We start from the raw sequence: 57,671 nt of genomic DNA, 5'->3' as shown, positions 1-57,671 counted from the left end.
ATCTAACCCTGCTGTTGGCTCATCTAAAATTAGTATCTTAGGATCATTTAACAAAGCTTGAGCTATTCCAACCCTTTGAATCATTCCTCCTGAAAAACCCTTCATCTTTTTATTCTCAACATTTTCTAAGGAAACAACTTTTAATACCTCTTTTACTTTTTCTACTGCATCTTCCTTTTTTATTCCCTTTAAAGCTGCTAAATATAACAAAAACTTTCTTGGTGTGTAATTTCTATAATATCCAAAGTCCTGAGGTAAATAACCTATAATATCTCTATACTCTCCATCTAATGAAACTATATCTGTCCCCTTATAAAGTATTTCTCCACTAGTTGGAAAAATTAATGTGGTTAATAGTTTAATTAAAGTTGTCTTTCCAGCCCCATTAGGAGCTAAAAGAGCATATACCCCATTATTAAACTCTAAATTTATATCCTTAAGGGCACAAAAACTCCCATATTTCTTGCTTACATTATTAACAACTAACATAAAATTTCTCTCCTTTTTTTATACCTATAATTTATTAATTCCTTCAAATTCTTAACATATAGAAATATACATACAATGGAAATTACTATGTGAACATATATTGGAACTTCCATTAAAAACTCTAAATAGTACTTCTCATTTCCAAAACTTAAAAGTAAGTTTCCTAAAATCCACCCTACTATAATAAAAGCCTTTGAAAATACATTTTTAAACCTCATTAGTGCATATATAAATACTGTTGAAAATAGAAATAAACCTGTAACTGACAATATTATTAGCCTTAAGGCATTTAAATCTTTATTTAATATACTCATAAAAACTATAACTATTGTGTTTATTAAGATGCTTCCAAGGCTAAATATAAACATTCTTAAAGCTGAAAGTTGATACAAATTATATTTGCAAGTCATTTCTAACTGAAAAACACCCTTTGTTTTTGAATTATAAAATGAGAATAAAATCACACTAAGATAAAGTATTGGTGAAGATATAAATATAAATTTATATAAACTTCCTACCTCTCTATTATTTAAACTGGTCATTGAAAAAAATAATACAAATATTCCAGATAGTAATATAATTCCTAGTTCAGTTTTATCATGAAATATATTATTAAAGCCTAAATCTTTAAAAGCATTTCTTAAGTAAGCGAAAAATGTTAATTTAGGTTTAACCCCCTTATTAAGTATTTCATCTAATTCCCCTAAATTTAATTCTGGAACCTCTATTTCTAAATCCATATTCTCAATATTAAACTCCTCTTTTTCTCTGTTCATTCTTCTTCACCTCCAATATCTTCTTTATCTTTTTAATACTTGAATAATATTTAGTTTTAACTGTAGATTCTGACATATCAATTAGATAAGCAATCTCTAAAAATGTCATTCCTCCAAATATCTTTAGTCTTAAAATTTGCTGAATGCTTGTATTTAAAGTATTAATAATCTCTAATATCTCCTTAGCGTCCTCCTTAAGCTGAAATGATTCTTCCAAATCATTTTCATATCCTACTAATCCTTCCTCAAATTCATCTACAACAGTAACATATTTATAATATGTAGATCTGTAATTATCGATTATCTTGTTACTGGCTATTTTATAAAGCCATGTCCTAAAGGAAGCTTTTTCATCATCAAATCCCCCTAAGGATTTAAGCATAGAAATAAATATTTCTTGAGTTAAATCCTTAGATAACTCCTCATTAGAGGTTTGTCTAAAAACATAAGCAAATATCTCCTTATAATAAAACTTAACAATTTCACCAGCTGCTTTTTTATCATTATTCTTTTTTACAAGGGTTATTAATTTCTTTTCATTAATCCGTCTCACCCCACCATCTTCAGTAAAATTCATCCTAAACCTTAATAACCAAAAATTATATATAATTTTCTCTTGAATATCTTTACACTTATTTATTCGTAATAGATAAGGAAATAGTTTTACTTTTTTAGAAAAATTTTATAAAAAATTTCTCTAAATCATATATTAAAATATAACAAATAAAACTTACAAACATATTCCGAGAATTACTAGATTTCGCTAAGAATTTATAATTATTACTCCAAAGATATTACTAAAACTTCGAAACTTGCTACGCTTCGAACAGTCTCAGTTTTTTAACGTAATATCTTCTGCGTAATAATTTAAATTCTAAAGCTCACCTAGATATTCTCTTCATAATGTTTATAAGTTTTATAAAAAGTTATTTTGATACAAACCCATTATTCTAATAAATTTTAATTTATTATCTCTTTTAAGAAATTTTTATCCCTTAACTATAAATATAGTCAACTACTTAAAAAAACATCATAAATATTCCAAGTAAAACTGAAATTGTTACAAGTATATAGGGAATATTTGTTTCCCCTAATTTTTTAACTTTAATAATAATTGCAATTATTGATATAGATCCAAATAACCAAGCTATAATTTGTTGCACTATATAATTTGTTGGTAAACTAGTTGCATTAAGATATGCTATAAGAATTGACCATATAACTAAAAAATAAAATACTACATTTTTTAGTTTGCTGTTTTTCAAGAAAAAAAGCAAAGAAATTCCTAATATACTTAGTACTAATATAAATACAGATAATATTAATAAATATCCAAGTGCCATATTTCTTCCCTCCTTTAATAATGTTTTTCTATACTTTTATAATATCCTGAATTTATTAAAACAATTATGAAGTTAATTTATAATCTATTCAAATGTTAACCTATACTTTTAATTAATACCATAAACATTCACTTAAATTTCTTTAAATTTTATCAATTAATTAAAAAACAGTGTATAATGTATTTATAAATATATGGTATATATTACATAAATATCATATAAAACTAAAGTTAAAGACAATAAAGTAATCAATAATGTCAAATTAAGATACTTTAATTAATATAAACTACTTAAGGAGATGCTCTTATGAAAGTTTGTCCTAATTGTAAAGAAAACTTTTCATATATGGATTTAATGGTTGCATTATGGGGATTTGTTGGTTGTGGGTATATTAGATGTAAAAATTGTAATACTCAATACAAGGTTACAAAAAATTCTAGAGCATTCATTGCCTTATTAGCCTTATTCCCTTATTTTATAGAAGGCTATCTATTTTCTTTTGATATTTTTTATTACATTATTTATCTAATTATTATTGTTCCCTTATCTCCATTTATGATTAAACTAAAAGAAAATAATGATAATGAGAAGTATATAAAACTTTAATTAAAACTAATTTCAATATATAAAATTATATATATTGTAATAATAAGCTAATTTTTAAAATAATAAACTAATTATACTTTATAAACTAAACATATAATTTTTATATTAAATTACATAAGTTTTAAAATTAAGGCTATAAATTTAGAGAGGTTATGAAATGAGAATACTAGATGATATAACTAAATTTATTTTTGTTTGTGATAAACCAAAGCCTTGTGACTTAATCTTTATACCAGGTTCATCCAAATACGAGGTAAGCGAAAAGGCTAGTTTATTATATAAACAAAGATTAGCAAAATATGTACTTCCTTCAGGCAAGTTTTCTTGTAAACTAGAAAAATTTCCAAATGAAAAAATAATAAATAAAAAGTATGCTGGTAAATATGAATCTGATTGGGAATTCTGTAAGGAAGTTTTATTTAGAAATGATGTTCCATTAGAATCTATTTTAGTTGAAAATAAATCAACTAATACCTCTGAAAACGCCTTTTTCTCAAGGAAAGTTACAGATGATTTAAATATAGAAGTTAAAAGTGCTATATTATGTTGCCAAGCCTTTCATGCCAGAAGGGCTTTAATTACTTACTCTTTAGCATATTCTAATACACAATTTTATGTTGTTCCAGTAGAAACTCAAGGAATTTCTAAGGATAACTGGTATAAATCTGATTACGGCATAAATAGAGTTCTTGGTGAGCTAAGAAAATGTGGCTCTTATTTTGAAGAATATATAAAAGATTTAAATAAAATTATATAAAATTAACGCCTTATTTTTAAGCTTATTAATTTAAATATATTAAAAGGAGTTTTTATATGTTTTCTAAGAAAGAAAAAAGATTTGAAAATAAGTTTATAGAAAACTTAGATTTTGGAACAATAATTGTCTTAGTGGATAAAAAAACTGGAGTAAATTATCTTTTAGCTCAAGGTCCAAATGGCTGCGGTTTAACCCCTTTACTAGATTCTAAAGGAAATTTAGTTGTGGAAAAATAATAAGATTAATTCTTTAAACAATACTATATGAAAACCACTTTAAATTAATATTCAATTAAAATATAGAGTATAAAAAGAGATATCATATATTTTGATATCTCTTTTTCATTGATTTTACTATTCAATTAATGATATTTTTATTAATTTTCCTTTAAAGCCAAGAAATTAAGATTAATTTATAATGATTATTTATCCTGCCTATTTCTTCTAATTACTTTTCTTTTGTAAAAAATCATTGCTACACCTATTCCAATAGCTATAACTCCAATTATTACAATAACTATTCTTCCGCCCACTGAGCCAGTATTAGGTAAGAAACCTGAGTGTTTAACCTTAACTTTACATGTATCTTTAAATCCACCATCCTTAGTTGTTACTGTTATTTCAGCTTCTCCTGATGATTTAGCCTCTATATTTCCATTCTCATCAACTGATACAACCTTTGGATTGCTTGATATCCAAGTAACATCTTTGTTTGTTGCATCTTTTGGACTTATTTCAGCCTTTAAAGTATATTTTTTACCTTTTTTAAGGTTTAAATCTTTCTTATTTAATTTGACGCCAGTTACCTTAATTTCTTCTGGAGAAGTGGCTTCTTTTTCATTTACCTTAACATTAATTTCCTTAGTTTTTGATGCCCCTTCACTATCTGTTACTTTGTAAATTACTTTATAATCTCCAGACTTTTCTGTGTCCACATTATTTTCTATAACCTTAATATCCTTTGTTATATCTCCATCTTCCTTATCCATAGCTGTTACACCCTCCATTGGATCAAATTTATCCCCAACTGTTAATGTAACATCTTTAGCATTTATTTCTGGAGCATTATTTATAACTGAAGGTGATATACTATCATTTTTAAGAGCTAAGATAGCAGTTCCTCCATCTTCCCTTGAAGGGGCTTTTACAGTTACATTTCCATCTTTGCCTATTGAATATTCATTTCCACTATATAAGTCTTTAACCTTATCTCCTTCTTTGAAATTTGTTTTAAAACTTATATCTTTATCTTCATTTTTAGTGTTTAATACAACAAATAGGTTTTGTCCATTTGTAATATTTTTCTCTTCATTATTTTCACTTAGATTCATAGGCGTAATTTCTTTTCCATTATAGCTTCTTAATACTACTGAATACCCTTCTTCATTGTTTCCTGCAATAGTTTTTCTATTTCCCTTTGAAAATACCTTAGAGTATTCTTTTCTTATATTAAGAAGTTTTTCATAATGATCATGAACCTTTTTATACTTAGGATCATTTAATCTTTCAAAATCCATATCATATCTATTTTGATCTCCTTGTTCAAAGCCATTCCATCCTGACATTCCAAGTTCTTCTCCATAGTATATAACAGGGATACCCTTATCTGTTATTTGAAGAGAAGCAGCAAGCATTTGTTTGCCTAAGTCATCTCCTACAGTCTTTAAGAATCCATCTTCATCATGACTACTTAAGAATTGTCCCATTAAATTGATATTGCTTATTTTACTTGCTCTATCATCTAAATAAGCTGAAGCTCCCTCAATATTTCCATTTACAAAATCTCTTGCTTTTCCTTTATAACCAAAGTCTAATAAAGCATCCATTTGTCCATTTTGAAGTTGTCCTCCATCGTTATTTATATCAGCTCCAAAATATTCACCAATAGTTTTAAAGCTTGGGTTTATTTCTGTTAATTTATTTTTAAATGCCTTCCAAGTTGTATTATCAACATGCTTAACTGTATCAACTCTAAAATAATCAATAGTATTTCCTTTTTCAGTCTTTGATCTTTCAATCCATCCTGTTTGCCACTCTATTAATTTTTCTCTTACTTCTGGATCCTCTGTTTTAAAATCTGGAAGTCCTGCTGACTCTTGAGTTATAAAATCATTTCCTGGATTCTCTCTAAACATACCTTTAAACTTAGCTCTATCTTTCTCTGTTGGATAGTTATTAGCTCCACTATTAGCCTCTTTATTTTTCATTCCATAGCCAGCATGATTTAAAACAACATCAACCATTATTTTTATTCCACTATCATGTGCTGTATCTATTAATGTTTTTAAATCATCCATAGTTCCTAAATGTGGATCTAATTTTTCAAAATCCTTAGCCCAGTAACCATGATATGAGTATTGAGTTTTCCCTTGTGAGAACATTTGATTAAAATCAGTATTCTCAACAATAGGAGTTATCCAAATTGTGTTTATTCCAAGTTCTTTTAAATATGGAATCTTATCTGTTAATCCTTTTAAATCTCCTCCATGATAAGTATATGGATTCTTCTTATCATAGTTGTTTCCATGAGGATCATCATTATTCTTATCTCCATTAAAGAATCTATCTGTCACTGTAAAGTAAATTCTAGACTCATCAAAGCCAAAATCTAAAGGTCCAACTCCAACCTTTGATTTAACAGTTAAAATTCCTTTTGCTTTATGATTTTCACCATTTTTATCAACTATTGTAACTGGTATTTCTTTTTCTCCAGCTACTACATTATCATTTATTCCAATGCTTTGGCTTAATGAATTATCCTTTAATAAATTTAAATCCATTAACACCTTATTAGGGCCACCTACATTTGTAAGGTCCATATAAACTTCTTTTATATTTTCTTTTTTAGCATCACTTCCACTTAATTTAAGATTTGTAATGGCATTTTCATCATAGTTAACCTGATTATTTTTGAAAGTAACCTCTCCATTTATTTTTAATGGAGAATATTCTATTCTTTGTTTTTCAGTTTCAACTGTTTTACCATCCTTAGTAACTAAGAAACTGTATTCATAAGTTCCAGGTTTTATATCCTTTAATGAATATGCAAAGAACTCATTTTGTGAATCATAATCCATGTCATAAGTCTTTGTATCCTTAAATAATACCCCTGGTGAAGTAACCTTAACTTGAACCTTGTCTATGGAAGATTGATTATTATCTTCATATAAAGCTTTATCTCTATATTTAAAGTTAATATTTCCTCCTTGTATTTCAGCATTTTTTATAGCTGGAACTTGGAAGAACTCTCCTACTCCACTCTTAACAGTTACCTTTGTTACATTCATTGATGGATCTATTTGTATATATCTATCTGATTCATATGGATCTTTTTCATCCCATCCAGTACCCTTTCTTAAAACAAATCCAACTTGAGTTACATCTGGTGCTATTTCAAACTTAGATATTGCTTTTCCATCTTTTATTTGAGTAAAGTTTTGTTGACCATCATTTACCCCTGTTTGCCAAGTCCAAATATTCCATCCATCATAGTCTTTATCATCTCTAACATAAGTGAATTCTATATACTTTTTAGTATATTTTTTAACTTCTATTTCCTTAGTAGCCTTAGTCTTTCCACTCTTAGCTGTTATTTTAACCTTGCCTTCACTAATTCCTTGAACCACTCCTAAAGTTGATACTTTAGCTATGCTTTCATCTGAAGAGAACCACTCTATGTTTGCTCCTAAGATTATTTGTCCAAATTGATCCTTAACAATTCCATTAAGTTGAATATCCTTCCCTGTATAAACTTGATTTGGACCATCTAATTCTAAAGAGCTTGGAACAAGATGAACAACCTCTACTTCTACGTCCTTAGTTAAACTTCCAGAGCTTAAAGTTATAATTGACTTTCCTTCTTTTAAAGCAGTTACTTTTCCATTATTTGAATCAACCTTTATTACTGAGTTATCTGAAATATTCCATTTTATTTCTGCATTAGGAATTATTCTTCCATTTTGGTCTTTAACTACTGCCTTTAAGAAACTTGAAGCTCCTATATCTAATTTTAAGTTTGAAGGAGTAACATCTATAGATGTTGGAGTTTGTTCTTCTCCTTCTACGCTTTCATCATAAAGAACCTTAGCTGATAAAGGTGCAACCTTTACTGAATTTACTCCCTTAAGAGATTCTAAGACACTTGTTCCGGCCTTGTGTTCATTTACTATCACATTCCAATCGCCTTCATGTGGAAGAGAAATTTCCTTCTCAGCATTATTTCCATTATAAGCTACAACTATATTCTTCCATGAATCTCCATTAGCAAAGTTTTTAAGTTGGAATACAACTATATTATCATTAGCTTTAGTTACTACTAAATTGCTTTCAATAGCAGCCTTTGTATCCATTCTAAAGGCTGGATGTGATTTTCTTAAAGCTATTAATCCTTGGTAATAATCAAATACTCCACTAAACTTTTCTTTATTTTGCCAGTTTATTTCATTTATAGCATCTGGACTCTTATAGCTATTGTGATCTCCATATTTACTTCTTAAGAATTCATCTCCAGCTTGGAAGAATGGAATTCCTTGTGAAGTCATTGTAATAGCAGTTGTTAATATACTTCTTCTTACATATTCATTATCTAAAGGATTAGTCTCTGTTATTACACTATATGGTTTAGCTTTCTTGTTAACTGCCTCTTGAACCGAAGAATACTTATTAGCATCTTCCCCTGTTAAAACTCCATCTCTCATTTCTAAGAAGCCTGCAGCTTTTTCCTTGCCTGCTGCCTTTATAATCTTATCCCAAAGATTTAAATTATCATGAGCAGTTACATAGTTTATTGTTTCACTTGGACTATCAGTAAAATCATCAACTGATCCTTTAACCCCAGCTACTATATCTCCTTCTTTACTACTAGCTCCAGTGGCAAATCCTTGTCCTGCTCCATCACTATCACCTTTTATAGCGTTTCTAAAATTATCATTAAATACGGCAAAGCCCTTACCTTTTTGGCTTCCCTTTAAAGTTTGTTGTTCTTGTGGAAGTGCACTTCCTCCAGCTTGCCATGGTTCACCATATATTATTAAACTTGGATCAATTTCATTTCTTAACTCAGTTGTTAGTTCACTCATAGTTTTTGTATCTATTAATCCCATTAAATCGAATCTAAATCCATCAACATCATATTCTTTAGCTAAATACTTAACAGAATCTTTTATATATTTTCTAACCATAGGTCTTTCTGTTGCAACTTCATTACCACATCCTGATCCATTAGTGTATTTACCCTCATCATTAGTTCTATAAAAATATCCTGGTACAACTGGATCAAAAGGTGAATTTTGACCTATTCCATAAGTATGATTATAAACTACATCCATAACCACTCTTATTCCATTTTTGTGAAGAGCTTGTACCATATCTTTAAATTCTCTTACTCTTGATTTTGGATCTTCAGCATTTGTTGAATATGATCCCTCTAAGGAATTATAATTTTGAGGATCATATCCCCAGTTAAATTGAGGCTTATTGCTTATTTCATTAACTGAAGCATAATCAAAAGATGGTAATAAATGAACTGTTGTTATTCCTAGCTCTTTTAAATGATCTATTCCTGTTTTAACATCAGTTCCTGGAACCTTTGTTCCTTTCTCTGCTATACCTTCAAATTTACCTTTATTATTTATTCCTGAATCTTTAGATATTGAAAAATCTCTAACATGCATTTCGTATAAAATTGAATCTGTAGGATTTAACATAGGAGGTTTCTTTACACTTCCCCATTCTGATGGATTTGTAGATGAAAATTCAATTATAGCCCCTCTTTGGCCATTAGCTGAAACAGCCTTGGCATATGGATCTATAGCATAATTTGTTTTTCCATCTGCGAAGCTTACTTTATACATATAGTACTTACCTTCTAAGTTTTCATCTACTTTTAGGCTCCAAACTCCTTTATCCTCCTTCTTCATAGAAATTTCTCTTCCACCAGTATTATCTGTTACTTTTCCATTTTCATCATAAGTTCCCTCATTATCATATAATACTAAGCTAACTTCCTTAGCTGTTGGTGCCCATAATTTAAATGTTGAAGAATCTTTTTTGTAAGTTACCCCTAAGTCATCTCCATTATAGAAATATTCTGGATCATCTAAGATTTTTCTCATAGTAACCTTAGTTGCTCTAAAGTTATTACTGCTAACTTCATAATCATGACTTGGATCAATTTCTGGAGTACTAAATAATCCTTTCTTTAAAGTTAATTTAACTTTATTATCAGATACTTTAATTGCACTTGTTTTAATTTCCTTATTATCAGTTTTGTCAATTAATTTGAAAGAATCTAACTCTGAATCTTCTATATTTCCAGCAGAAGTAACTAACAGGTCTGTTTTACTATCCATTAAGGCAGCTACTAATTTAGGTGAAGTATCTACATCCTTCTTATCATAATAAATATTTTCATCCCCTTGTATTAACCATACCTCTACATTATTTCCATTCTTAACTTCTATGGTTCTATCATGTCCAACATCTTTATCTTCCCAATTTCCTTTTCTAATAAGGAAGTTTAATTTATCTGATGGGAATTTATAGACCGCTCTTGTAAAGCCTTTTTCAGCTTCATCTTTTTTATTAAAATCGTAACCTTTTCCTTCTCCACCTGTTTGCCATAACCATAAATTCCAGTTATCATAATTACCATCAAATCTATAATAGTTTATTGTATAGGTATAAATTTGAGATAAAATAGTAAGTTCTTTACTAACTACGTATTTTCCATCAGTAGCTTTAATCTTTATTTTCTTACTTGAATCTACATCCTTAGAAACTTTTAAAGTATTTTCTTCAATTGATACTCCACTTACTGGTTCCTCTAAAGACCAATTAACATTAGTTTCTTTTTTATTGCCTTCAGTATCATAGATATATGCAACTAACTTTGTAGTGCTACCTGCCTCAACACTTGATTCTCCACCTATTTCTAAACCTGGCATATTTAATACTGAATTTCCATTAGCCATGGCCTTATTAGATGGGTCTGTAAATGAATTATCCCAATTATCCTTATTAGGTTTAAACTTATATTCATAAACTCCACCAATTAAAGGTATTGTTACTTTAAATACACCATCTTCTCCCTTTTTCATTTCAATTTGCTTACTTGTATCCCAAGATACCATAGATCCTATAAGATACAAGCTATCACCATTAAACTTAGCACTAAAAGTTACTGTTCCATCCTCATTTACTACAGGACTTTTTACTGAATCTGGCTTGTTTTCACTTTCTCCTTGATTTCCACCATTATTATCTTCATCTGTATTTTCATCACCTTTTATTCCTAATGCTTCATTTATTTCTTTGGTGTTATTTATTGAATCATATATTTTATTATTTTTTAAATCTGCTACAAAGATAACATTTCTGTCCTCTGGCATATTTAAAGTAACATTTCCTTGAGATGGTATTCCTCCATTATCCCAAGAATGATTTACAAGGCCTTTATACTCATAAGTTCCTTTTTTCATTACCTTAGAATATAAAACTCTATTTTCATCAAGATTATGCATTTCAAAATCTTTGTTGTTTACATCCCAATCTCCATTTCCTTCTCTAACTGTTCCTATTAGGGAAACTGTATTAGAAAGACTTGGATTATTTATTGAATCCTTAACATAATTATCTAAATAATTGCTTAGAATAATTATGTTTTTAGTACCCTTTGGAATTACTACCTTAGCATTTTCTGCTACTTCACCATTATTCCACTCTCCATTATATGCAACTTTGTATTCTAAACTTATATCTTTTCCTTGTGCACTCTCTTTTATAGTGAAAGTCTTTTTATACATCCCTCCACCTATATAATCAAGTTTCTCGGTATCGTTACCAGGATTCCAATCAGAAGCCCCATCAATTATATCCTTTATATTACCTGCTAAAATAGCCTTAGTTTTAAATTGATCAGGATTATTTATTGAATCATATACCTTTTTATTTTTATAATCCAACCTAAATATTACCTCTGAATCTTTTGATAAATTCAAAGCTATGTTTTGACCATTATTACCATAGCTCTCATCCCAAGTTCCATTCATGGCAATTTTATAATTATAATTTCCTGCCTTTAACTTTAAAGCCCCTTCATATAAACCATTTTTATACTTTTTCAGCACTCCATTCATATTTCTTGGATCCCAATCGGAACCGTTACCACTTTCTTTTAAAAAATCTCCCACAACTACAGCAAAAGCTTCACTCTCATTCTTAACTAAAGTCTTTTCATTTACTTTAGTATTATTATTTTCCACTTCAGCCATTACTGGCATATGAGGTAAAAAGCTAAACAAGAATGTTAATAAAACCAGCATAGAAATAGACTTAATCTTTTTACTGCTATTCACTTTATAAACCCCTTTCTTATTTGAATTTTAATAATATATTTTAATATTAACACTTCCATAATAACGTTTTCAATATTTTTAGAAATTTTGTAACATTATACAAAAGCAACTAAATTAAACTTATATTTTAAATATACTTTTATTTATTATTTTTTTAAATATACATGTTTCTTTTTCAACTTTATATACTTTAAATAAATATATATTATTAAATATCCCTTTTATTCAATAAACTTATTCCCATATAAAAGAAAAAATGGTATATTATCTTAGAAAGCAAAACTATTTTATAAAATTATATATATATTGATTGAAAAATTTAAATCTTAAAAGCATATTTAGTGAATACACTAAAATCTATAGTAAATATAAAAAATGGATAAATCACTTTAAAATATGAAGACTTTATTGGGTGTTTTAATATAAAATTATTAACAAATCACAAAATATCATAATTTAAACTTTAAAAATAAAAATTACAAATAAATTAATAAGGGGGAGACTACAATTAAGGCAATAAGACGATTAATAATTTTAGTTTGCTTAATTACTCTTTGTTTTATAGGCTTTATCTGCTTACCTAAAAACAAATATTATTTTAAAGATATAAGATCACTTGTTAATGAAGGCAAAGCTGAAGTAATAGAACCAAATCAAAAGATAAAAATAGATGATGATTACTTAATAATAAAAAGAATTATTAATACTGAAGGTGAGTCATATATTAGATATAAACAAGTCAGAACTACTCTAGACTGGTCTTTCTCAGAAAGTATCTTTAGAATATTTGATGACAATGGAGAAGAATATATAAAAACAGCTATAAGCTCCTCTACAAGTTTTTGGGTAACAGAAGGATTAATACTACTTGATAAAAAGATCAAGGAAGACGTAAAATATTTAACTATTAAAATTGACTGGTATGATAGACAAAATAAAATAAAAATTCCACTTAACAAAGAAGGTGAAGCTAATGAAAATTTATAAAAAATATAGTGCTATTATAGAATGGTTTTTGGCAATAATACTTATCCTCATTTGTTCTAAAATAATTTTCCCTGGAAGCTTCACTCCTCTAAAAGCACATCAGCAATCAGAAAAGTCAGTTTATTATGGCCCTTCAAATATAATTAAAACTATAGACTTAGGTAAAGAAAAAATATATCTATGTAAATATAAGGATTGGTTTTCAATAGACATTATTAGAAAAGGGCTAATTAAGTGGCATCCAGTTAATTATCCAGCTGGATATCCAATAGACTACTCTAAGCAAGTAACTTTTAATACTTATACTTCAAAGCCTACAAAAAACTCTGAACCTATAGCTAAAATATACGGTTATGTAAATGACCCTCAAATAAAAAATATTGTATTAGAGGACAATAATAATAAAATCATTTCAAATTATGAATTGGATGAAAATAAAATGTTTATTCTTACTTCACATACAAATAATGAAAAAAATAAAGCTAACTATATAAAAGGCTTAGATACTAATGGAAATATTATATACGAAGAAGAGCTTAAATACTTTTAACCTAAATAGAAACAAGGTGCTAATATTTAGCACCCTGTTTTATTTTTATCCATTAAAGATTATTAACTATTTAATGTCCTAATTAAAATTTATCTTAATTATTTATTGTAATAAAGTAATATTTTTCTATAAAGCTAATTCCATACTTATATTTCTTTTTTTCATTCCCAAAGCTTCATAAAATTTAATAGCTCCTTTATTGAATTCCCAGACAACTAATTGTAATGTGTTTACTCCTTCTTTTTTTGCAAAACTTATAATATGCTGAAATAAAAATTTTCCTATTCCTCTTTTACGATACTTTTCCTTAACACAAAAAGTATCAATTAAGGCAGTTTTTACAGGAGTAAGTATTGGTATGTTTCTAGGTCCTACTATTTGTATAAGACTAAAAGCTACAACCTCTTTACTTTCTCTTTCCTGAACTAAAAACATCTTGTATCTATCATCCTCTAGAATTTCTTTAAATTCCTCTTCTGATAAGGGTTTATCAGTTTCATTGTACACATCTGGTCTATTTTTAACATATAGATCATGTACCTCTCTAATAATTTCATTTATCACCTTGTAATCTTCTTTATCTGCAAATCTTATTTTGTATTTCATTTTGTCCTCCTTAGAGTAAATTTAAAATATAACTTCTAGCTTAACTCATAGTAATTATAAAATTATTTATCATGTGTATTAAGGTTAAAATCCAAAATGGAGATAATTTTTTAGGTTTATAATATGTATAAGAAAATACCATTATTATTGCACTAGGTATCACACAAAAAATATATATTAGACTATAGTAATGCAATAAAGAAAATATTAGTGCAACTAATAATGAATATTTAAATTTGCTTTTAATAAATTTTTTGCTTAAATTTATTAATCCAATTATTAAAAATGACTCTATTATGGGTCCTACTATACTAGCAAAAATAATTCTTACACTAACACTCTCATTAATTAAATTGCTTCCAATAAATTTTCCACCTAATTTAATATATATATCTATTAATTGTCCTAAAACAACATCAATTAATAATATAAGTGCAACCATAGGGATAATAAATAAAAAATCCATTAGTATTTCTTTTAATAATAAGTTCTTACATTCTTTTGTTTTTTTCCATCATAAATCCTCTTTTCATTAATAGTATAAATCTTTAAAACAATCTATTTAAAATTTTCCATATTTGTTTATATAATATATAATACAAATTTATTATATATTTTTCAAATATATAGAAAAGTTTTATAAATTTAAATACTAATTTTTTAATAACATCACTAATTAATAAAAAAATATTATAAATTGGTATTTTTTAAAGTAATGATAATACATATATAGTTAAATATTATAAAATAATAATAAAAATCTAATTAATGAATAATTAATTAATATTATTTACTTAAAATTTAATTTTTAGCAATATTTTATACATTTTATTCTAAATTTATGTTATATTAGTTAATGGACATAAACGTAAGGAGGACAAAATGAATAAATTCACATCATTTTTAAAGAAAAGAAAAGCTTTTGTTATAGTAGCTTTAATTGGTATGATTTTTGGTTTTACTGTTTTGGGTACAACTCAAGAAGATATTAATAAATTAAAAGCTGAAAAAACTACTGTATTAGCAAAAATAGATAGCTCGCAAGAAGAACTATCTACCTTGAATAAAGATATAGGTGATTTAAAGGAAAAAATAAATCAACTTAATGATGAAAAACAAAAACAGGAACAACTTTTAAAAGATACCACAGCCAAAGTAGAACTAAAACAAAAAGAAGAAGCTGAAAAACAAAGACAAGCTGAGATTGAAAAACAAAAACAAGAAGAAGCAAATAGTATTAGTCAAAGTTATTCAAATAATTCTAGTAAAAAATCTACTAGTAATAACTCATCTAACGCTAAATCAGACTCATATAATTCTGATAATCCACAGCCTTCTAAACCAGTTGGTGAGATGGTGTACATAACTGCAACAGGTAAAAAATATCATCGTAAAAATAAATGCGGTAATACAAATCCATCTAGGACAAGTTATATTCCACTATCAGAGGCAGAATCTATGGGATACTCCCCTTGTTCAAAATGTTATTAATAAAATTTAGAAAGGACTTTACTATATTATGAAAAATACATCAAAAAAAATATTAAAATTCTTATTAGGAATATGTATATTTTTTATAGCTATTTGTATTGGTTCTTCAGCAAAAGGTGATTCAAATTTAAATAATACTCATAATCAATTAGTTACCACAATTAACAATTCAAAAGAGGATTTAACTCACAAAGAAGAGGAAGTATCTAAGGCTAAGACTGAAAAAGAGGATTTAGAAAAACAATTAAGTAATCTAAATGATTCATTAAATAAAACTAAGGAGTCTATTAAACAATTAGAAAATAGCACTAATAATTAATTTTTTATAATCTTAATTATTTTTAACTATATACATTTCATAAGGACCAGTTTTTACCTTTTAATAACTGGTTCTTTATTTTTTCCTTTGATTAATTTTCTAATTGCTTAAAATCCCTAAAACACTTCTAATTTGTAAAAAAGTTCTATATTAAATTCCTTATAATATAAACTCTTTTATCTTAAATAATGTATAATTTATATAAGAAGTAATTAACATTAATTAAAACTGATTAATTTATAATTTGTATTTTTACTTATATTTAAAGAAAAATCGAGGTGATTATTATGAAGGTAAGAATTATAAGGCCTTCTTAAAATAGTAATATCAACTTATAAAATTAAGAAAGTTTTTAATAAAGGAGGAACTTAAGATGAAATCTTTAATGAGTTTTATTCCAATGATTTTATCACTAGCAATTGCAACTTTTATTTTTATACCTATAAATAAAAGTTTAAAGTTATCAGATAAAATAGCAAAAATTATTCCCACAACCCCTAAATTTAAACCACTATTTTTTGTGGTATGTATGTTTTTACTTTTACTTATAATAGGGCTACTTGGTTTATATGTAATACCAATGAATGACTTAACTTACTACATATTAACTGGAATAATAGCAGGTATTGGTATTAGCATAACAGTTGAAATTTCACCAAAACATCATAAATAATATAAGACTATTAAATAGATAAAGAGGGTAAGTGAAAACTTACCCTCTATTTATTAATAACACTAATTATTTTTTGCTTTCCATTCATTTAATTGTTTTTGTATTTCATCTTTAACTTCATTTATACCTGAATCATTTAATTTCTTATTTAAATCATTTAGTCCAACTTCAGGATCTATTGAACCTGTATATAATGCTCTTTCAAATTCCTGTAAAACATTATTTATAGCCGAAATTTTATTTGAAACGTTTTCGGAATTAAATTTAAATCCTAATATCGGAGAAACCTTAGCTGAATTATTGAATTTTTCAAAAGCCTCCCACTTATCTATAGGGTCATTTTCTGAAACATAAGTACCAAGTAAGTTTCCATATGCCCAGCTAACAACATCATATTTCTTACCATCAAATTTCTTTATTTGCTTGTCATTTATTTTTTCATAATGTTTTCCCTCTATTCCAAACATCAATAAGTTTCTTAAATTTGTATCAGTATTTACTAAAGTCAATAACTCCATTGCCTTCTTAGGATGTTTAGAGTTAGCAGAAATTGCAGTCATTGCACCAGTTGTTGAATTATTAGTTATATATGGTGGTATTATTGATGAAGTTACTACTTCCCTACCTAAAGATTTTCCCCATATATTTTCAGCATATGGTTGTCCATCTGCTTTCCATACAAATCTTTTTACTTCTGGTTTCATATCAGTTACTGCTGCATCTTGATTTATGTATCCAGCTTCATAATATTCTCTTAATTTTAATAACATATCCTTCATTTCTTTTGATTCAAATTTATTTGTTACTGTCAAATTCTTATCATTATAGAATATGCCTAATGGATTTACTATATCATCAAAGTCTAAAGGAATTGAATCTCCTTGAGTATAAAATGGAATAAAATCTGGTTCTTTTTCTTTTACTAATTTTAACCAAGGTTCTAAATCGTTTACTGAATGTATATTTTCATAAGGAATATTATACTTTTCAACAAGCTCTTTATCAAATACCCACATAGGTGCTAATGCTATTTCTTTTTGATTTGGAACAGCATATATTTTACCATCTATCTCTGCACCCTTCCATAACTCTTTGTTTATTTCTTTCTTTAATGGTGCTCCTTCTGTATCTAATAAATCATTTAACTCTAAAAAAGCTCCTTTTCTAGCATATTCTAAATAAGGAAATGCCCAAGAACATGTAAAGGCAAGATCATAAGGTTCCCCTGAATTACTAATAACACTCATTTTCTTAGTATAATCCCCAAAAGGTATATGTTTTATATCTACTGTAGCATTTATTTTATCTTTTAAATATTTATTTACTTCTTCTTCCACAATATCATTATCAGCTGGCTCATCACCTATAACATACCAAGTTAAATTAACAGTTTCCTTACTTTCCTCTTCTTTGCTATTTCCACAGCCTGTAAGTATTAAAGATGAACATACAATACCACTTAAAATCAGTGATAATGCTTTTTTTCTTTTTATCATATTGTCCCCCTCCTAATAATATCTTATCCGCTTTCGAAAACGTTTTATATAAAGAATTTTACTATTTAAACTATTTAATATCAATAATTTAAGTCTAATATTTTAATACAAAAAGAATACTTTATATAATTTGTTAATAAATTATATAATTTGTACATACATTTAAAGAAATATTTCTATTTCACTTCCCCTGTAAAATCACTTAAATTTATCTTTTAAAATCCTCTTTCTCTATTTTCAAACTATTATTTTAATAAAACATAGTTCATCTATGTATCATTTCAAATAAAAAATACTCCCTTTAAAATAGATTTTTATAGTTTTTTATCTACTTTAAAGGAAGTAATTTATTTATACCTATATTTTTATAGTGACAAAGATTGTTTTTATAATTTATAAGCTTAAACTATGTAAAATAAATTATTATTAATAATTTTCAGCTCTTACTTCAAAAAATCCTTTGGCATAATTACATACTGGGCAAACCTCTGGAGCCTTTATACCAATAACAAGATATCCACAATTTAAGCATTCCCACATAGTTTCTTCTGATTTTTCAAATACCTTTTTCATCTTTATATTGTTTAAAAGCTTTCTATACCTATCTTCATGAGATTTTTCTATTTTAGCAACCTCTACAAATTTTTCTGCTAAATCAAAAAATCCCTCTTCTTCAGCCTCTTTTGCAAATCTAGCATACATATCTGACCATTCATAATGCTCTCCTTCTGCCCCATGTAATAAATTTTCTTTAGTATCTCCTAAATATCCTAACTCCTTAAACCATAGTTTAGCATGTTCTCTTTCATTGCCAGCTGTTTTTAAGAATAGTTCATATATTTGTTCATATCCTTCATTCTTAGCTACCTCTGCAAAGAATGTATATTTATTTCTGGCTATGGACTCCCCAGCTAATGCATCCATTAAATTCTTTTCTGTTTTTGTTCCTTTATATTTATTACTACTTTCACTAGATGATTCTGATTTATTAGAATCTTTATCATCTGCCTCTGATTTCTCTTCAACTTTTACAAAGGCTGAAGCTGGACTCTTGCAAACTGGACATATAAATTCTTCTGGTAATTCTCCTTCTTGTATATATCCACAAACTGTACAACGATATTTTACTGATTCACTCATTTTTTCTCCTCCTAAATCTTTACTTCTATCAAAATAAGTTGTATGTAACATTTCCTCAGCAAGATTGCTTAAAGGTTTTTCATAAAACTCCTCATATAACTTTTTAATCTCCTCATTTTCATAGCTAACTCTTAATTTCATGTTTGAATCTCTTTTATATAACCCATCTATACGTTTTTCTCTAAGCTTATCACCTTCAATTTTTTTATCTTTAGGTTGTCCACCTCCACCTATGCATCCGCCTGGACAAGTCATAACCTCAATAAAGTGATATTTCTTATCTTCATTTTTCATCTTTGAAATAAACTTTGAAGCATTTTCAGTTCCATAAATAACAGCTATGTTTATTTCTAAGTCATTTATTTTGAAACTAGCTTCACGAACACCTTCCATACCTCTTACAGACTCTAAATCATAAAAATCTTTAGGTGGATCTTCTTTGGTAATATATTTGTATGCTGTTCTTAAAGCTGCCTCCATAACTCCACCTGTATTAGCAAATATAACACCAGCACCAGAGGCTTCTCCCATTAATTTATCAAAGTTACTATCCTCTAAAGAATTAAAATCAATTTCTTTTTCTTTAGCCCAAATAGCTACTTCCCTAGTTGTTATAACATAGTCCACATCACGCATATCTTCTATGCCATAATATCTACCTGATGCATTCATTTCTTCTCTTTTGATTTCAAACTTTTTAGCTGTACATGGCGTTAAGGCTACATTTACAATCTTAGAAGGATCAATTCCCATCTTCTTTGCAAAATAAGTCTTTATTGTAGGTCCTTGCATACCTATAGGACTCTTTGAAGTTGAAATATGCTCTAAGATTTCTGGATGAAAGGTTTCAGCATATTTTATCCATGCAGGGCAGCAACTAGTAAATTGAGGTAGCGGTTTATTATTTTTAGTTATACGCTCTACTAATTCACTTGCCTCCTCAACTATAGTCATATCAGCAGCGAAATTAGTATCAAGAACATAATTAAAACCTAACTTACGAAGTAATGCTATCATTTTACCTTGAACAAAACTTCCATCATTCATATTAAATTCTTCACCTAAAGATACTCTAACAGCAGGCGACGTAGAAACTATGACTATTTTATCTTTATCACTTATCGCATCTTGTACCTTTTTATAATCAAAAACCTCTGTAATACTAGATGTAGGGCATACATTTGCACATTGACCACAATTAATACAAACAGCAGTATCATTAGTTTTTTCCAAAGAATAATGACCATTTACTCCTATATAATCTGTGCATATATTTTTGCATGAACCACATTTTATACATTTCTCTTCATCTCTGCAAATAGATGGATTATCCTTCTCAATAGCTACACGTATATCCGTAGCTAAATGTTTACCCATAGATTTTCCTCCCCTTAACCTTAAACTTTTGTTTTCTTATTTCATATAATATTAACCTCAAATACATATTTTTTCAATTAATGTATTTAAATACTATTATTTATTTTTCATGCATTTATTAACTTTTTGTTGATAATATGAACTTTATTTTAATACAATTTTAATTCTCTATAGCTTTTATCTATAAATTTTAATTTATAGATTTCTAGTTTATATTTATTATATCTATGTTACCTAATAGTAACCTTATTAAACTTAAGCCTATTAGGATATTTAAGTTTTAAATTCCCCATGTCACTAATACAATAATCTTGTTAAACTTTAAGCTTCTTCTTATAACAAAAAAATCTACCATTAAAACTTTATTGTTTAAAATGCTTTTTAATAAAAAATTAGAGTAAGCCCTAATATATTACCTTAAACCTACTTAATCAAAAGTATACTAATTTACTGCAATATACTTTAAAACCTACTCTCTACTTTATTCATCTCTAAAATCATATTTACCATTTGGTAAGTCTATATTCTGATTGTTTATTGAAATAGTATTATTATCAATCCAAATCATATTTGCCTCATTTATATGATAATCCCTATATATCTCTTTTTTAATCTCTCCTTCTCTTAAATAACATTTAACTGACCAATCTACTGTAGCCCCTCCATTAATAAGATAAGCTTCAACCTTATACTTTCCGTCACTAGATACTGTTTCTCCTAAAAACTCTTCACTTACTTTAAACCTATCATTAAACTCTCTTATTGATGATGATATTTTAAAAGTAGCTACACCTAAAAATATTAAAGTTACAATAATATAAACTCCTAATCTAAAGTTAAAATTCTTATTCTTTAAATATTTATTCTCTCTTTCCTCCATAACATTTCTCCTAACATATTAAAATATAAACCTTAGATTAATTTTATATAATTTCCCCCATTAAATCCACCAATATTTAACAAACTAACCCTTTAATAATATATGTAAAACTCATCTAATAAACCCTTAATAAAAATACTTTTATTAATATTACTTATATATTAATTATCTAAAATTCATATCTTATTAACCCTCTATTAATACATTTACTTACTTTTATGCCAATTTTGTTAGCTTTTCGACCAGTTGCGCAAAACCTATTGATTAATTTATTATTATTTTTTAATATAAGATTAAAATTTAAATTTAAATAAAAATTCTAAGTAAGGAGGAAAGATGTAGATGCTTATATATTACTGTATTTCTTTAATGATGCTTTTAACTATGCTGATGACTGGAATTATTAATCCGATTTGTTCATTCCTTAGCGGCGATACTGAAATTAGATTTAATGGAATTCTATATACTAATTTAGATGAAGAAAAATATAAAAAGATATTATTTTCAACTTTTTTAAATTTTATTATTTTAATATTATGTCTATGTATAGTATGTTTTAAATTTAACCCTTTCTTTCCTATATTCTTAGCTATATTGTGCATAATATTTTTACAACACCATATATTAAAATCACTAAGATAAAAGTTATTTATAAAATCTTATTTAAATGAATAATAAATTAAATAGTAAGGTAAAAACTAAATACCATTTCAAATATTTTATATATAAAACTAATAAGGGATTCGTATTTAAAATACGAATCCCTTTCCTTTTACTTTAATTTAAATATTCTTCTTAAATAAATTATTTTTATCTACTTACTATAGTTGAAAGAGTTGCTACATATTTTCCATCTAAATCCTCATACACTGCTGCTATACCACTAAAACCTTCTTTAAAAAGCTTAGTATCTAGTTCTAAATTTCCATTATTTAAAGAACTTTCAACATCAACATTTGATATGTCAATACTTTGTCCACCTGTATTTCTTCTTATATTTATTTCTTTAGGTGATAATCTTTCTCCATCTTTTCCTACAAAGGATTCATTTATAACATATTTTCCTTCAACTTCCTCTGGTGATCTTATAACTATATATTGTTCTTTTATGCTTACATTATTAAGCTTCTTTAAATCTTTTATTTTAGATATATCTTTTATTTCATTGCAGTCAAGATTTAAGTCTTCTATATTTACAGCATATTGTAAACCTTCTAAGTTTGCTATTCCATATCCAACTGCTGATAAGCTTGTTAACTTATTCATATCTCCTCTTGTTATTACATCACTTGATAGATTTAATTGATCTTTTATAGCCCTTTTTAATTCATTATCTGGTATATTAACTTCCTCTGTTAAATCAATAGCTGCCTCTAAATTATCCATAGCCTCTCTAAGCTCTATAATAGTAGAATCTATTACTTCTTGTTCTGGATTAGGAGTTTCTAGTACTTTATTAGCCTTTTCTAGAGCAACTTGTAATTTATTAAAGCTTTCCTCTGTATATAAATTTTCATCTAATCCTCTTACTTCCTCAACTATTTTTTCTAAAGCAGTAAAATCCTTAGAGTCTGCATATAATAACTTAGCATCTGCCCAGTCTGCATGATCTCCTCCATTTCCATTTTCACCATCTTTAGCTACTAATTTAAGTTCACTTACTCCAACTACTGAAATTAAAACATGCTTTCTTGGAGTCTCTGAATTCATAACACCACTATCAAATACTTTTTTTCCATCAGCATAAACTTCAAAACTTAAAGATGATACATCAGAATTTCTCATCTCTCTATCTACACCAACATATGCTTCAAAGAACTTATAATTTCCCTCAGATAAATCATATACTATTGTTGAAGTTGCATGAGTTCCAATACCTTTTTATACTCCACTTCTTGTCCATCTTCACCAAGTAAAGTTATGGTATTATTTTCAACACTTCTATCTTTTTGTACACTTCTCCAACCTGAATTAGCTGATTTCCAGTTCTTATCACTTATATAATCATAAGCATTAACAACTGATACTTTTCTATCTAGTGTAGTTTTATTTCCATGAGAATCAGTAACTTCATAGGATACTACATAGTTACCTCCTCTTTTTGTATTTATATTATTATTTATAACTTTTATATTCTTTGTTATGTCTCCATCTTCAGGATCATTAGCAACCATTCCTTGTAATGGGTCAAATGAATCACCTATATTTAAGGCTACCTCTTCCCCAGTTAATATTGATTTATCGCTTGTAGTATAAACTTTTGCGTCAGCCCAGTCTGCATGATCTCCGGCATTTCCATTTCCACCATCTTTAGCAACTAATTTAAGCTCACTTGCTCCTGCTATTGGAATTAAAACATGATTTCTTTCACTGTTTACATTCATAACACCGCTATCAAATACTTTTTTTCCATCAACGTAAACTTCAAAGATTACTGATGGCTCATTAGAGTTTCTCATTTCTCTATCTACACCAACATAAGTTTCAAACATTCCATAATTTTTGCCTGATAAATCATAAACTATCTCTGAGTTTGCATGAGTTCCAAGTCCTTTATTATATTCTACTTCTTGTCCATCTTCACCAAGTAAAGTTATTCTATTTTCTTCAACGCTTAAGTCTTTTTTTACATCTCTCCATCCAGATGATGCTGATTTCCATTCCTTATCGCTTAGACTTTCAGCTGTAGTTATTGTATATATTTTTCTTTCCTTAGTAACTGTATTTCCGTCTTTATCTGTAACTTCATAAACTACAGTGTATATTCCACCTCTATTTGCTTCAAAATCACTTGATTTTACTTTTATGCTTGATGTTAAATCACCATCTTCCACATCATTAGCAGTAACACCATCTAATATATTAAAATTATCCTTAACATTTATTACTGCATCTTCAGTTTTTATTGTAGGCTTTACATTATTAGTTGATAACTTTGGATTTACTATTATACCGTGGTCTGATGTATTTCCATTTCCACTATCACTAACTTGTATTTCTAACTTATTAACGCCCTTAACTGGAAAACTTATTTCTACCATATTATCGTTATATTTTAAAACCTTAGTTGTTTCTAAAGTCTCTCCATCTGCTATAACCTTAAAAGAAATACTTGAATTATTATTAGCTCCTATTGTTTGATCAACACCTAATAAAGCTTCAAATCTGTCATAATCTTTTCCCTCTAAATCATATACAACTTTTCCATTAGCATGAATTCCTATACCCTTCTCAAAGGTTTTAATTTCTCCATTTACTCTACCTTTTATATTTGTATTTCTTCTTGGAGTTCCCCATTGAGTTTCTACTGATTCCCACTCTTCATCTGATAAGTAATCATATGAGCTTATAACTTCTACATTCATAACTTTTTCTACTTTAACATCATTATCCATTAAGGTATATTTAACTTCATACTTATCTTTTTCAGCTGTATTTACATTGCTTTCTATCTTTATATTAGAGCTTATATCTTCTCCCTTATAAGTTGTTCCCTTCACATAATCAGCAGGGTTAAAATCACTTCTTAGATTAACAATCATACTTTCTTGTTGTATATCCAAATTTGGAGAAAAAGCTTTAATATTTACAGCCTTACCAGTTGATAAATCCTTAGCATAAGGTACTACATCATAACTTGCATTTTCACTTAAATCAATATCTTTGATTACAAAATTATTATTTATAGTATATCCTATAACCTTACCATCTTTTAATATCTCATATCCTAATAAATCATCTCTATTTTCTGAATCTATTTCAAATGATAAAGTATTTGTTCTTTCTTCTTCATTTATTTTAGATTTAACTTTTACTTTAAGATTCTCATTAAATCCATTACCTTTATAGTCGTAAGCTGCACCATATAAGTATTCTATTTTCTTATCTGGTTTTGGTAAATGAGCTACTACCTCTCTCATCTCTTCTGTTACTTCTATATAATTCCATCCTTCAAAGAAATCTAATAAATCAACATTTAAAGCCAATGAATATGCCACAGCTAATCTTTGTTGATCAGAACCCCTTACAGATTTTATTTGCTCAGTATTATTTCTAACATAAGTAGACACTTTTGTATAAGCATCATATCCATAGGCTATATTTATTTGAGATAACACACCTAATCTTTCAAAATAATGCATTGCAAAATTTTCACCTTTGAATCTCTTCATCATTTCATTCCAATTAGCTCTATCTCCACCTAATCCTTTGATTCTTCTATACTCTTGAGCATAAAGGTTATTTGTTACTTCTCCATCTACAACATATTGAGTATTGAATATGTGACCAAACTCATGATTATAAGCCCAGTTATCATTATTCTTATGAGTTATTGGTAAAACTATTTGCTTAAAGAAACCTTCATCTCTTTCAACAGGATTGCTTCCTAAATATCCTGTATATCCATGATCTGCATATCCTAAAGGTACACCTAAAAATACTCTTGCTATAAATTTATTAGGGAAATAACTATTTTTTTCCTCTGTTGCATCTTTATCAAATCCTTGGAAACCTTGGAACACGTCATACATCTCTTCCCATTCCCTCATTGTATCCTCTACTGTTAAATTATCTTTTTCCATAATATCCAAAGCTTTAACTGCTCCTTTAGCAGTTGTAGTTATTACACAGTTTTCAGATACTAGTTCTATTATGTTATAAACTTTTCCTTCAGGATTACCATTTGCAAAAGCTTCATCACTATATTCAACTTTTTCTGCATAAGCCTTTACTTCTTTTGCAAATTCTCTTGGATCTGTTTCACCATATATATAAGTAGGGAATTTTGTTCCCCCTTCTAATCTTATTTTAGGTGCAAAAGCTTGATCATTTTTATTTGCATTATTTACTATATATACCGCACTTGGATTTATATTTTCTGGAGCTTTTATTATATTTCTTCCAGGCTTTAAGGTTACCCATCTTCTCCAATCACCTTTTCCTTTGCCCATTTGTCCAAAACATAATTGAGGCATTACACCATTTATATCAGCTTCAACATACACCTCAAATTCTTCACCAGCAGTTACATATAAACCAGTTGATTGGAAGGATGAATAGGCATTACCATTTATACTTCTCATAGATGTTTCTTCTGTATATCTACCTCTTTGCTCTGCTGTATAGATTTTAGAATCTTTAAACTTATCAGGATTTTTTATTAAATCCTTAGCTAAAGCTAAGTCTTCTTCATATAAAGATTTAAGTGGATGATTTTTTACCTCTTCCTCTAATGAAGCTAATTTTTCTTCTGTATTAAAGTCTTCTGATAATTCATTCATTAATCCATTTGTAAATAGTTTATCAACTTTATCTGATGTTTTATCCTCTTTATATAATCCAAATTCACTAGCACAAGCCCAATTTTCATAACCTTTTTTGAATACAAATTTAATTCTCTTAAATTCTGTTGGATTAAATTTTATTTCTACAGAATTTTGAGTTATATTAGCATTACCACTAGTTACCTTTTGATAATTATCTCCCTTAGTTGTTCTTGATGCATAAATATCAAAAGCTTCAGCAAAACCTCTATTTGAACCACGAGGTGCTGTATATACTATTCTATCTAATGTAGTTAATTCTTCTAATTCTATTTCAACTTCATTTGTAAAGTTTTCTGTATTTTGCTTTCCTGAATGCCATTTTGTATTGAAATCTCCATCTATAGCTTTATCTATAGATTCTGATGCATATTGTCCACCATTTGTTTTTATTGATTTTATTTTGCTCTTATCTAACTTATAGATAGCATCATAAGCTTTAAGTAATTCATTATCTGGATTTAAAAAGTCAGATACTTTAGCATCAGTATATTGAACCTCTTTATTTTCAATAATTAACTTAGCATTCTCTAATTCTTCTTTATAATCATTATAAAAAGGATGCTCCTTAGCTTCTGATTCTAACTTTTCTATTTTTTCTAAAGTATTAAATTCTTCAGATACTTGACTCATAGTGCTATCTGTGAATAATCTACTCATTTTATCTCTTAACTGATCTTCTTTATAGAAAGTAAATTCTGATGCTAAAGCCCAATTTTCATATCCTTTTTTAAATACAAATTTAACTCTTCTTGCCTCTGTTGGATTAAACTTAATTTCAACTGAACCTTTTGTTACTTCACTGCTTCCTGATGTTACTTTTTCAAAAGTATCTCCAGAAGTTGTCTTTGATGTATATATGTCAAAGGCCTCAGCAAATCCTCTCATATTTAAGTTTGTGTAAACTACTCTATCTAAAGTCTCTAATTTATCTAAAGTAATTATTACTTCATTTGTAAAATCAGAACTATTTTGCTTTCCAGAATGCCATTTTGTATTAACATCTCCATCAATAGCTCTCTCTATTGTATTCTCTGCATAATTTCCTCCATTAGTCGTTATTGATGATGTATTTATCTTAAATAGTTCATTATATTTTTTTAATGATTCATCATTAAAATCTTTAAACTTACTTACTAAGGCATCCTTGTAAACTACATTATTTCCTTGTAAAACTAACTTAGCATTTTCTATTATTTCTTTAAACTTTTCATAAAATGGATGATCTTTAATCTCATTTTCAAAAGCATCTAATTTTTCTACAGTATCAAACTCTGGATTCACCTTGTTTTTCTCTTCATTTGTGAATATAGAATTCACCTTATCTATGATTTTATCTTCCTTATAAAACCAGAACTCTGAAGCACTTGCCCAATCTCTATCTGCTGCTTTAAAGACAAATTTTATTTTCTTAGCTTGTACTGTATCAAACTTAAACTCCATAAGGTTTCCTGTTGACTTACTTGTCCCTTGAGAAACTAATTTAAAGTCATTATCATTTCCAGTTTGTGAAGCATATATATCAAACTCTGTTGGATATCCCTTTCCTCTTGCTCCATCTTGTCTTGTTGCATATGCTATTCTATCTATTGATTCTAAATCATTAAATTCCACTACAACTTCATTTGTAAAATCAGAACTATTTTGTCTTCCTGTTTCCCAGTGAGTAGATAAATCACCATCTATAGCTTTATCTATAGAGCTTGATGAATATTGTCCCCCATTATTTGTTATTGAAACTATTTCATTTCTTTGTACTTTATATTTTTCATTGTACCCTTCAAAATTCTCGTAGCTATTTAAAGTAAATTGATTTATAGATGCTTGATTTATTACGCTTTCTTCTATAGAACTTATCTTTTCCTTTATTACCTCACTAGCATAAACATTCAAAATAGGACTTGCATTTGACATTATCATTGATGCAATAAGAATTTTAGATATTTTTTTCTTCATAATCTTCCCCCTCATATTACTATGTAACCAAGATTTATCTCTCTACGCCTATACCATTTAATAAAGTATTTTTACTAAAAAAAACTATCCTTAATATTAATTAAAGGATAGTTGCATAAAAACAGTTCTAAAAATAAATATATACTTAAGCATATATTTATAAATTAACTCTATTAAAACAAAGAATATTAATTCTTCGGCAACTGGCTAGCATAGTTATCATATAACCTTAGCCCCTTTAGCTTTGCGTCTCTAGATTTCCCTAGGTTTGCCAATATATTATTTTAGTATTTATATAATACAAAAATTTAATCCTATATTCAATATAAGATATTCTAATTTTTTATGTAATATTATAAAAAACGACTTGTTTTTTATACTTTTTACATTTTATTCATCTTTTATAAGATCACTTTATAAATAAAATTAAACTCTAAAAACATTAATTTATAGAAGTTATACTATAAATAAAAAGCTAGCAAGATTTTTTATTTTTTTCTTGCTAGCTTTTCATTTATTAATTATATTATTAATTTGTAAAATTAAATAAACACATGTATTTTTATAGTTTTATATTAATTTAAAGCTATATTACTTTAAATCTTCTACTACCTTAGCCATAGTTAAAGCTAAATTATCACCTTTTGAATTATCCCTAAAAAGATTAAATTCCTTATTAGCAGTTACTATTTTTACTTCCTCATTTTCATCTTTAGTAGTTACTGAAAATTCTTTTAAATCTTCAAATGGTATCTGATCAACCTCTCTTGTTTCTTCAGCATAACCTAAGGATGCATGTCCTACATGCTCTAAATAAAGAGAATCCTTAGTTACAATTAGATTTACTTTATATGCCACATCTCCACCAGCTCCAGTTACTAAATTTGATATAAAATTTATAGCTGCATCCTTATTACTCACTTGTTTCATAACAGTAATCTTCATTAGAATATCTTCTTCTTTTAGATTTAATTTAAACATAAAAACACCCCATCTTCATATTTATTTGCAATTAATTTTTACCACATTTAAAGAATTGATCATATAAAGCTTTTATTAATCCCAAAACAATAATAATTCCTTGAGTTATCATTATAGCATTATAATATTTCTTATCTATAAATATACTAATAAGAGCAATTATTATTACACTTAATCCAATTATTAAAAAATCCATTCCAACAATTCTAGATACTTTCTCTTTATCATACTTCTTTTCATCAAAGCCATTAAGAATATCTCCTGCATTAAAGTATTTAATTATTGCCCCTAAAAAGGTTAATATTCCTCCACCTAAAAAGGCAAGTACTAGAATTCCTGTTAAATCTGCTTGTTTCATAAAATCTCCCCAATCTATATTCTAATAACTATATTAATTTATTTTACAATATATACAAATTAATTAAAATCATTTAAATTCTATACAACTGGGGTTTATTATAAAAAAATTCCAGTAGAAATATCCAACTACTCTACTGGAATTATTTTTTAAATATAAGAGATACTTTATTATTTTTTTATTAAAAAGTCTTAATCTAAATATTAAACTTTTTATATAAAAGACTTTATATTAAAACTTTAAAACTCTATTAATTATTATACGTAATTTTTAGACTTACAAAGCTTCTTAAACTCGTCAGCTACGAATTGTACTTGTGTTCCAACTATAACTTGAACACTTGTTTTTCCAGGTCTTATAACTCCTGAAACACCAGATGATTTTATCTTTTTCTCATTAACTAATGTGCTGTCTTTTACTTCTAATCTTAATCTAGTTATACAGTTATCAATTGAAGTAATATTAGAAGGTCCACCTAGTCCTTCTAAGATGATTTTTGCAACTTCAGTGTAGTTATTATTTGCTAAAACTGCATTTGAATCATCATCCTCATCATCTTCTCTACCTGGAGTTTTTAAGTCAAATTTCTTTATCATAACTACGAATACTAAGTAGTATATAACTCCCACTACTAAACCTATACCTAATAAGTATAATGGGTTTAATGCCATTGGTGATGCAAAACTTAATATCCAGTCTACTAAACCAGCACTAAAGTTAAATCCTGCTCTTACTGGTAAAGCAGCAACAACTGCCATAGATATTCCTGTTAATAAAGCATGAGCTACATATAAAGCAGGTGCTAAGAACATGAATGCAAATTCTAATGGTTCAGTTACTCCTGTAACGAATGATGATAAAGCAGCAGCTAATAATATACCAGCAGCAGCCTTCTTTTTATTAGTTTTTGCACAACGATACATTGCAAAAGCAGCAGCAGGTAAACCAAACATCATTACTGGGAAGAAACCTGACATATACATACCAGTTTGTCCTAAAGTACCTGTTCCAGCCCAGAAGTTTCCTATATCATTTATACCAGCAACGTCAAACCAGAATACTGAGTTTAAAGCATGGTGTAAACCAAGTGGTATTAATAATCTATTGAAGAATCCATAAACACCAGCTCCTATTGGTCCCATAGCTATTATTGATTCACCAAATGAAACTAATGCGCTATATATTACAGGATATACAAAGTATAAAACTAAAGAAGCTACTATTGAAGCAAGTGCTGTTACTATAGCAACACATCTTCTTCCACTAAAGAATCCTAAGAAATCTGGTAATTTAGTATTTTTAAATCTATTATAACAACCAGCTCCTATTAAACCTGCTACGATACCTATAAATTGGTTTTGTATCTTTCCAAAAGCTGGGTTAACAGCTTCAACATCTACTCCTTGCATCATTGCAACAACTGCACTAGATAATAATGTAGTTATCATAAGCCATGATACTAAACCTGCTAAACCTGCTGCTCCATCATTATCATCTGACATACCAACAGCTACCCCAATAGCAAATAATATTGCCATGTTATCTATAATAGCTCCACCAGATTTTAATAAGAATGCTGATACTACACTATTAGCCCCCCATCCAGATGGGTCTAGCCAATATCCAATTCCCATTAATATACCTGCTACTGGAAGTGCAGCAACTGGTAGCATTAAAGATTTACCTAATTTCTGAAAATATTTCATCATATTAATATTCCCCCTATAAATTCCACTAACTGTTAAATTGATTCTTTAAGAACCCCTTTTTTTCTGAAAGAATCAAACTAATTTTTCATAGTAAATTAACAGATTATAAATTAGAATATATTTATTTATGATTGCTTTAAAACGTTTTCTTAAACTATAAAATTCATAATGAATTTTGTAGTTTACATAAGATGAATTTTTCCCTCTATAACACCTCCTAAAATAATCTAATAAAAATTAAACTTAATAAACTTATTAAATCTAAATAACTAGTTCCCTTATAACTAATTAATGTATTATTTAATTGTTTATTAATTGTACACTTCTATTAAAAATGTATTCTAAACTTTTAATATGTTGATTATATCGTGTGACAATATTAATAAAATAAAATCATAGTCTTAAATTTAATAATTAAATAAAAATCACCCTTCATCTAAAGACTATACTTTAGTTTAAAATACACCTTCAATATTTATATACATATTTTTACTTTTATTACAACTTTATTATAACATGTAAAATTATTTTATATCATGTATTTTAAGTAAACATTTCATTAAAATTCTTTATAAGTAACACTATCCTGATATAATGAATGTAAATATATAATATCTAAGCATATAATTTTATAAAAAGGAGTGATTTTAATAATGAAACTTTTTAGGAAAACCTTTGTTGTTGAACTAAAGGATTCATTACAGTACCCTTCAGCTAATACCATATGCGATACGATTTTAAAGCAAGAAAGTAATGTTGAATTTATAAGTAAAGAAAAACCTGTAATCTTTAAATTAGACAATGTGATCTATGAAGTAGAAATTACAATGGCTCGTGGTGGTTATGAATTGGCTTGTAAAGAGATTAAATAGCTTTTTATTATATTTTTTAAAAGTATCAATAGATAGAACTATTATATTTTTAATCTCTCTTATATAAAAAATATAATAAAATATAATTAAAGAACCCATTATATTGCTTCTTATTCAAGTTATAAAAAAATATAAATAAAGGGCTTGTATCAAAATTAATTTTGATATAGCCCTTTTGTTCTACTTATTTTTTACATTTCATTTTGTCTTGAACATCCATTAATGCTTCACCAAATCTTTGGAAGTGAACAATTTCTCTTTCTCTTAAGAATCGTAAGATTTCCTTTATATCTTGGTCATCAGTTAAGTTTATAAGCCATTGGTAAGTTGCTCTAGCCTTTTGCTCTGCTGCCATATCTTCATGTAAATCAGCTACAACATCACCCTTTGCTTGAATGTAAGTTGCTGTCCATGGATTTCCTTGAGCATCAGAGTAAAATAATGCTTTACCATGGTCTGTGTAACGTTCAGCTAGTCCAGCCTTTTTCAAATCCTCAAGAGAAGCATTCTCCATTAACTGATAAATCATAGTTGCAATCATTTCTACGTGAGCCATTTCTTCTGTTCCTATGTCAGTTAATAATCCTTTTGCTTTATTAGTTGGCATTGTATATCTTTGATTTAAATATCTAAGTGCTGCACTTAACTCTCCATCTGGTCCACCATATTGAGATATTAAAAACTTTGCCATTCTAAGATCGTTACACTTTAAGTTTATTGGATATTCTAAAGTTTTTACATAATACCACATAATTAAATCCTCCTAATATCTAATTTCCCAAGGCCAAGGTTGTTCAATCCACGCAACTGGATTTTCTACATAAGCCTGCCCAAAATTTCTTATAGGTCCATATTCACATTCAAATCTTTCTATTAATTCGCTTAATTTTGAAGATATTTCTTTATAGTCCTCAGTAGCTTTTCTGTTTTCTGGGAAATTATCAAGATAAAGATTTAATTCCACTGCATAAAATTGTAACTTTTGTATATCATCTAATAATTCTAGTGCTTTCATAATTTCACCTCATTAACATTCTTTCTTTTCTTTATATGGTCTGTATAAGTCTTTAAAGATTGTTCCCTTCCAGAAACCTTTACAGATTGAATATAAGTTTTCATATTTTTGAGGCAATATATATGCACGTGCATACTCTAATTTAAATTTGTCATCAGTACAATCATACATATTATTTATCCATCCTTTACATATATGGTAATTTCGTTATAGTAATATACTATGCCTATATATAAAATGATGTTACATATTCCTTTTAATCCAATTCATTTATTCTAAAAATAAAAGACCTTCTTAATGATTCATTAAAGTTTCATTATTTATAGAAACTCTTTGAAAAATCAAGTTAGGTCTTAATATAGACTTTAACAATGCCCCATTGTTAATAAGAAGGCAAATATTATCTTAGGTATTAATATACTTTAACTTTTACTTAAGCAAAAACTAATTTTTTAAATTCTATAGAATATAGCTTACTATTCTCTTTATTGCAGAGATGTATTTTTATCTTTTAAAATCATTTTTAGTATATGCCTTACTATACTGCTTATTTTAAAATCTTATAAACTTCTTCTACCTTTAATAGCTTAATTTTTGATTAACATAAGTTTTATTGCAAACTATGCTTTAGAAGGTTTGCTTCTAAAGAACTATTAAGATTTTTGATTGAAATACTGTTTATTGCAAACCATATTTACCCTTGAAGTTTTCTAGAGCAAAATTATAATTTTTCTTATCATCATCAGTAAAATCTCTTAGATTCTTAAAGTTGTCTATATCTGAGCAAATATCAAACCCACACTCTTCACTCATCATATATTTTAAGAAATCTTTATATTTTTTATTGATTACATCTTTCCCAAACCTTTTAAAAATCTCATAATAAAACTTTTCAAAGCCCTCTGTTGTCAAAGGATTTAGTACCATAAATTTATCTTTAATCTTTAAATCTAATAAAATAAATTCAAATCCAATTAAGCTTTCAAAGGCATCATTAGCATCCTCTCTTACTCTTCCAATCTTCACCTTTTTTACCTCCTAAAATAAGACTAATTACTTACTTCTATTCTTCTTACTTATTTCCTTTAAATATTTACTTATTTTATTATTTATCAAATTAAGTAATTATATCCATAAGTTTATTCTAAAAGGTATAAGCTTTTAAACTTTTAATATCTAATGGCTTTGAGAAATAATATCCTTGAATATAAATTTTTTCATAAAGAAAGGTTTTTATTATATCAACCTGCTCTTTTTCCTCTATCCCCTCAATAACTATAGACTTATCTGATAATCTACATATATCTAATATAAAGTCTATTACTTTAAGGCTTATTTCTGAATCATTAATTCCATCTGCAAAAAACTTATCTAATTTAATAATATTAGAATCTATTTTCTTTAATAAATCTAAATTTGAGTACTCCACACCAAAGTCATCTATTGCGATTAAAATACCATTATCCTGTAAAAACTTGATGTTTTCTTGTATTTTTTCTATTTCCTCTACTCCAAACTTTTCTACAATCTCTAGACAGATGCTATTTTTTATTATTTTGTTATCATTAACTATTTTTACTATTTTCTTTAAAAATTCTCTATCTTTTATCTCATTAAAAGATACATTTAGAGAAATATAAAAATCTTTTTCATTAATATTGTCGTAACACCTTATAATATTGTAATCTTTAATTACTCTCTTTAAGACCCACAATGTAATTTCTTTCATCATATTGGCGTCTTCTATCCCATTCATAAAATGATATGGAGTTAGTAATTTGCCGTCTTTCCTTAAACGCAATAAAGCCTCAACGCTTCTTACTCTATTATGTTTAAAATCCACTATTGGTTGATAATACAAAATATAATTATCTTTTTTTAGATCATTATATATTTTTTTCTTTTTAAAGATTTTAACTATTCTCTTTTTAACCCTCTTAAATATAATTATACATATAATAAAAATAATTAAAGTAATTACATTCTTATTAGTAATAGCAATGATAAAGTTATGAGTTTTTTTAAAATAATGGTTATTATCAAGATATCCATTAAGATTAATTGTACTAAGTGATCCATCAAATTTTTTTATTAACTCATTATTATTCTTATTTGCTACAATATATTTTGGTCCAGATGAAAATTCAAAAATTTCTCTAATATTTTCTCCTTTATTTTTTATATCACTATCTGGATTATCTACAATAAAATCCACCTTATTATCAGCTAATAAAGTTTTTATTGCTTTATAAGAAGATCCCTTAACTAGTTCAACATTTATATTTCTTTTTCTTAGATAATCTAATATCCATTCATTATCTAATTCTCCCTCTATATATCCCATTTTCATGCCATTTAAGGCTTCTAAATCACCATATTTTATATCAGTATTAGTATATATAAGCTTTAGCTCATTATTTATAGATTTATTTGTAAACTCAAAGAATTCTTCTCTCTCAGGAAGTTTTTTTATTCCAAATACTAAATCTATTTCTCCGTTTTTAAGTTCTTTTAAAAGATCTGGAGCTTTTCCATTTACATATTCAATCTTAAAATTAAGTTTTTCAGCTAATTTTTCAGTTATATCCTTATAATATCCACAGATATTGGCTTTATGGTCAATATAAAAATGAGGGTAGTCATCATAAAATCCAATTTTCAATAAGGTTTTTCTTTGCTCTTTATTTATAATTAATCCATGACATAAAAATAACATTATAAATACAAGAAAAAAGAGTATAAGCATTATAAACCTCTTACTTTTTTTCATAAATTAACTCCCACTATATTATTTAAATTTATCCATTATTCTACAGATTATAGCATATTTAATAATTTTTTTAAAACAACTTTTAACATTTTTAACACTTTATTTTAAAATATAAAATTAAAAAATATAGCAAGATAATATTTTTATCACAAAAACAAACGATTACACTTTAAAACAAGAATAAATCTGAAGTTAAATATAATTAAAATTTATTCAAAAAATTTTCAATTCATATTTGAGTATAACTTTAAATATATAAACTTTAATAATACTATTGGATTAAAAATTTAACATTTATTGCAAGCTATTTATTTTTATTCTCATTAATAATACCAAGAATTATATAATTTTATATTAAAATAAGGTATTATTACATTTACATAAGAAAGCTAAAAAAATGCTCCCTTTAGGTGAACATATTGAAGTAAATGAATTGCCTAAAGAAGCATATATTCGTGAAGCAAAAGAAGAAGCTGGATTAAATGTAACTTTATATAATCCCATAGACATAAATCTAAAAAAATCATGTGATTTATCTGGTGAAAAACTACTCATAAATCCTATACACACAATTTTGGGCGATGTAAGTCCTAATCATTCACATATAGACTTTGTTTATTATGCAACAACTACTTCCTTTGAGACCTCACCTGAAATTGGTGAATCTAAAATTCTTAAGTGGTATAGTAAAAAAGATTTAAAAACGTAAATAATATTCAAGAAAATATTTTAGCTATGGCTACTGAAGCATTAGACTTATTAGGTGAAATTTGATTTACCATTGTTTATATCTTTAATTTAATTAATAGGCATAATATAAATCTGACAAGGATTCCATTGGTCCCAAAGTGTAGGAAAGCATTCAAACTCTTTAAGTCCAAGCTTTTTATAAAATGAATTTGTTCTATCTTAAACATCATAACATCCTTCTTTTACTGTTTTGACTTGCATATATAAATATCTCTGTTCTTTGGCATAATCATAACAAGCTTTAAATAACTTAGTACCTATTTTATATCTATGAAATTCTTTTAATACTCCCATAACATAAATCTCTAAAGTATATGGACTTGTTTCTTTTAGTGCAATAAAGCCTCTTACTTGTCTATTTTCTATATCAGCCCCAAAAGACATTTCCTTACTATAAGTAATATATTCAGCTGTACTCTCTGGCAACCCAAACCACTCTTGAAGTTCACATAGTATTTCTCGTGATATTTTTTCTTTTCTATCTCTATCCTCAATTTTAAATATCATAGTTATTCTCCTTCGTAATCATTAAGTTTATATTTAAATACTAAAAATTTTAATTTTTTTTCATATGTTTAACCAAATATCTTTTTAATAATATCAAAAGACTTTATTGAAAACAATTAACATAAGGTAAATCTTATCTAAGAACACACCTTTAATAAATTTTACATTCAGTTTAATTTTTTAAACTTACTTTATGATAAAATCTTATTATATTTCCAATTTTAGTATGAATTTATTTTTAAATAAATCTTTTTAAATTTCAATATAGACATGCATAATAATTTAGAAAAATACATAATTATTGGAGGTGAACTATGAAGTTTCAAAAGATTTTTGTGGTAATTTATGCTTTGCTCTTAGCCTTTCTCATATTTTCACCGATTAAATTAATAGGAAGATCTGCTATTGAAAATGGTGATATAAAGCTAAAGGTTTATTATCAAGCAGTTACTGGAGCAACTCACTATCTTAAAGAAGATTCAAAAAAGTTAAAAAAACTTTTAAAAGATACTTATCCAGAAGCAAATACTTCTCTTATAAAACTTGTAGGCAATACACCCTATGACCTCGTTTCTGATCCAGCTGAAATTGGTTCCCTTACTGTTTATGGGAAAGTAACAGATATAACTTATGAATTCTCTGGTGATGGTGCAGTCCCTGTCTTTGAAGTATCCTATTGGGATGTGCCTTTTAAAAGACTATTTTTAATACAGTATCACTGGTTTTTCATAGGAATGTTTGTACTATTCCCTATTTTCATAATAAATGCTTTACTATTACTTAAATCTTATAAAATAAAAAAAAGGTAAGAAAAGTTTATCTATTTTTCTTACCTTTTAAACATCCTGTTATTAAGTATTCATCCCTATTTTATTATATGGTCAACAATTTCATGAACATAGTCTACGTGATTATTTGCATGTGCCTTTACGCCCTCTTCTGCTCTGTTAAAGGTATAGCTATTATCTGTTATTTCAAACATAGATATATCATTAAAAGAATCACCTATGGTGTATATATCATTAAGATTTTTGTTTTCTAGTTTTAAAACTTCCTTTAGACCCTCCCCTTTTGAGGAGCCTTTTGAGGATATGTCCACAAAGAACTGATTTCTGAATATGGAAAGCTCATCACCAAAGATTTCTATTAATCTTTTCTTTATTTCTTCTCCTCTTTCTACAGAGGCATCTGAGGTGCATATACTTAAGATTACTGCTCCACTTTTTAAATCTAATATCTCTTCTTTTTTTACTAAATCAAAGTCAATTTCTTCAGAAAAATATAGATTTTTCATATCAACGCTTTTATTTTCTATTAGTTTCATTCCACTTCCATCATCAAAATAAATCATTATTTTATCTTGATCTGCAAACTCTTCTACAATCTTTTTAACTGCCTCAAAATCAACAAGGTTATTTTTTATTACATTTTTATTCTTATCAAGTATTACAGCTCCATTGCAAAGAACCAAATAATCAAACTCTAAGTCATATTTTTCAATTACTCCCTCCATAGTTAGAAGTGTTCTACCTGTAGATATAATGAATTTATGACCTTTTTTACGTAAATTTTTAATTCCTTCAATATCTCTCTTATTAATTTTTTTATCTACTAATAATGTTCCATCAAAATCACTTGCTAATAACTTCATATTCTCTCCTTAAATTTCATTATATAATATATGCTAATCTTATTATTAATTTTTACAATCACAACCATGGTGTATCTATCCCCTATAAAGACACCATTTTCATTCTATTAAATCCAATTTAGAACTATATTTGCTACTTAATATTTTGTGGTAAGTAAACAGTTATCCTTGTTCCTATTCCTTTTCTACTTAAAACACTAAAGTACCCTTTGTGGTTATCAATTATCCACTTTGCTATAGAAAGCCCAAGCCCTGTTCCACCATTTTTTCTAACTCTTGCTGTATCAGCCCTAAAAAAACGTTCAAATATATGAGGCACATCATTCTCATCCATGCCAATTCCATTGTCTTGAATTGAGAAATAAGCTTCTCCTTTAGAATTCTTACCTACTTTAAGCGTTATTGTTTCTCCTTCTTCTGTATATTTAGTTGCATTTTCAACTAGTATTCTAGCTGTTTGTTTAAGCAAAGCCATATCACCCTGAACAGTTATATGTTCTGATTCAATGTAGTTATATACATGATTTTTATCTATCATCTTAGACTCTTCAAAAACTTCATCTATCATATCATTTAAAGAAAATTCCTTTATTGTAAGCTGAGTCTTTCCATTAATACCTCTAGCTAAGAATAATAGCTGCTCAACTAGATTTTTCATATTTTCAGATTCACTCTTTATTGCTATAATAGACTCTTCTAATACGCTCTCATCATTTTTTCCCCATCTATCTAGCATATTAGCATATCCTTGAATTACAGAAATAGGAGTTCTAAGTTCGTGAGATGCATCTGATACAAACCTTGCTTGTTGCCTATAAGAATCCCTCATCCTGTCTAAAAGCTTGTTTATTGCATCCTCTAATCCTTTAAGCTCGCTATCACCTATATGTATTCTCTCATCAGATGTTACAGGACTTATTTTGGAAATAGCATCTTCAAGACTTTGAAATTTTTCCTCATCAAAGTCCATATTACTAAGCCTACTTGCTGTTTCTGCTATTTCATTAAGTGGTTTTAAGGTCTTTCTAATTTTAGCTGTACCAAATATTATTTCTTCTAATAAAAATACTCCTTCTACTATTCCTAAAATTATAACTATTTTTCTAACATAATATAAAAAAGCACCAGCTTCTTTAACCATGGTCTTTCCATTACTCCAAACAACTGTATAGGTTGAATTTTCTATAGGGAAAAAGTTAAATGACCTTTGTGCATTTTTTACCAATTCTCCATAGAAATCTTTTTCAGCTTGAATACACCAAAGAATAATTAAAATAATTATTAAACATATGTCAATTGCTAAAAATCTAAAAAATAAATCTCTAACAGAAATAGCATTAATCTTTATTGCAATAGAGGTAACATTTTTAGGTTTATTCTTTTTACTCATCTTTTATTACGTATCCTACACCACGTACTGTACTTATTATTTTAACCTTAAAAACATCGTCAATCTTTGTTCTTAAATATCTTACGTAAACATCTATTACATTTGTTTCTCCAACATAGTTATAACCACATACCTTTTCTATAAGCACATCTCTAGTTAATACTATATTTTTGTTTTCCATTAATATTTGCAACAAAGTAAATTCTCTATTAGTTAATTCTATTTCTGTATCACCATACATTACTTTATGTCTCATCTTGTCTAAGGTTAATAATCCACATCTTATTACATCTTCATCTTTTTTCACTGTAAATACTCTCTTTTTAAGAGCTGTTCTTATTCTTGCAAGCAATTCCTCTATAGCAAAAGGCTTTGTTATATAATCATCAGCTCCAGCATCTAGCCCTGAAACCTTATCCATTACAGCATCTCTTGCTGTAAGCATTATAATAGGAACTTCTGATACCTTTCTGATTCTTCTTAATACTTCAAGACCATTAATTTCTGGAAGCATAACATCTAGAATAATTAAGTCAGCTTCTCCTCTCTCTGCAATTTCAAGACCTGTTCTCCCATTATCTGCTTTTATTACTTTATATCCTTCATGAATTAACTCTAATTCTATGAATCTTGCTATTTTTTCTTCATCTTCAACAATCAAAATCTTAATCATTCATTAACCCCCTTAAGTAAGAATTCTTTTTAGTGCATATGGTTAGTAAACTTACCTTTTACGTCTTTAACTACTTTTGATGTTTCCTTAAATACTTTGTTTATTTTATCTACATCAATCTTTTTAGAAGATACTAAGAATTCCATATTAAAGAATAGTCCAATTATCATTAAAGGTATAACTATCCAAAATGCAAAAAACAAAAGTACAATTAGTACAGTAAAAGGAATTTTTAAAATCACTCTACTATTTCTTATTATTTCAATAAATATATTATTGCAAGTATCTATAGCTTTGCATATAGCTTCAAAAACTCCTTCAAAACTATTTTTATTTTCAAAATTATTTTCATTTGTATCTTTTTTAAGATTAACTTCTTCTCCATTTTCATTGTAACTTTCTTTGGATTCATTGGTATAAAATATACTAATGGAAGGCTTTTGCACCTTTCCATGTGCTTCTAAATATAGCATAGCCTCTAGCATATCCCAGTTGCTCTTTTCTAAAACATCTTTAGCTTCTTCATAGCTTATATTAGCTTTATTTTTTAACTTATCTACAAGTTTAAGCTTTTCCATAAATAATCCTCCATATTTACTGAAGCTCATTACTCCTATATTAGTATTAAAGCTTTTAATCTCCCACTTTAATTCTCTTTATAATAATTAAATTATACCATTCCCCTGATATTTCCACACCACAAAAATAAAGGAGCTATATCAAAATAACTTGTTAATAAAACTTTATAAATAATATAAAGAAAATATCTGAATGACCTTTAGAATTTAAGCTATTACGTAGAATAATTTGCGTTAATAAGCTAAGCATCGTATTAATAGGAATACAATGTCACTTATGTTCCATTGCATAAGTTCAAATTGCCAAATTAAAATTTGGATTTTCACTTAAGTTCTGAGCTTTATCAAATTATTAGAAGTAATTGCTATAATTAATGACTACAATATAACTAAAGTTCCATTTAATAAGTTCAAGAATCTAAATTAAAATTTAGACTTTCACTTAAAATTCAGTAATTCTCGGAATATATTTATAAAATTTTATATAAGAGTTTTGATGTAGCTCCTTTAATAGTACTATCTAAAAACTATTTTTCATATCCTTCTTTAAAATCTTTTTTAATATGATTTGCTGACTTTGATACTTCTTCAAAAATATTGTTTACTCCATCATAATTAAAGTCAGGTCCTGAAATTGAATATTTATATCCACAGAATAATCCTACGATTAATAAAACTATAGTTGGTACTGATAAAAATATTAAGAAGAGGATTGATATTGTTAAAGATATTCTTATTGGTTTTTCCTTGTCTTTTCTAATCTCAAGGAAATTTTTAGTTCCTTTTCTTATAATTTTACCTATAAACCTAAACATTCTTCCAACAATTTCTCCAATGCCACCAAATTTCTCATCCTGCTTTTTCTTATCTTCTTTTTCTTCCTTCATCTCAACTATAGTGAGTGCTGTAACTTCATTATTTTCTACTTTTCCTCTTCTCTCTAAGTAAACAATAGCATCTAAAAGATCCCAATTACATTTTTCTAGCACCTCTTGTGCCTCTTCCTCATTTATATTAGCCTTTCTAATTAAAATATTAATCATTTCATTTCTTTCCATTTATATTACCTCCACGAATTAATTTCCTTATTCATCTTGGTTATATAATACTTTTAGAAAATTAATCTAAAATATAAGAAAGATTAAAATCAGATTAAAATTTAACCTCTTTTATTAATTTCATCTGTTATTAATGATTTTGAGTTTAATATATGGTAATGTTTTAATTTCCCTTAAATAATAATTTTTATATCTAAAGTTTTATTATATAGATGAATTTAATAAATTATTAAATTCCTCATTATCCTTTAAAAAATCTAATTCACCATCGCTATCATTTTTTAGAATGTTTACAAAGTTAGAAAGAAGTTGCTCATTAAATCCCTCTTCGTCTCCTTTACTTTTTATATGCTTATATAATTTAGATTTTGATGGCTCCCACTTTTTGCCCATTACATCTAATATTTTCTTTAATACAAGTAAAAAGTTTTCTACATCTTTTTCTGCTTTGTATACTTCAAAATACCCACTATATGAATTATACTCACATAAATCATATAATTTTGTTGTCTTATCTATAACTTCTGCAAAATAATTAGCATCCTCATTGCGCCCTTCTTTTAAGGCTATTTCAAGCATAGAAATTAAACTTATAAATATATCAGTAGTGGCTGAAAGTAACTTCTGTTCAAAAATTTCAGCAGCCTTTTGAAATTCACCAGATTTATTATAAATATTTCCTTGTAATACTTTTTTATCGTAAGTAATATCAGGTAATTTATCCACACACTCCTGTGCTTTCCCATACTCTTTTCTTCCTAAATATATGTTTATAAGCATAGAAACTGCTTGATTTCTAATCTCTATATCATCACTTCTTGTTAATTTAATATAAAACTCTTCTATCTGCTCTTCATACTTCTCCTTACTTTCAACTCCAAACATATACAGGCTTCCTTGCATCACTGTAGAAACTGTTAAAATCAATTTATCACAGGTAGGATACTCATAGATTTTGTCCATGGCTTTTTCAAAAGCTATATGAAATCCATCATTATTAGCTATCTTTACTAACTCATTAACAAAAACTCCTATCTCTTGCTCTGATAAATCTTCCTTAAATGAAAGTAAGGTATTTAAATCAACCTTTAAAAGCCTTGCTAAAGCTGGTAGTAATGTAATATCTGGATAGCAAGTTCCCTTTTCCCATTTATTCACTGCAGGCGTTGATACTCCAAGATACATGGCAACTTGTTCCTGAGTTAACCCTTGAGCATTTCTTTTCTCTTTTATAATCTCATTTATTCTCATATAATCTCTACTCCTTGATAAAATAATAATAACAAAAGCTTTTGATAGTATTATTTTATCAAGTGATATACTAAGCTACAATTGAATAGTAGTTAATTTAAAATTAAATAATTTAACTATAGGTTAAACTGTTAAAAGTTAGATTGTTTCTTCCTTAAACTCAATTAATTTTTAATAATAAAAATATATCCTTAGGCAACTTATCTAAATGCCTAAGGATATAAAATTTATTATGTATTTTTTAATTATAAAATATAATTATTAATATAGAGTCCTCTATTAAATAGATTTTATTCTTTTTAAAACCTATTATTTTATTATAACTTATAAACTTTAAAGTTAATTTAAATTCAAAAATAACATTTATTATCCTAATAGAATAAATAACTATTCAATCTTCATGGTTTCCATCTGTGATTTTGTAATACCATTTCTTTTTCCATAGTTAATCCAATAATTTGTAGAGGCCTTAAGATACATCTTTTTTGATATAGGCATGGTAACCCTTAAGTTTTCAGGAGTGTTATTATAAATAGACTTTCCTAATTTTTTTATTTTCCATTTTACAAAGATTTTAAAAGGTGTTCCTAAAATAGCTTCACCACCACCAATTGATAGTACTGAATTAAACTCATATGTATTTTGTTTGCAAAATAATTTAACCATATCAATACAAACATTGTTTTGCTCTGGCTCTATGAATCCACAATTTACTATTACACTTACTTTAGGTTTATTTTTTGGTGGATTTTCTTCAAGAACCTTTAAAAAGTTAAGCATTGTAACTGGAAGTCCATCTGCATAAAGTGGAAAAACAAGTAGTATATCTGTATACTCTCCTATCTTACTACAAATCTCTTTATGATTATTTTTTGTAATATTAAAAGTATCAGCTTGTCCTTTGTAATAACTGCTAAAGATTTCTCCATACTCTTTAGAATTAGATCTTGGTGCTCTTGGACTCCCATTTATAATAATTACTCTTCCCATTTTCTAACCTCCTTATCTACTACCTCTTCTAAATTCTCTTCACCTACAAAAATAACATTAAAACTTTTGAAATTCATATTGTGAGAGTTACGCTCTACTAACCTTTTAAATATTTCTTTTTCCTCATCTTCTATATTTCCATATGCAATAATAATAGCCTCCTTCATAGCAACATCACGCTGAACATGATGAGCCTCCCCATTTAAAAGACGAATAAAGGCTTGCTGAATTGGAATAGCTCTCTCAAGCATAGTTTTCATCACTGTATCATAAGAACCATATTTAACTTTGCTTACATAAATCACCTTATCACTCTTTGCAATAATAGGATAAACCTTTACTGCATCATCACGGATAACACACTTTCCAGGAGTTTTAGTCCAACAACCAAAACATCCTATACAATTTGAAATTCTAAGCTTAGATAAATCAATATATTTATTTTCATCACTCTCTAAAAAATTAATATTTAACTCTTTATCACTTAGTAATAATCTCATTTTCTATTCCTCCTATAACACCTAAATAAACTGTTTCAAAAATTTAATTAACTTCTGCTTAATCTTTTTCTACAGTTTCTATAGCAATCATAGTTAAAATACTATGAAAATAATCTCTATTAAATTAATTACTCTTGTAACTTCACAGTTATCTTATAAACTTTGCTACAAGTATTTATATTTTTATTATACATTCCTTATGGATTATAAATTGAATAAAATGTAAAAAATACTAGAAATATTTTTTTATAAGGAATAAAATTAATCTTAAAGTATAATTTTGAGAGGTTTAATATTATGGAATATGATTGTGGTTTTGTAAAGGAAAGTAACTGGTTTCGTTATCGTGCTGGTGCAATTATTATTGAAGATGGGGCTGTTCTTTTTGCTAGTAATGAAAGGGAAAATTACTACTACTCTATTGGTGGTGGAGTACATATGGGAGAATCAGCTGAAGAAGCTGTAAAGCGTGAAGTCCTTGAAGAAACAGGAGTAGAATATGAAGTTGATAGATTGGTATTTATACATGAAAACTTCTTTAAAGGTGATGGAAGTTTGGAAGGTAAAAACTGTCATGAAATATGTTTTTATTTTTTAATGAAACCTAGAGGAACACGTAATTTAAATAGTAATAGCTATACTGGTGGAGTTAAGAAAATAATGTATTGGATTCCAATAGAAGAACTAAGTAATTATCGAGCTTATCCTACATTCTTTAGAGAAAAGTTAACTAATCTTAAGAATGAGATTGAACACATAGTAACTTATGAATATTAATGTAAAAAATAAAACTGATAAAATACTATTTTTATATTTTATCAGTTTATTTTTATATTATAAACTTTTGATTTTAAAATTATATTTTTTAAATTATATTGCTTTTGATTATATTACTAGCTTTTAACTCTATCATAATTCTTTAGTATATAAACAACTAATATAATAATAGAGAAAAATACTGAAATATTTTGAAATATGTAAAATGTACTTCCTTTTACCTTGTCCTTTTCATCAAGTAAATATGAAACTGGCCAAAAAGACATGAAGCATAGAACTCCATAAATACTTATAAATGATCTTAATATAATATTAAAGCTTTCTCCATACATCCATACTAAAAGACAAAAACTTAAAAATAAAGCGATTCCAAGATTCATAACTCTTATAAAAACATTAGATTTTTCTATATCTTGCCAATACCAGAATTTCAAAATATTTTTTATAATAAAAGCTAGTTTTTTCATATTATACCCCTACTTAATTATAAAACTTTATATAGAAAGACATTAAGTAATTATATTATACTGAAAAATAATATAAATTAGATACTTAATTTTTAGTGAATTCAGTATTAATATTTAAATACATATCATGTTAAGTTTTAATGCTTGTAAAATAGCTATTTCTTCATAATTAATGAAAATTAATCTAAAATATAAAAAAGATTTAAATTTAACCTTTTTTATTAATTTCATCTGTTATTAATTATTTTGGATTAATATATGGAAATTTTTTAAATTCCCTTGAATAATAGTTAATTTAAAATTAAATAAATTAACTATTAGTTGAATTATATACTATATAAATAGTATATAAAAAAAATTCTCAATTATCAGCTTAATGTAATTGAGAAATTTTTAATTTTATATATTATTTTTTATTTAATTATATATATTAGTTAATACTATTTTAGTAATATATTGCTTCTAAAAATGAATAATAAAATTAAGTTTATGTTAAAAGTTATCTAGTTTTAAATATTTATTATTAGCTATAAATAAATTCTTTAATGCACTTATATTACTACAAAATAAGTATCAACATATGCCGTCATTTGGTCTCCTAAAGTAATATAATGATATATAGGTATTAAATAACTTGAATAAACCAGTTTTTTTGCATCTACTTTTTTTTCTTGTAATGCAATTATTAAGTTTTGTTGTTGTCTTAAACTAACAATATAACTTTCAGCTATAAATAAAACTTGCTCAGAAAAAAATTTATCTGAAAATGAATTTGTATATGTCTTTATATTATTATCTAAATTTTTTTTAATCTCAATGAACTCTTGAATATAAAAGTCTAAACGATTATATACATCTTTTAACTCATTAGGTGTAGAACTTTCACTTATATTAATAGCAGTTAAATTTCCTCTTATTCTCTTTATTTCCTGTAAGTTATTTATAATAACATCCTTACTTTTTAAATCTTCTATTTTAGGGCCATAAGGTTCTACAATATTTGTTTTTTCTTGTTCATATCTCATATTAGTTTTTGCATATGCTATATTGGGAATAGTTATAGTTATAAGCATACAAAAAATTATTAAGCGTTCTATTCTCTTTTTCATTATTCCAACTCCTCTATAATAACTTTTAACACTATATCTATTCTTAGTAATTCTTAATATTTTATTCTTGTAAAAATTAATATAACCTTTTATATTTGAAATTTTTCATATAGGGTTTTTAATTGTAATTGAAATATGTATAATAATTCAGTTAATTTGATTTAGCCCTTATACTATGCTAAAATTAACTTATAATTTTGAATTTGTTAATTAAAGTTTAATAATATATGGTTTTCTAGGGTTCCGTAGCTTTTTAGTTAGTCTGGTCCAAGAGAAAACGCACAGATAAACTGTGAACACGGAAGGATAAAAGCCTGGGAGATATTTTTATAATATTTCTCTGGCTTTTTTATTTTAAAGGAGGTATATTGTTATGAAAAAGTTTATTATTGAGGATGATTTTTGGGAGCTATTCCCTAATACAAAGATAGGTATTATCACTTGCAATGGCATAGATAATACTATAAAAGATGAGAACCAATATAAGGACATGATTTCTCAAGGAGAAAAGGAAGCTTTAAATCACTTACCTAATGAAGAATTTAGCAGCAATGAAGTTATTAAGGTATGGAGAGATGCATTTAAGAAGTTTAAGACTAAAAAAGGGGCAAGGTCATCAATTGAAGCTTTGTTAAAAAGGGTTTCTACTGGTAAAGGATTAGGAACAATTAACCCTCTAGTTGATATTTACAACTCTATATCATTAAAGTATGCCATGCCTTGTGGTGGAGAGGATATGGATAAGTTTATTGGAGATATAAGATTAACTAAGGCAACAGGAGATGAAAGTTTTATTACCTTAGGATCAGATAAAAGTGAGCCACCCTATGAGGGAGAAATAGTTTATAAAGATGATGAAGGAGCTATTTGCAGATGCTGGAATTGGCGTGAGTCAGTAAGAACTATGTTAACAGAAGACACAAAAAATGCTTTCTTATGCATTGAGTTAGTTGATGAAAATAGAGAAAAAGATTTTGAAAATGCCTTAAAAGAGTTATCTCAATTAGTAGAGAAAAACTTAGGTGGAAAATCTGAGATTTCAATACTTCATATTAACAATAAGGAAGCTATAATTTAAGTATTTACGGAGGATAAGTTTATGAATAATTTTACCTATAAAGAGGTTTATATTGAGGATGGAAAGAGAGTTTTAGAGATTAATGTGCTTCCAGAAAAGTACTGTAATTTTGATTGTATATTTTGTCCTATAGGAAGATCAAAGAATAAAATAGATACTCAAAAATCCTTTGATAATGTGGATGAGTCATTAATTGAACTAGAAAATATGATTAATGATACAAAACCTGATCTAATCTTTATTAATTCAAAGGGAGAAGCCTTAATAAATGATAAAATTCAGGATATTATAGATTTTATAAAATCAAAGGGAGTTCCTGTAAGACTACTTTCTAATGGTTACATGCTTGGAAAGGATGAATATATAAAGATTGCTAATAAATGTGATGAAGTTATTGGAGAAATAAAGGTAATAACAGAGGAAGATTTTAAGAAGGTTCAAAGACCAATTGAAGGATATACCCTTCATGAATACATATCAAATATGGACTCCTTTAATAAACAATATAATGGAAAATTCATATTTGAAATAACCATAGTTAAGGGATATAATGATGATCCTGAATCAGTTAATAAACTGAAGGAAGTTATAAAAACAATCTGCCCTAATGAGGTTATTGTTGCTAGAATTGATGATGATATATTTAAGAAAAAACTTGGTATATCTGATGAAAGATTTGAGGAAATTTCAAGTGAGCTATTAGATTTAAACTGCTAAATGCATAGATTATTAGATTCAAAGTTCTAAATTTAATTTAATAAGTATATATTAATAATTAAGTAAAAATGGACAGATATCATGTCCATTTTTACTTTTTAATTCTTATTATAAAACTAAAATTACTTATCTTGTTTATTTTTTTGAGGTTTAAATTTAAGTACCTTATAGCTTAATAAGCTTAATGTTACCATATATATTGGAAGTATTAAATATGACAAACTCTCTATGTTATAGCCTACTAAAAGATTTATTACACTTTGAAATGGCAATGTTGTATATAAAGCAAGCCAAAACATTGTTGGAAATATATCTGCATTAGGTTCACTTGCTATTGAAACAAAAAATTCTAAGTTTAAAGGTATCTTTTTAAGATGCTTTTTTTATTTTTTTACACCCATCATAATTAATATAAAACGTAATCAATATATTATTTTAAGAGTTTTATCAGATGAATTTACATTCCTCATAGTTAAGATAAAACAGAAGGTATAGAAGTTAGTGAAGCTGAATTAAAACCATTTACATTCCTCATAGTTAATATAAAACGTATTAGGTAATGAGAAAGAGGTTTGGGAATTTATAAATTTAAATTCCTCATAGTTAATATAAAACGTTTCTTCATTGTTGTCTAATTGAATTTGTTGTATATATTTACATTCCTCATAGTTAATATAAAACAGAATCTCAACACATACAAGCTAATCAAATTGAATCATTTACATTCCTCATAGTTAATATAAAACCTTCTCCACCGGATGGTAAAGTTCGTAATTTACCAATATTTACATTCCTCATAGTTAATATAAAACAATTAGTTTCTTAATCAATGTTATCACCTTCAATCTTATTTACATTCCTCATAGTTAATATAAAACTAATGCATTTGCTAAAGATTTTAATACTTCTAAAGTATTTACATTCCTCATAGTTAATATAAAACCTACTGTATCCTTTGTATTAGCCTTAACGCTTTGCATGATTTACATTCCTCATAGTTAATATAAAACTATTTACCAAGATGCCAGAAGAAGCAGAAGAATAGAGATTTACATTCCTCATAGTTAATATAAAACAAATTACAAAGTGATCTACAGAGCAAAAGGAAATAAATTTACATTCCTCATAGTTAATATAAAACTAGAGGAAAGTCTAAAGAAAGTAATGAATGGGTATAATTTACATTCCTCATAGTTAATATAAAACTTAAATATAGATAATTCTCATAAAAAAATGCTTAGAATTTACATTCCTCATAGTTAATATAAAACACTTACTGGCGGTGCTCCTAACTTAGCAAAATATGTATTTACATTCCTCATAGTTAATATAAAACAATTATATATAAATGCTACAATGTTATAGGTTTAGTAATTTACATTCCTCATAGTTAATATAAAACATTAGTTTTGGATTAAGTAATAGTGTAATGTGTTCCATTTACATTCCTCATAGTTAATATAAAACTTAATATCTTATTAACTTTACCAAATGAGTGATGTGGATTTACATTCCTCATAGTTAATATAAAACCTTTATCTCGCATTTCTACAAGACAACCATCATACGCATTTACATTCCTCATAGTTAATATAAAACGCATCCATTGATTGTACATTCTTTTCACAAATATAAATTTACATTCCTCATAGTTAATATAAAACTTGCTACTTCTGTAGCAGCAGCAGAAGTTTCAAACCCATTTACATTCCTCATAGTTAATATAAAACGCATCCATTGATTGTACATTCTTTTCACAAATATAAATTTACATTCCTCATAGTTAATATAAAACTTGCTACTTCTGTAGCAGCAGCAGAAGTTTCAAACCCATTTACATTCCTCATAGTTAATATAAAACCAAACTCATTTTGCACTTCATCCCATGCAAAGACACAATTTACATTCCTCATAGTTAATATAAAACTAAATTTATATTAGCTTTTAACATAGCATTTTTAACATTTACATTCCTCATAGTTAATATAAAACATCATTTTGTAAGTACCATTCCAGTAGTCTAGAAATATTTACATTCCTCATAGTTAATATAAAACTGTATAAAGAAAATAATATACTGCATTGTCATAGCAAATTTACATTCCTCATAGTTAATATAAAACGCAACAAGTAGCAACTGGTAATAAAGCTATTCATTAATTTACATTCCTCATAGTTAATATAAAACTACCCACCATTAGGTTCTGATGCTGGTACAGATTGTTCATTTACATTCCTCATAGTTAATATAAAACCTTCCAATCCATAATAAACATTATCAGTTTGTACTAATTTACATTCCTCATAGTTAATATAAAACCAATCATTTTGCCTATAGTTAATATCTTTCTATCTCCATTTACATTCCTCATAGTTAATATAAAACCATCTGTACTACTTGTTAGTGTTCTAGTAATTCTTAAATTTACATTCCTCATAGTTAATATAAAACCCTCCTCTCAAGTCAAATATAAATTACTTGATTAGAATTTACATTCCTCATAGTTAATATAAAACCTATTGCAAGTAGCTTTGATTATAACGGTAATTTAAGATTTACATTCCTCATAGTTAATATAAAACCTATTGCAAGTAGCTTTGATTATAACGGTAATTTAAGATTTACATTCCTCATAGTTAATATAAAACATAAAGAAAATAAAAAAGATATTTTATTATCTCAATAATTTACATTCCTCATAGTTAATATAAAACTCAATTTGATACTTGTATTTTAGATTTAAATGTATGATTTACATTCCTCATAGTTAATATAAAACAGTCCTCCAAAAATAATTCTTCTATTGAATATCCGAAATTTACATTCCTCATAGTTAATATAAAACTAGCTTTTAATGATTTACAAAGATTTTTTACAAGATATTTACATTCCTCATAGTTAATATAAAACTGGTACAACGTTTTTAACATCAGACGGAACAAGTATATTTACATTCCTCATAGTTAATATAAAACTTACAATAAAGACTCTTGAGGGCTTTGAAGAAGCCGAATTTACATTCCTCATAGTTAATATAAAACTATGCTGTCCATTTTGTTATCTAAGTTTTCTAAATTTATTTACATTCCTCATAGTTAATATAAAACCAACTGTATATGATGAATTGAATGATATAAGGAATAATTTACATTCCTCATAGTTAATATAAAACCTAATCTAATCATTTGTAATTCATACTCTTTACTCTTATTTACATTCCTCATAGTTAATATAAAACTTTCTTTTTTTGCTTGTCCAAATCCTATCATTTGAAATTTACATTCCTCATAGTTAATATAAAACAAAGAAAATGGGTGTAGAAGTGCATCCAAATAATTTATTTACATTCCTCATAGTTAATATAAAACGATTTTTAGAACACTATTATAATTATCAACACTCAAATTTACATTCCTCATAGTTAATATAAAACATATTCGGCGATAAAAACTATCCTCAATTCTTTTTAATTTACATTCCTCATAGTTAATATAAAACTAAAATTTAACTTCTCTAACTTTCCTATTTAAACCTATTTACATTCCTCATAGTTAATATAAAACACTATTTATTAAACTCTTTCTCCCAAAGTTTCAATTTACATTCCTCATAGTTAATATAAAACAGACAACAACCTATATGAACTCTATGTTTAATGAATTATTTACATTCCTCATAGTTAATATAAAACAACTCATATGGCTCTTTAGAACCCTAGCTCTATACTCATTTACATTCCTCATAGTTAATATAAAACTTAATCTCTTCCACTTCTTCCAGATCTCCGTCTTCTATTTACATTCCTCATAGTTAATATAAAACTAAGGAATAAATTAATAAAGAATAAGTGTGAAATATGATTTACATTCCTCATAGTTAATATAAAACTAAATTTCCAGCTTTATCTAGCATTTTATAAGAACCAATTTACATTCCTCATAGTTAATATAAAACGAAGTTATATAGATTTTCTGGATTTTGTAAGTCTTCATTTACATTCCTCATAGTTAATATAAAACTGCTTCTATTAATTTTGATTTTTTTTTAAAGATTTGTATTTACATTCCTCATAGTTAATATAAAACCTACACCATTAGAATGACATTAGATTTATTCAATTTCATTTACATTCCTCATAGTTAATATAAAACAACTTGTAGTCATTAAGGAGTGGTAAAAATGATATAATTTACATTCCTCATAGTTAATATAAAACCCACACCATTGTTTAATTCAAAGTTTTTATGTTGTACATTTACATTCCTCATAGTTAATATAAAACCCACACCATTGTTTAATTCAAAGTTTTTATGTTGTACATTTACATTCCTCATAGTTAATATAAAACAGATCCAGATAATTGTGAAGAAGGAGAACATTATTAATTTACATTCCTCATAGTTAATATAAAACGGTGTTATTAGAACAGAAATTATTAACAGTATATGTGATTTACATTCCTCATAGTTAATATAAAACATATACTCTAGCATATGCCGTAACAAAACTGGCGAAATTTACATTCCTCATAGTTAATATAAAACCAAAACTATCGCTTTATTAGATGAAACTTTTTTTATATTTACATTCCTCATAGTTAATATAAAACAAGGGAGAATTTACTATTAACTTTACTTGTAGGGGAATTTACATTCCTCATAGTTAATATAAAACTGTGCAGAAAACTAGTAAAAAGAAATATAGTTCTTAATTTACATTCCTCATAGTTAATATAAAACCACCTATAAATTTAAAAGTACATTTAGCACAAATAAAATTTACATTCCTCATAGTTAATATAAAACGTCGGATCATAACATACAAATTCTAAAGTTGTTTTACATTTACATTCCTCATAGTTAATATAAAACAAGTGTTGTAAGATTGCTAGTAACAGCAGTAGTAATATTTACATTCCTCATAGTTAATATAAAACAATAAAAGAGTTAATCCACCAAAAACAATATGACAAATTTACATTCCTCATAGTTAATATAAAACAAGTGTTGTAAGATTGCTAGTAACAGCAGTAGTAATATTTACATTCCTCATAGTTAATATAAAACGAAGAAGCTTTAAGTTTAGTATCAACAGATATAGATAATTTACATTCCTCATAGTTAATATAAAACATAGTGTATTCAAGTATGCTATGGAATTTAGAAATGCATTTACATTCCTCATAGTTAATATAAAACAATTCTGTCCATACAAAGCCCTCCTAATTGTATCCTATTTACATTCCTCATAGTTAATATAAAACTGCTTTAGTTCCCTCAAACTCTTTTAAAAATTCCTCATTTACATTCCTCATAGTTAATATAAAACAAACAATGTATTATGCTAACTATGTTTTGTATAGAAAATTTACATTCCTCATAGTTAATATAAAACCGTATTCTCATTGATTCCAAAAGAAGAAATGTCTGTAATTTACATTCCTCATAGTTAATATAAAACATATCACCCAATGATTTTCCACTTCCAATCAATTCTATTTACATTCCTCATAGTTAATATAAAACAAGCACAAGGTGTTACAAAGTATGGAATACTTTATGATTTACATTCCTCATAGTTAATATAAAACATATAGTAGAAAGAATTGATTTACGATATAAAAAGTTATTTACATTCCTCATAGTTAATATAAAACTGATGTAACAAAGGTAGTTGCAGAGAAAAAAGAAGCTATTTACATTCCTCATAGTTAATATAAAACTGCTATAAGCTTTAAATAACTTTGTTAAGTTGGATTGATTTACATTCCTCATAGTTAATATAAAACCTATAAATAATGCACACATAACTTCAGGAACAATAGAATTTACATTCCTCATAGTTAATATAAAACAAATATAAATAAAGAAAAATTTATAGATGAATTTGTATTTACATTCCTCATAGTTAATATAAAACTGAAGGAATCGCAAAATACATGCTTAAAGATCCTAAATTTACATTCCTCATAGTTAATATAAAACCAACACATTCTTCATCCTCTGAATCTCTTTCCAAATATTTACATTCCTCATAGTTAATATAAAACGAACATGGAAGCACTATTAAAATTATTTATAAAAGGTATTTACATTCCTCATAGTTAATATAAAACGATTTTTAACTGATTTTTCAGCATAAATAATTTTTTTATTTACATTCCTCATAGTTAATATAAAACTTTAAAAAGGGAATTTAGTGATAAAGAAATTAAAAAATTTACATTCCTCATAGTTAATATAAAACATTATATACAATAAAAAATAATACAAAATTAACTATATTTACATTCCTCATAGTTAATATAAAACAAAGACAAGAAAAAATCTTAATGTATGTATATTAGGATTTACATTCCTCATAGTTAATATAAAACTACTTCTCCTATTGAGAGAGATATTAAATCTATCATTATTTACATTCCTCATAGTTAATATAAAACTCAATACAGTTAACAAAATAAGAAATAATTTTTAAAAATTTACATTCCTCATAGTTAATATAAAACAATGAAAAGGAGATGAAATTATGACTGATATAATAAATTTACATTCCTCATAGTTAATATAAAACAATCATTTACTATAAAATCATATAGTCCATTTATAGAGATTTACATTCCTCATAGTTAATATAAAACTGTATCTTATCTGCTGTGATAGATCCTGCTATTAAAATTTACATTCCTCATAGTTAATATAAAACTTATTCATTAAATACTGGTGAAATAAAGATTTCAGCATTTACATTCCTCATAGTTAATATAAAACTGAGCTTAAAAGTAAGAGTTTTAGAAACTTTAAACTAATTTACATTCCTCATAGTTAATATAAAACTTTAAAATAAAATTATCTTTTTATTTTAGAAATAGTAATTTACATTCCTCATAGTTAATATAAAACTAATATAACTTCTAATCCTTCCTTTTGACCTTCACTATTTACATTCCTCATAGTTAATATAAAACAAGAACATTATAAATTTCATCCACACCATTTAAAGAATTTACATTCCTCATAGTTAATATAAAACTCATGTCAGTTATTTTACTCATTTGTAACATCATCATATTTACATTCCTCATAGTTAATATAAAACATATTATCGCTTATAGCGGTAACACAGGAAATAGCACATTTACATTCCTCATAGTTAATATAAAACTTCTTACGTTGTTTTTTACCTTCAACATTTTTCCCTATTTACATTCCTCATAGTTAATATAAAACTAGTTGAGACACATCTGTTTACTAAATCAGATATCCGTATTTACATTCCTCATAGTTAATATAAAACCAAATAACTTTCGTGTTAGAAATGGCGTATAAAAATATTTACATTCCTCA

45 protein-coding genes, 1 CRISPR repeat array and 2 riboswitches (2 of these 48 only partly in view) are annotated in these 57,671 nt (G+C 26.7%); of the genes, 14 read left to right on the top strand and 31 right to left on the bottom strand.

Features of this window, described 5'->3' with window-relative positions:
- The 4 genes from GOM42_RS05510 to GOM42_RS05495 form a co-directional block, all read right to left on the bottom strand.
- A protein-coding gene (locus GOM42_RS05510) for an ATP-binding cassette domain-containing protein (protein ID WP_110077390.1) crosses the window boundary here: on the bottom strand, window positions 1-489 show its 5' portion. 384 nt of this gene lie to the left of the window's left edge; only the first 489 of its 873 coding nucleotides appear in the window; it begins with the start codon at window positions 487-489; the stop codon falls past the left edge of the window.
- On the bottom strand, window positions 483-1,265 hold the full coding sequence (locus GOM42_RS05505) for a hypothetical protein (protein ID WP_110077389.1): 783 nt from the start codon (window positions 1,263-1,265) through the stop codon (window positions 483-485). The genes GOM42_RS05510 and GOM42_RS05505 overlap by 7 nt, the downstream gene beginning before the upstream one ends.
- Window positions 1,240-1,842: a sigma-70 family RNA polymerase sigma factor gene (locus GOM42_RS05500; protein WP_110077388.1), complete on the bottom strand. Its 603-nt coding sequence runs from the start codon at window positions 1,840-1,842 to the stop codon at window positions 1,240-1,242. Before GOM42_RS05500 ends, GOM42_RS05505 begins: the two co-directional genes overlap by 26 nt.
- Window positions 1,843-2,284: 442 nt before the next feature.
- Complete coding sequence (locus tag GOM42_RS05495) at window positions 2,285-2,608, bottom strand: hypothetical protein (protein ID WP_060794605.1); 324 nt, start codon at window positions 2,606-2,608, stop codon at window positions 2,285-2,287.
- Between the two features lie 306 nt (window positions 2,609-2,914).
- On the opposite strand from GOM42_RS05495, the gene GOM42_RS05490 reads away from it, so the two are divergent.
- The 3 genes from GOM42_RS05490 (at window position 2,915) to GOM42_RS05480 (ending at window position 4,207) form a co-directional block, all read left to right on the top strand.
- On the top strand, window positions 2,915-3,214 hold the full coding sequence (locus GOM42_RS05490; protein ID WP_070956648.1) for a TIGR04104 family putative zinc finger protein: 300 nt from the start codon (window positions 2,915-2,917) through the stop codon (window positions 3,212-3,214).
- A gap of 157 nt (window positions 3,215-3,371) precedes the next feature.
- Complete coding sequence (locus GOM42_RS05485) at window positions 3,372-3,971, top strand: YdcF family protein (RefSeq protein ID WP_110077387.1); 600 nt, start codon at window positions 3,372-3,374, stop codon at window positions 3,969-3,971.
- A gap of 56 nt (window positions 3,972-4,027) precedes the next feature.
- The gene (locus tag GOM42_RS05480) at window positions 4,028-4,207 is read left to right on the top strand and encodes a DUF6440 family protein (RefSeq protein ID WP_003477518.1); all 180 of its coding nucleotides are present in this window, start codon (window positions 4,028-4,030) and stop codon (window positions 4,205-4,207) included.
- Window positions 4,208-4,392: 185 nt separating this feature from the next.
- Here the strand turns inward: GOM42_RS05480 and pulA are convergent, their stop codons facing one another.
- Window positions 4,393-12,324: a type I pullulanase gene (gene pulA / locus GOM42_RS05475; RefSeq protein WP_110077386.1), complete on the bottom strand. Its 7,932-nt coding sequence runs from the start codon at window positions 12,322-12,324 to the stop codon at window positions 4,393-4,395.
- A gap of 486 nt (window positions 12,325-12,810) precedes the next feature.
- Here pulA and GOM42_RS05470 point away from each other — a divergent pair, with 486 nt between their 5' ends.
- The gene (locus GOM42_RS05470) at window positions 12,811-13,311 is read left to right on the top strand and encodes a DUF5643 domain-containing protein (RefSeq protein ID WP_311735399.1); all 501 of its coding nucleotides are present in this window, start codon (window positions 12,811-12,813) and stop codon (window positions 13,309-13,311) included.
- Entirely contained in the window at window positions 13,298-13,861 is a 564-nt protein-coding gene (locus GOM42_RS05465; protein WP_110077385.1) for a hypothetical protein, read from the top strand. The genes GOM42_RS05470 and GOM42_RS05465 overlap by 14 nt, the downstream gene beginning before the upstream one ends.
- 126 nt (window positions 13,862-13,987) lie before the next feature.
- On the opposite strand, the gene GOM42_RS05460 is transcribed toward GOM42_RS05465, so the two are convergent.
- Both GOM42_RS05460 and GOM42_RS05455 read right to left on the bottom strand, forming a co-directional pair.
- Window positions 13,988-14,467, bottom strand: coding sequence for a GNAT family N-acetyltransferase (locus tag GOM42_RS05460; protein ID WP_004457254.1), 480 nt, complete (start codon window positions 14,465-14,467; stop codon window positions 13,988-13,990).
- Window positions 14,468-14,507: 40 nt separating this feature from the next.
- Window positions 14,508-14,933, bottom strand: a complete 426-nt coding sequence (locus GOM42_RS05455; RefSeq protein WP_110077384.1) for a CPBP family glutamic-type intramembrane protease — start codon at window positions 14,931-14,933, stop codon at window positions 14,508-14,510.
- Window positions 14,934-15,349: 416 nt separating this feature from the next.
- Here GOM42_RS05455 and GOM42_RS05450 point away from each other — a divergent pair, with 416 nt between their 5' ends.
- From GOM42_RS05450 to GOM42_RS05440, 3 genes are all read left to right on the top strand, one after another.
- On the top strand, window positions 15,350-15,958 hold the full coding sequence (locus tag GOM42_RS05450) for a hypothetical protein (protein ID WP_060670096.1): 609 nt from the start codon (window positions 15,350-15,352) through the stop codon (window positions 15,956-15,958).
- A 28-nt stretch (window positions 15,959-15,986) separates the two neighbouring features.
- Window positions 15,987-16,277 carry a hypothetical protein gene (locus GOM42_RS05445; RefSeq protein ID WP_110077383.1) on the top strand — a complete coding sequence of 97 codons (291 nt, stop codon included), beginning with the start codon at window positions 15,987-15,989 and terminating at the stop codon, window positions 16,275-16,277.
- Window positions 16,278-16,650: 373 nt separating this feature from the next.
- Window positions 16,651-16,950: a hypothetical protein gene (locus GOM42_RS05440; RefSeq protein WP_003460376.1), complete on the top strand. Its 300-nt coding sequence runs from the start codon at window positions 16,651-16,653 to the stop codon at window positions 16,948-16,950.
- Window positions 16,951-17,012: 62 nt separating this feature from the next.
- On the opposite strand, the gene GOM42_RS05435 is transcribed toward GOM42_RS05440, so the two are convergent.
- The 8 genes from GOM42_RS05435 to nagE all read right to left on the bottom strand — a co-directional run bounded on the left by GOM42_RS05435 (window position 17,013) and on the right by nagE (window position 32,171).
- Window positions 17,013-18,446 carry an ABC transporter substrate-binding protein gene (locus tag GOM42_RS05435; protein ID WP_110077382.1) on the bottom strand — a complete coding sequence of 478 codons (1,434 nt, stop codon included), beginning with the start codon at window positions 18,444-18,446 and terminating at the stop codon, window positions 17,013-17,015.
- Between the two features lie 426 nt (window positions 18,447-18,872).
- Entirely contained in the window at window positions 18,873-20,963 is a 2,091-nt protein-coding gene (rbr, locus tag GOM42_RS05430; RefSeq protein ID WP_110077381.1) for a rubrerythrin, read from the bottom strand.
- A gap of 481 nt (window positions 20,964-21,444) precedes the next feature.
- On the bottom strand, window positions 21,445-21,843 hold the full coding sequence (locus GOM42_RS05425; protein ID WP_110077380.1) for a DUF5412 family protein: 399 nt from the start codon (window positions 21,841-21,843) through the stop codon (window positions 21,445-21,447).
- 810 nt (window positions 21,844-22,653) lie between these two features.
- On the bottom strand, window positions 22,654-23,694 hold the full coding sequence (locus GOM42_RS05420; RefSeq protein WP_243447929.1) for an NPCBM/NEW2 domain-containing protein: 1,041 nt from the start codon (window positions 23,692-23,694) through the stop codon (window positions 22,654-22,656).
- The gene (locus GOM42_RS05415; protein ID WP_243447924.1) at window positions 23,691-29,123 is read right to left on the bottom strand and encodes an NPCBM/NEW2 domain-containing protein; all 5,433 of its coding nucleotides are present in this window, start codon (window positions 29,121-29,123) and stop codon (window positions 23,691-23,693) included. Before GOM42_RS05415 ends, GOM42_RS05420 begins: the two co-directional genes overlap by 4 nt.
- A gap of 195 nt (window positions 29,124-29,318) precedes the next feature.
- A riboswitch (cyclic di-GMP riboswitch) is annotated at window positions 29,319-29,406 on the bottom strand.
- Between the two features lie 308 nt (window positions 29,407-29,714).
- A complete protein-coding gene (locus tag GOM42_RS05410) occupies window positions 29,715-30,104 on the bottom strand; it encodes a hypothetical protein (protein ID WP_003480811.1) in 390 nt (129 codons plus the stop codon).
- A 31-nt stretch (window positions 30,105-30,135) separates the two neighbouring features.
- The gene (locus GOM42_RS05405) at window positions 30,136-30,462 is read right to left on the bottom strand and encodes a DUF3784 domain-containing protein (protein WP_003480809.1); all 327 of its coding nucleotides are present in this window, start codon (window positions 30,460-30,462) and stop codon (window positions 30,136-30,138) included.
- A 257-nt stretch (window positions 30,463-30,719) separates the two neighbouring features.
- A complete protein-coding gene (gene nagE / locus GOM42_RS05400) occupies window positions 30,720-32,171 on the bottom strand; it encodes an N-acetylglucosamine-specific PTS transporter subunit IIBC (RefSeq protein ID WP_004458822.1) in 1,452 nt (483 codons plus the stop codon).
- 653 nt (window positions 32,172-32,824) lie between these two features.
- On the opposite strand from nagE, the gene GOM42_RS05395 reads away from it, so the two are divergent.
- On the top strand, window positions 32,825-33,043 hold the full coding sequence (locus GOM42_RS05395; protein ID WP_003454064.1) for a DUF4318 domain-containing protein: 219 nt from the start codon (window positions 32,825-32,827) through the stop codon (window positions 33,041-33,043).
- Between the two features lie 184 nt (window positions 33,044-33,227).
- Here the strand turns inward: GOM42_RS05395 and GOM42_RS05390 are convergent, their stop codons facing one another.
- The 5 genes from GOM42_RS05390 to GOM42_RS05370 form a co-directional block, all read right to left on the bottom strand.
- Window positions 33,228-33,794 carry a manganese catalase family protein gene (locus tag GOM42_RS05390; protein ID WP_003480806.1) on the bottom strand — a complete coding sequence of 189 codons (567 nt, stop codon included), beginning with the start codon at window positions 33,792-33,794 and terminating at the stop codon, window positions 33,228-33,230.
- Window positions 33,795-33,806: 12 nt separating this feature from the next.
- Entirely contained in the window at window positions 33,807-34,058 is a 252-nt protein-coding gene (locus GOM42_RS05385) for a spore coat protein CotJB (protein ID WP_003480805.1), read from the bottom strand.
- 12 nt (window positions 34,059-34,070) lie between these two features.
- Window positions 34,071-34,229: a spore coat associated protein CotJA gene (locus GOM42_RS05380; protein WP_003453870.1), complete on the bottom strand. Its 159-nt coding sequence runs from the start codon at window positions 34,227-34,229 to the stop codon at window positions 34,071-34,073.
- Between the two features lie 507 nt (window positions 34,230-34,736).
- Window positions 34,737-35,084, bottom strand: coding sequence for a hypothetical protein (locus tag GOM42_RS05375; RefSeq protein WP_003454002.1), 348 nt, complete (start codon window positions 35,082-35,084; stop codon window positions 34,737-34,739).
- Window positions 35,085-35,202: 118 nt separating this feature from the next.
- Window positions 35,203-36,828: an EAL domain-containing protein gene (locus GOM42_RS05370; RefSeq protein WP_110077379.1), complete on the bottom strand. Its 1,626-nt coding sequence runs from the start codon at window positions 36,826-36,828 to the stop codon at window positions 35,203-35,205.
- Window positions 36,829-37,225: 397 nt separating this feature from the next.
- Here GOM42_RS05370 and GOM42_RS05365 point away from each other — a divergent pair, with 397 nt between their 5' ends.
- Window positions 37,226-37,537: an NUDIX domain-containing protein gene (locus GOM42_RS05365; protein WP_223932438.1), complete on the top strand. Its 312-nt coding sequence runs from the start codon at window positions 37,226-37,228 to the stop codon at window positions 37,535-37,537.
- Between the two features lie 200 nt (window positions 37,538-37,737).
- Here GOM42_RS05365 and GOM42_RS05360 read toward each other — a convergent pair whose 3' ends face one another.
- Complete coding sequence (locus GOM42_RS05360) at window positions 37,738-38,085, bottom strand: GNAT family N-acetyltransferase (RefSeq protein ID WP_337250390.1); 348 nt, start codon at window positions 38,083-38,085, stop codon at window positions 37,738-37,740.
- Window positions 38,086-38,399: 314 nt separating this feature from the next.
- On the opposite strand from GOM42_RS05360, the gene GOM42_RS05355 reads away from it, so the two are divergent.
- A complete protein-coding gene (locus GOM42_RS05355) occupies window positions 38,400-38,894 on the top strand; it encodes a hypothetical protein (protein ID WP_003454097.1) in 495 nt (164 codons plus the stop codon).
- A gap of 56 nt (window positions 38,895-38,950) precedes the next feature.
- On the opposite strand, the gene GOM42_RS05350 is transcribed toward GOM42_RS05355, so the two are convergent.
- From GOM42_RS05350 to GOM42_RS05315, 8 genes are all read right to left on the bottom strand, one after another.
- Window positions 38,951-39,736 (bottom strand): HAD family hydrolase, encoded by a 786-nt coding sequence (locus GOM42_RS05350; RefSeq protein ID WP_110077378.1) that lies wholly within the window; start codon window positions 39,734-39,736, stop codon window positions 38,951-38,953.
- Between the two features lie 133 nt (window positions 39,737-39,869).
- Window positions 39,870-41,126, bottom strand: coding sequence for a HAMP domain-containing sensor histidine kinase (locus GOM42_RS05345; protein ID WP_003462180.1), 1,257 nt, complete (start codon window positions 41,124-41,126; stop codon window positions 39,870-39,872).
- Entirely contained in the window at window positions 41,119-41,799 is a 681-nt protein-coding gene (locus GOM42_RS05340) for a response regulator transcription factor (protein ID WP_003480791.1), read from the bottom strand. Before GOM42_RS05340 ends, GOM42_RS05345 begins: the two co-directional genes overlap by 8 nt.
- A gap of 29 nt (window positions 41,800-41,828) precedes the next feature.
- Window positions 41,829-42,377: a hypothetical protein gene (locus GOM42_RS05335; protein WP_061415439.1), complete on the bottom strand. Its 549-nt coding sequence runs from the start codon at window positions 42,375-42,377 to the stop codon at window positions 41,829-41,831.
- 527 nt (window positions 42,378-42,904) lie between these two features.
- Window positions 42,905-43,435, bottom strand: coding sequence for a hypothetical protein (locus GOM42_RS05330; RefSeq protein WP_061415437.1), 531 nt, complete (start codon window positions 43,433-43,435; stop codon window positions 42,905-42,907).
- Between the two features lie 204 nt (window positions 43,436-43,639).
- Window positions 43,640-44,686, bottom strand: coding sequence for a helix-turn-helix domain-containing protein (locus tag GOM42_RS05325; protein ID WP_110077377.1), 1,047 nt, complete (start codon window positions 44,684-44,686; stop codon window positions 43,640-43,642).
- Window positions 44,687-45,073: 387 nt separating this feature from the next.
- Window positions 45,074-45,676 (bottom strand): hypothetical protein, encoded by a 603-nt coding sequence (locus GOM42_RS05320; RefSeq protein WP_110077376.1) that lies wholly within the window; start codon window positions 45,674-45,676, stop codon window positions 45,074-45,076.
- The gene (locus GOM42_RS05315; RefSeq protein ID WP_110077375.1) at window positions 45,664-46,176 is read right to left on the bottom strand and encodes an NAD(P)H-dependent oxidoreductase; all 513 of its coding nucleotides are present in this window, start codon (window positions 46,174-46,176) and stop codon (window positions 45,664-45,666) included. Before GOM42_RS05315 ends, GOM42_RS05320 begins: the two co-directional genes overlap by 13 nt.
- A gap of 297 nt (window positions 46,177-46,473) precedes the next feature.
- Here GOM42_RS05315 and GOM42_RS05310 point away from each other — a divergent pair, with 297 nt between their 5' ends.
- On the top strand, window positions 46,474-46,953 hold the full coding sequence (locus GOM42_RS05310) for an NUDIX hydrolase (protein ID WP_004458880.1): 480 nt from the start codon (window positions 46,474-46,476) through the stop codon (window positions 46,951-46,953).
- A gap of 116 nt (window positions 46,954-47,069) precedes the next feature.
- Here the strand turns inward: GOM42_RS05310 and GOM42_RS05305 are convergent, their stop codons facing one another.
- Together GOM42_RS05305 and GOM42_RS05300 are read right to left on the bottom strand one after the other, a co-directional pair.
- Window positions 47,070-47,420, bottom strand: coding sequence for a hypothetical protein (locus GOM42_RS05305; protein WP_110077374.1), 351 nt, complete (start codon window positions 47,418-47,420; stop codon window positions 47,070-47,072).
- 551 nt (window positions 47,421-47,971) lie between these two features.
- Entirely contained in the window at window positions 47,972-48,529 is a 558-nt protein-coding gene (locus tag GOM42_RS05300) for a hypothetical protein (RefSeq protein ID WP_003453964.1), read from the bottom strand.
- A 224-nt stretch (window positions 48,530-48,753) separates the two neighbouring features.
- Window positions 48,754-48,852, top strand: a riboswitch (guanidine-I (ykkC/yxkD leader).
- Between the two features lie 50 nt (window positions 48,853-48,902).
- On the opposite strand from GOM42_RS05300, the gene GOM42_RS05295 reads away from it, so the two are divergent.
- Window positions 48,903-49,607: a B3/4 domain-containing protein gene (locus tag GOM42_RS05295; protein WP_110077373.1), complete on the top strand. Its 705-nt coding sequence runs from the start codon at window positions 48,903-48,905 to the stop codon at window positions 49,605-49,607.
- 21 nt (window positions 49,608-49,628) lie between these two features.
- Entirely contained in the window at window positions 49,629-50,324 is a 696-nt protein-coding gene (locus GOM42_RS05290; RefSeq protein ID WP_110077372.1) for a radical SAM protein, read from the top strand.
- Between the two features lie 389 nt (window positions 50,325-50,713).
- Window positions 50,714-57,671: direct repeats of the CRISPR family, unit length 29 nt; unit sequence ATTTACATTCCTCATAGTTAATATAAAAC (it continues 3,680 nt past the right edge of the window).

Source organism: Clostridium sp. 16K-1-R1, assembly GCF_023921145.1.
GTDB classification, from domain to species: Bacteria; Bacillota; Clostridia; order Clostridiales; family Clostridiaceae; genus Sarcina; species Sarcina perfringens.
Note: the sequence above shows the minus strand (reverse complement) of the source record. Positions and strands in the feature narration are given on the sequence as shown.

Excerpts from the sequence above, each read along its gene's own strand:
- GOM42_RS05505 (WP_110077389.1), bottom strand. The coding sequence starts at position 1,265 with ATGAACAGAGAAAAAGAGGAGTTTAATATTGAGAATATGGATTTAGAA.
- GOM42_RS05500 (WP_110077388.1), bottom strand. The coding sequence starts at position 1,842 with ATGAATTTTACTGAAGATGGTGGGGTGAGACGGATTAATGAAAAGAAA.
- GOM42_RS05495 (WP_060794605.1), bottom strand. The coding sequence starts at position 2,608 with ATGGCACTTGGATATTTATTAATATTATCTGTATTTATATTAGTACTA.
- GOM42_RS05490 (WP_070956648.1), top strand. The coding sequence starts at position 2,915 with ATGAAAGTTTGTCCTAATTGTAAAGAAAACTTTTCATATATGGATTTA.
- GOM42_RS05485 (WP_110077387.1), top strand. The coding sequence starts at position 3,372 with ATGAGAATACTAGATGATATAACTAAATTTATTTTTGTTTGTGATAAA.
- GOM42_RS05480 (WP_003477518.1), top strand. The coding sequence starts at position 4,028 with ATGTTTTCTAAGAAAGAAAAAAGATTTGAAAATAAGTTTATAGAAAAC.
- GOM42_RS05465 (WP_110077385.1), top strand. The coding sequence starts at position 13,298 with ATGAAAATTTATAAAAAATATAGTGCTATTATAGAATGGTTTTTGGCA.
- GOM42_RS05460 (WP_004457254.1), bottom strand. The coding sequence starts at position 14,467 with ATGAAATACAAAATAAGATTTGCAGATAAAGAAGATTACAAGGTGATA.
- GOM42_RS05455 (WP_110077384.1), bottom strand. The coding sequence starts at position 14,933 with ATGGATTTTTTATTTATTATCCCTATGGTTGCACTTATATTATTAATT.
- GOM42_RS05450 (WP_060670096.1), top strand. The coding sequence starts at position 15,350 with ATGAATAAATTCACATCATTTTTAAAGAAAAGAAAAGCTTTTGTTATA.
- GOM42_RS05445 (WP_110077383.1), top strand. The coding sequence starts at position 15,987 with ATGAAAAATACATCAAAAAAAATATTAAAATTCTTATTAGGAATATGT.
- GOM42_RS05440 (WP_003460376.1), top strand. The coding sequence starts at position 16,651 with ATGAAATCTTTAATGAGTTTTATTCCAATGATTTTATCACTAGCAATT.
- GOM42_RS05435 (WP_110077382.1), bottom strand. The coding sequence starts at position 18,446 with ATGATAAAAAGAAAAAAAGCATTATCACTGATTTTAAGTGGTATTGTA.
- rbr (WP_110077381.1), bottom strand. The coding sequence starts at position 20,963 with ATGGGTAAACATTTAGCTACGGATATACGTGTAGCTATTGAGAAGGAT.
- GOM42_RS05425 (WP_110077380.1), bottom strand. The coding sequence starts at position 21,843 with ATGGAGGAAAGAGAGAATAAATATTTAAAGAATAAGAATTTTAACTTT.
- GOM42_RS05415 (WP_243447924.1), bottom strand. The coding sequence starts at position 29,123 with ATGAAGAAAAAAATATCTAAAATTCTTATTGCATCAATGATAATGTCA.
- GOM42_RS05410 (WP_003480811.1), bottom strand. The coding sequence starts at position 30,104 with ATGTTTAAATTAAATCTAAAAGAAGAAGATATTCTAATGAAGATTACT.
- GOM42_RS05405 (WP_003480809.1), bottom strand. The coding sequence starts at position 30,462 with ATGAAACAAGCAGATTTAACAGGAATTCTAGTACTTGCCTTTTTAGGT.
- nagE (WP_004458822.1), bottom strand. The coding sequence starts at position 32,171 with ATGATGAAATATTTTCAGAAATTAGGTAAATCTTTAATGCTACCAGTT.
- GOM42_RS05395 (WP_003454064.1), top strand. The coding sequence starts at position 32,825 with ATGAAACTTTTTAGGAAAACCTTTGTTGTTGAACTAAAGGATTCATTA.
- GOM42_RS05390 (WP_003480806.1), bottom strand. The coding sequence starts at position 33,794 with ATGTGGTATTATGTAAAAACTTTAGAATATCCAATAAACTTAAAGTGT.
- GOM42_RS05385 (WP_003480805.1), bottom strand. The coding sequence starts at position 34,058 with ATGAAAGCACTAGAATTATTAGATGATATACAAAAGTTACAATTTTAT.
- GOM42_RS05380 (WP_003453870.1), bottom strand. The coding sequence starts at position 34,229 with ATGTATGATTGTACTGATGACAAATTTAAATTAGAGTATGCACGTGCA.
- GOM42_RS05370 (WP_110077379.1), bottom strand. The coding sequence starts at position 36,828 with ATGAAAAAAAGTAAGAGGTTTATAATGCTTATACTCTTTTTTCTTGTA.
- GOM42_RS05365 (WP_223932438.1), top strand. The coding sequence starts at position 37,226 with ATGCTCCCTTTAGGTGAACATATTGAAGTAAATGAATTGCCTAAAGAA.
- GOM42_RS05360 (WP_337250390.1), bottom strand. The coding sequence starts at position 38,085 with ATGATATTTAAAATTGAGGATAGAGATAGAAAAGAAAAAATATCACGA.
- GOM42_RS05355 (WP_003454097.1), top strand. The coding sequence starts at position 38,400 with ATGAAGTTTCAAAAGATTTTTGTGGTAATTTATGCTTTGCTCTTAGCC.
- GOM42_RS05350 (WP_110077378.1), bottom strand. The coding sequence starts at position 39,736 with ATGAAGTTATTAGCAAGTGATTTTGATGGAACATTATTAGTAGATAAA.
- GOM42_RS05345 (WP_003462180.1), bottom strand. The coding sequence starts at position 41,126 with ATGAGTAAAAAGAATAAACCTAAAAATGTTACCTCTATTGCAATAAAG.
- GOM42_RS05340 (WP_003480791.1), bottom strand. The coding sequence starts at position 41,799 with ATGATTAAGATTTTGATTGTTGAAGATGAAGAAAAAATAGCAAGATTC.
- GOM42_RS05335 (WP_061415439.1), bottom strand. The coding sequence starts at position 42,377 with ATGGAAAAGCTTAAACTTGTAGATAAGTTAAAAAATAAAGCTAATATA.
- GOM42_RS05330 (WP_061415437.1), bottom strand. The coding sequence starts at position 43,435 with ATGGAAAGAAATGAAATGATTAATATTTTAATTAGAAAGGCTAATATA.
- GOM42_RS05325 (WP_110077377.1), bottom strand. The coding sequence starts at position 44,686 with ATGAGAATAAATGAGATTATAAAAGAGAAAAGAAATGCTCAAGGGTTA.
- GOM42_RS05320 (WP_110077376.1), bottom strand. The coding sequence starts at position 45,676 with ATGGGAAGAGTAATTATTATAAATGGGAGTCCAAGAGCACCAAGATCT.
- GOM42_RS05315 (WP_110077375.1), bottom strand. The coding sequence starts at position 46,176 with ATGAGATTATTACTAAGTGATAAAGAGTTAAATATTAATTTTTTAGAG.
- GOM42_RS05310 (WP_004458880.1), top strand. The coding sequence starts at position 46,474 with ATGGAATATGATTGTGGTTTTGTAAAGGAAAGTAACTGGTTTCGTTAT.
- GOM42_RS05305 (WP_110077374.1), bottom strand. The coding sequence starts at position 47,420 with ATGAAAAAACTAGCTTTTATTATAAAAAATATTTTGAAATTCTGGTAT.
- GOM42_RS05300 (WP_003453964.1), bottom strand. The coding sequence starts at position 48,529 with ATGAAAAAGAGAATAGAACGCTTAATAATTTTTTGTATGCTTATAACT.
- GOM42_RS05295 (WP_110077373.1), top strand. The coding sequence starts at position 48,903 with ATGAAAAAGTTTATTATTGAGGATGATTTTTGGGAGCTATTCCCTAAT.
- GOM42_RS05290 (WP_110077372.1), top strand. The coding sequence starts at position 49,629 with ATGAATAATTTTACCTATAAAGAGGTTTATATTGAGGATGGAAAGAGA.